Source organism: Paenibacillus sp. GYB004 (assembly GCF_036577605.1).
Lineage (GTDB): Bacteria > Bacillota > Bacilli > Paenibacillales > NBRC-103111 > Paenibacillus_AB > Paenibacillus_AB oceani.
Window position 1 is genome coordinate 1 of the sequence record NZ_JARBDB010000042.1, and the last position, 49681, is coordinate 49681.

Below are 49681 nucleotides of genomic sequence, written 5' to 3' on the forward strand. Positions count from 1 at the left end.
TTACCGTATAATGGCCACTACGACTTGACTTTGATTAAACCATAAATTACCAAAAGTCGTTTAGAGAACGGCTTGTTTGGCATGCTCATTTCCGTTACTGCGTGCGTTGGCTAAGGATTTCAGACTTTCAACTCCGTTACTATGTTTAAATGTTTAAACGAATTATATGCGATCCGGTTCCAAAATTCAAGCTGCAATTGTTCGGAACTTCTTATGGCGGCGTTTCACATCCGAGAACCCTCCATATATCCCGAAACTTTCCAAGCGGAAGGGACGTCAAATGAGTAGAGTAGTCACCATGTGTATGCAACAGATGCGGAAAGCGGGCAAAGCCGCAACCTGTTCCGGGATGTTCCGCAGAGGTCCTGGCTGACGGGTGCTTCGTCGGACGGCCAATGGATGTATCTGGTAACGGCCGATACGGTCGTACCGCGCCGGTAGTTTCTAGTCCCGGTCACACTTACGTGCGCGCGACTGCCGCAGCGGGTTTGGGCTTCCGGCTGCTGTTCGTTTTTGCTTCCGCTCCTTCCGGGGCGGAGGCTTTTTAGCTTTATGGCGCGCTCCCCGCGTGATACACTGGTGTCAACCCAAGAACTATAGCGATCCGTAACGGTTCGGTTATGCAAGGAGGACAGCACGGTGAGCGCCGTTTTATTCAAGCCGTTAGACGTATTCTACAGCGAAGCCGGGGGGAACATGGCGTTTCACTCGCATGCGCATTTCGAGCTTTATTATTTTCATGGGGGCAAGACCACCTATTTGATCGGGGATAAAATATTCGTGCTGTCGCCGGGCGATCTGATTCTGATGCACGGGATGACGCTGCATTGCCCGAAAGTCGATCTAAGCGTCCCCTACCAGAGGACGATCGTTCATTTCGACCCGGTGTTTATGAAATCGTTTGCGGACGTGGCGTTTTCCGTTAACGTGCTGCAGCCGTTCCACGAGCTGAGAAACCATCGCATCCATCTGTCGGGGGACGTACGGGAGGAAGTGGAGTCGAAGCTGAGACGGATGCTGGCGCTGCAAGCCGAAGGAGGGAAGACGTCCAAAGACCGGCAACTGCTCGTATTTGCCGATCTCCTGCTCCAGGTGTACGAGCTGTGCGAGCAATCGGCCGATTCGCCGAACGCGTTCCCGTCGGATAAAGAGCGTCATGTGCAAAGCATCGTCGGGTATTTGGAGGAGCATTACCAGGAAGATTTGCATCTCGAAGATTTGGAGGAGCACCTTCATTTAAATAAATATTATTTGTCGAAGCTGTTCAAGGAAGTGACGGGTGCGACGATATTCGATTATTTGTACCACCGCAGAATCAACCAGGCGAAAATTCATTTTCTGCTCAGTCGCGAAATGTCCGTTACCGACGTGTGCTACAAGGTCGGCTTCAAGCATCCGTCCCACTTTACCCGCATCTTCAAAAGCCGGGTAGGCTGTACGCCCGATCAATACCGCAGGGAGACGAGAGGCGGTATCACACCAATGACAGTTAAATGATCCGAGCCGATTCGGCAACGAGAAAGAAGTGCCGGAATCTCCGGATATGGTAGCATGGAGGAAACGAATGCCGCGCTTCCGATCAAACAGAAGCTGTCGATCCGGAGCTGCACGGCCGAAGGAGTGTCTAACTTGAAATTTGCGGTATTTACGGTCATGATGCCGGAGTATACGGTAGAGAATACGGTGTCCGCCTTGAGCCGGCACGGCTACGACGGTGTCGAATGGCGGGTGGCGCCGATCGATCCGGGCAAGCTTCAGGAGAAGCCTTCGTTCTGGGGCAACAATCACAGTACGATTCATGTGGATTCGTCCGAGCAAGAGCTGCTTGCCGTCAAACGTCTCATGGACGATGCGGGGCTGGCTTGCGTCAATCTCGGCTGTTATTTGAAGGTGGGGGATCTGGCCGCCGTCGAGCGGGACATGCGTACCGCCAAGCTGCTTGGCGCACCTTCGATCCGGGTGGCCGTACCGGGCTATAACCGGACGAGAGCGTACGGCGACTTGTTCAAGGAAGGCCGGGCCTATCTGGAGGGCGTTCAGGAGCTGGCCGGTCAGTACGGCGTTCAAGGCTTGATCGAGATGCATATGAACTTTATCGCTCCGAGCGCAGGGCTGGCCAGAAGGCTTGTGGAAGGACTCGATCCGGCGAGAATCGGCGTCATCTACGATCCCGGCAATATGGTTTACGAAGGGTACGAGCAGTATCGGATGGGGCTGGAGCTGCTGGACGAATATTTGGCTCACGTTCATATCAAAAACGCATGGCCGGAGCGGACCCCGGACCGTAAAACCGAAAACGATCCGTTGTGGAGAACGGTGTCCGCCCCGATTCATGAAGGCTGCGCCAACTGGCGCCAGGTGATCGGCGATCTGAAAAGCGTCGGATACGACGGCTGGGTCAGCTTCGAAGATTTCAGCCAATCGGCTCCGACCGAGCAATTGCTGGCCGACAATATCGCTTATATCAAATCGTTGCTGTGAGGAGCGAATAGAGATGAATCGAGTACGAATCGGTATCGTAGGGATCGGCAATATGGGAACGGCGCACGCCCGTTATGTTTCGGGAGGCGAGATCAACGGCGCCGAGCTGGCCGCCGTGTGCGACATCAGCGCCGACCGGCTGCGCTGGGCGAAGGAGCAGTTCGGCGAGGCGCTGCATACGTTCGAATCGGTGGACGCGATGCTGGACTCGGGAACGGTTGACGCCATCCTGATCTGCAACCTGCATTTCGACCATCCTTCCACGGCGATGAAAGCGTTCGCCCGCGGCATTCACGTCCTGTGCGAGAAGCCGGCCGGCGTCTATACGAAGCAAGTGCGGGAGATGAACGAAGCGGCAGCGGCCAGCGGCGTCAAGTTCGCGATGATGTTTAACCAGCGGACGATTCCTTTGTACAAGAAGCTCAAAGATCTGATCGACAGCGGCGAGCTCGGGGAAATCCGCCGTACGAACTGGATCATCACGAACTGGTATCGGTCCCAAAGCTACTACGATTCCGGCAAATGGCGGGCGACGTGGGCCGGCGAAGGCGGCGGTGTCCTCCTTAACCAGTGTCCGCACCAGCTCGACCTGTGGCAATGGACGGTCGGCATGCTGCCGTCGAGAGTCCGCGCGTTTTGCTCGTTCGGCAAATACCGCGATATTGAGGTGGAAGACGAAGTAACCGCCTATGTCGAATATCCGAACGGGGCGACGGGCGTATTCATTACGACGACGGCGGAAGCGCCGGGTACGAACCGGCTGGAAGTGACCGGAGAGCGCGGCAAAATCGTCATTGAGGACGGCAAGCTGACCTTCTGGCGTCTGCGCGTATCGGAGCCGGAGTTCAACCAGACGTTCAAGGGCGCATTCGGCCAGCCGGAATGCTGGAAATGCGATGTGCCGGTATCCACCGATTCGAAGGCGCACAAGGCGATCACCCAAAACTGGGTCGATTCGATCCGCACCGGCGTGAATCTGATCGCCCCCGGCGAGGAAGGCATCCGCGGCCTCACGCTGTCGAACGCGATGTACTTGTCCGCATGGACCGACGGCTGGGTCGAGCTGCCGCTTGACGAGGACCGGTTCCACGAGCTGCTGCAGGAGCGGATCGCGACTTCGCGCTACCAATCGAATACGTAATGAGAGAGGACGTTCCCGGGTTTGAAGCCGGCGGACGTCTTTTTTTTGAGTTGCGGCTTCCTGCGTTTCAGATTTCTGAGTGTCCCGGCGTCCTGGCAGGAATGTGAATCAGGGAAAGGGCTGCGGGAACGATCCCCCTTGGGTCTGCCGCTAGCGCTGTTTCGGAGCTTGGATAACCGATGCGCCCTTTTGCCCGGGAGCGTACAATGGTACAATCGATATCAGACAAAGCCAGAGGAAGGTGGGTCTCCTGTGACAACGACGATAGCTTGGATATCCGCGCATCCGGACGATGAGACGTTCACGAGCGCTTGTACGATTAGGGAAGCCGTCCGCCGCGGGGTTCGGCCCGTGCTGCTGTGCGCTACCGACGGGGACGCGGGCAAGAGCGGGTATCTTCCGCCGATGACGAGACAGGAGCTGGCGGAGAAGCGGGAAATCGAACTCCGCGAGTCTTGCGAAATAATGGGGATAACATCCATCGATTTGCTCAGGCATCCGGACGGGAAACTGTCGCAAGTTCCGAGAGAACGGCTGGTCGCCGAAATCGTCGATTATATCGGGAAGACCGGGGCGGAGGTTGTGCTGACGTTCGGCGAAGACGGAATGTCCGGCCATGCCGATCATATCGCGCTTCATCATGCAGTTCGCGAAGCGGTTGTCGGCGGAAAGTGTCCGTCGGTCAAAAAGCTGTACTATTATTACAACTGGCTGATCCAGGACCCGCTTCGTCCGCCTACCGTTACCGTGGACGTAACGCCGGACTGGAAAAACAAAGCGAGGGCGCTGCTTGCCCACGAATCGCAGCTGCTCTCGGTAGAGAGAGTGTTCGGCGACGTGCGCAATCCGGGCGACGTGCCGCCGGAGCCGATCGCGCTGGAACGGTTCGTGCTCGCCTGGCTAGACGGAGTCGAATTTCCGGAGGTCCAGGAGAGCTTTCTGACAGACGGGTTGTCGTAACGCTCGTATGCAACGCCAATGAAAGGTTCACAATCATGGGGGAAGGTGCGATACCGGAAGATGGACAAATGGTATGAGCAAAGCTTCGGAGACGATTACTTGATCGTGTACAAGCATCGCGACACGGCCGGAGCGTATGAAGAAGTGAAATCGATGATCGATTGGCTCGAACTGCCGGAGGGCTCCTCCGTGCTCGATCTATGCTGCGGAATGGGGAGACATTCGATGGCGCTGGCCGATTTCGGCTACCGGGTAACGGGGGTCGACCTGTCGGGCGTTTTGCTGGATGTAGCCCGCGAGCGCGACGATAGCGGCCGGGTCGAATGGCTGCAAGGGGATATGCGCAACGTGCCGGCCGAAGGCCCGTTCGACGCCGTCGTGAATTTGTTCACCTCGTTCGGTTACTTCGACGACGACCGCGAGAACGGGAAGGTGCTTCAGGAAATAAGCCGGCTGTTGAAGCCGGCCGGCCGGTTTATTATCGATTTTATGAATGCGGCTTACGTGGTGCGGAATCTGGTCCCTTTCTCAAGCCGGCAGGAGGGGGATTGGCTTATCGAGGAGAGACGTACCGTTGAAGACGGCTTTATCCGCAAACGGATCGTCATCCGCGAGCCGGGCCAACCGGAAAGACATTACGACGAGCAGGTCAAAGGTTACGGGCTGGAGCAGTTTCAGACGATGGCGGAGGCTGCGGGGCTGCGCATCGACCTCGTATACGGCGCTTACGACGGCGGCGCTTATGACGAGACTTGTTCGCCGAGGCTCATCATGACAGGCACGAAGGAAGGAAAAAAATCGTGATCAAACCGGTACATATTCTGGATGATTCGCTCGTTCAAGTGAAAGTGCCCCTGCCGTTTCCGCTGCGGTGGGTGAACAGCTATGTGGTCCGGTCCCGTTCCGGCTGGACGGTGATCGATCCCGGCCTGCATACGCCGGAGGCGGAGACGCTGTGGGGTCAAGTGATGACTGAGCTCGATCTGTCACCGTCCGCGCTCGAGAAAGTCGTCTTGACGCACCATCATCCCGACCATTACGGTTTGAGCGGCTGGTTCCAGCAACTGACGAGCGCTCCTGTGCACATATCGGGTACCGGAAAAGCGCAGACGGCCGCATTGTGGGGCGAAGGGGAGACGATGAGCGTCACCCTGCTCGACTTGTTCCGCCGGCACGGGATGGAGGAAGCGACGCTGGAGCAGATGAAGGATCATATGACGGGCTTCATCTCGCAAGTGTCTCCGCAGCCGGAATTAACCGTCATCGGGGCGGACGAGCCGTACCGGATCGGAGACCGGCTGTACCGGCCGATCGTGACGCCGGGCCACGCCGCGGGACATTTGATTTTCCACGACGAAGAGCGGGCGCGCATTTTTTGCGGGGATCACGTATTGCCCCAGATTACGCCGAATGTGAGCTACATCCCGGGCTTTGACGAGAATCCGCTCCGTTCGTACCTGGACAGTCTGGAGGAGGTAAGCCGGCTGGAGGCGGAACTTGCGTATCCCGGCCACCGGGAGCCGTTTCGCACGTTCGGGACGAGGGCGCTGGAGATCGTGCGCCACCATGAGGACCGTCTGGAAGCGATGGAACAGAAGCTGGCCGAGCCGCATACGTCCTATGCGCTGTGCAGAGCGTTGTTCGGCGACCGGCTGTCGATCCACCAGCTCCGGTTCGCATTGTCCGAGACGATCGCCCATCTGTTGTATTTGCGGGACGCGGGGCGGGTACGCGAGCTGGAGAGAGACGGGTTGATCTGGTACGGGCGATGAGCCCGGGGGGCGGATGGCTCAGCTCGTTGACAGAAGCTAGTTATTCATGTACACTAACTTACATAAAGTAAGTTACTTCCGGGATAGAGGTGTTGTACATGGTACCTTCATTATTTTTAGCTCACGGTTCGCCGATGCTGGCGATTGAACAGACGGATTACACCCGGTTTTTGTCCGGGCTTGCCGGACGTTACAAGCCGAAGGCGATCGTCATTTTTACCGCTCACTGGGAACGCCCGGTAACGACGGTATCGGTTTCGGACGACGTGTACGAGACGATTTACGATTTCGGCGGATTTCCGGATGAGCTGTACCAGATCCAATACCCGGCGCGCGGGTCTTCCATCGTCGGATCGATGGTGCTGGACCGGTTAAGCAAGCACGGCATTCAGGCTGCAGCGGATCAATCGCGCGGTCTCGACCACGGATCGTGGACGCTGCTGCATCGGATGTACCCGGACGCCGCTATTCCGGTCGTCCAGGTGTCGGTGAATCCGTACACTCCGCCTCGCGAACAGTATGCGATCGGGGAAGCGCTGCGCGGACTTGGAGACGAGGACATCCTCGTCATCGGCAGCGGCGTAACGGTGCACAATCTGCGGATGGTGCTGTGGGGCCAAAAAACGCCGGAGCCTTGGGCGGTCGAATTCGACGATTGGCTGCTTGCACAGATGGAGCGGGGCGACCTGCAGGCGCTGTTCGACTACGAGAAGCTGGCCCCCCACGCCCGGCAAGCCGTACCGCGCGCGGAACACTTCGTACCTCTGTACATTGCGATGGGCAGCGGCGATCCGTCCCGCAAGCCGGAGGTCATACATCGCAGCTACGACTTCGGCACGCTTAGCTATTTGTGTTTGCAGTTTTGAGGCGAAAAAAGAGCGTCCAACCTCCCGGAAGCGGGAAGGAAGGGCGCTCTTTTCCGTGGGGTACTGAACGAAGGCGGACACCGGTCTCGCAGTCACCGTCCGTCGTTCATCCTCCGTCGACCAGTTCGTCGGTTTCCCGTTCCGCCTGCATCCGGTGGGCGATCCTGCTGCTGGCCGCGGCGGCGATCGCCCCGACGATATCGTCGAGAAACGTGTGGACGTCCTTGCCGTTTTTCTCGTTCAGCCGTTTCAGGATGCCCGGCTTCATCTTGTCGATATAACCGAAATTCGTATAGCCGATGCTCCCGTACACGTTAACGATCGACAGCGACAAAATCTCATCGCACCCGTACAACCCTTCGTCGTTAAAGATCATTTCCTGCAGCGCGGGGAGCAGCTTGCCTTCTTCGGCCAGCACGTCGAGCTGGATGCCGGTTAATATCGCGTTTTGCACCTCCCGTTTGGAAAGCACGCGATCTACCGATTCCAGACATTCCTCCAGCGTTAAGCCGGGGAAATAATCTTTCTGGAGAAACAGCACCAGCTCTCCGATTTCCCGTTTGTCCACGCCTCTCTGGCGCAGCCATTCCGCCGTCGTTTCCGCCACTTTGCGGCTGTTCAAGCTGTAAGTCAACGTTATCCCTCCGTATCGTGCTCATATGGCCACTTTTACATTGTTGCCCAACGTTTCCCGTTTCATGAGACCCGGATAGCCCGTACCCGCAATTGGACAAAAACTGGTCATGAAATTTCCGGGAGCTCGTATACATAGTAGTACGAGTTCAAAAAGTCCGGTTTTCAGCACCGAGAAGATGGGATGAAGCTAGGAAATGAGGAGCGGAGCGTAGTGGCAGCTACGTGAGCACCGGAAGTTCCGGCTGAATTCCATATTCGATGTCGAGTAGGCTTCCTGTATCTGCTTCGTGATCAAAAGTGGACTTTTTGAACAACCTCTAGTAGTACAAGGACAAAGAGGAGGATTCCATATGAGACGAACAAAATGGACGACATGGGTCGCCGTCGCCGGTGTTACCGTTCTCTTGACGTCAGGCTGCTCGCTGTTGAAGTCGAAGGAAAGCCAGCCGATCGATCCGCCGCAGAGCGCGACCGGTACCGGAGGAGCGGCAGAGACGCCGAATGTTACATCGCTTCCTGTGAATGGAGGCGTGCAGCAGAAAGGTGTTGCGGTTACTTTGTATATGAAAGACAGGAACAATTTCGTCGCTCCGGTAACGGTTCAGGTTCCTACGACCGACGCGGTCGCCCGCAAAACGCTCGAGTATATGGTGGACGGCGCGGGCATCGGAGTCGTACCGGTCGGATTCACAGGGCTGCTGCCCAAGGGGACCACGATCAAAGGGCTCGATATCAATCCGGAAACCAAGGTAGCGACGGTCGATTTCTCCAAGGAATTTACCACTTATAGCGCAGTTGACGAAAGGAAACTGCTGGAAGCGGTCACTTGGGCGCTAACCGGTTATTCGAACGTACAGGAAGTGCGGATCTGGGTGGAGGGCAAGGAGCTGAAGCAGATGCCGCTCGGCGGCCTGCCGATCAATGGCGCTTTAAGCCGGGCGATGGGGATCAACGTGGAGCGTGCGGAAGGCGCCGAGTTCGGGCAGTCTACGCCGGTAACGCTGTATTTCCTCGGGCAAATGGATAATCAGGAACCTTACTATGTGCCGGTGACGCGGATGGTGAAGCTTACCGACGACAAGGCGAAAGCGACGCTGGAGCAGCTGATCGCCGGGCCGCTGCAGAAATCCGCTTTATCCTCGGTGATGGCATCTACGGTCGAGCTTCCCAAAATCGAGTCCAAGGACGGCATCATTACGGTCAACTTTACCGACACGCTGCTCGGTCCGGACCGGAAAGCTCCCGGAGAAGCGCTGCAATCGGTCGTCTTGTCCTTGACCGAAGCGGCCGGGGATGCTAAGGTACAAATTAAAGTGAACGACGACGTCAAAGTCACGACGACCGACAACCAGAACTACAGCAAGCCGGTTTCCCGGCCAAACGGCGTCAACGCGATCAAGATGTAGCTACCGGTCCCCCGGGCAGGCGTAAGCGAAGCCGCGACAGCTTCCGCCTTGTCCGCGGGGATCGTTTGTATTCTTGGTTTCTTTTCAAAGCGGTATTTGGTAAAATGAGGTAGTCTTTGCGGCGAAAGTGCCGGCGGACTTTAACGAATGCTATAGCGGGAAATAGATTAGACAGGGGTGCAAGACATGAGAGGCGACGGAAGACAATACGATGAGACGCGAGCGGTAAAGATTACGCCGAATTATATCAAGCATGCGGAAGGCTCCGTTCTGATCGAAGTGGGCGATACGAAGGTGATCTGTACGGCGACGATCGAGGAGAAGGTACCGCCGTTTATGAAAGGACAGGGCAGAGGCTGGATCACGGCTGAGTATTCGATGCTGCCGAGGGCGACGCAAGTGCGCAACCAGCGCGAATCGGCCAAGGGCAAGGTCGGCGGACGGACGATGGAGATTCAGCGTCTGATCGGCCGTTCGCTCCGCTCGGTCATTAATCTGGAGGCGCTCGGGGAACGCACGATTATGCTCGACTGCGACGTTATTCAGGCAGACGGGGGGACGCGGACAACTTCGATTACAGGTTCGTTCGTAGCGCTGTGCTATGCGATCCATAAGCTGATGCAGAACCAGAAGCTCAGCAAATCGCCGATTACCGACTATCTCGCTTCGGTCAGCGTAGGGATTGTCAAAAACCGGACATGCCTCGATCTGAATTATGAAGAGGATTCGCAGGCGAAGGTCGATATGAACGTCGTGATGACCGGACAGGGCAAATTTGTCGAGGTGCAGGGAACGGGCGAGGATTCGCCGTTTTCGCGCGATGAGCTGAACGAGCTGCTGGCCGCAGCCGAGACGGGCATCCGGGCGATGATAACGAAGCAAAAGGAGACACTTGGGCCGATCGTCTCCGTCGTGGGGGCTGAAGCGAATGCGGGCTCTAAATAAAGAGATCGTCGTCGCCACCCGGAATAGCGGGAAAACGCGGGAATTCGCCAGCTTGTTCGAACCGCTGGGCATTCAGGTGCGCAGTCTGAACGATTTTCCGGACGCCCCGGATATCGTGGAAGACGGAGAGACGTTCGAGGCGAATGCGCGCAAGAAAGCCAGAGTCATCTCCAAAGCGTTCGGCCTGCCGGTTCTCGCCGACGATTCGGGATTGTGCGTCGATGCGCTGAACGGCGCTCCCGGCGTATACTCGGCGCGTTATGCCGGAGAAGACGCGGCGGATAGCGACAATAACGCCAAGCTGCTGCGGGAGCTGAACCGGCTTGTGGAAGAAGGCGCTATCGCGCCGGAGCAAGCTTCCGTCGCCGGTGAAGAAGTCCGGCTGCTGAGTCCGGCGCGGTTCGTCTGCGTACTGGCGCTGTACGACCCGGATGCCCCTGAGCAAACGGTGGAGGGCGAATGCGCCGGCGTTATTGTGGATAGGCCGCTCGGCGAGGGCGGCTTTGGGTACGATCCGCTTTTCTACGTGCCGGGTGCCGGTCAGACGATGAGCCAGATGCCGATGGAAGCCAAAAACGGGATCAGCCACCGTGCTGCTGCGCTGCGCAAGCTGCAGGAGCTGCTGAAGGGGTAACAGCGTATCGCGAAAAAAATTGTTACCGGCAAACTGTGTCCGATCCACAGTTGTCCGGATCAGTAGCGCAGAATTCCCTGACCGCCTTGGCGGTCAGGTTTTTTTGTTGTATGGAACGGAGCAGGCTCGCACCCGGCAATCGCTTTGACAAATAAAAGCGGTTTGCATCTCTTATTAGGCTGATAATGGATAATGGCTTGCTGCTGCTGGAGATTAAGAGCGGTTTGTACCTCCTATTTCCAGCGAAACAGGTGCGAGTACGGCTTACCGAGCATTATACGAGCTGCAAACCGCTCTTATTTCGCTTCGAACCCCATTTCGCCAAAATAACGGGTACAAATCGCTCTTAAACACGCCGGCCCCGGCATCCCGACTACCCTCGTCACTTCGCACTCTGCTCCCGGTACCTGGCATCCCCGACGCTGCCCACGGCATCCAGTCCGGCAAACCCGCCCCTGCACCCATATACCCCAATGATGGGACAAACACTACGCTTTACGGAAGCGGCGGAAGTGTTAGGTTTCCAGGTCTAACAGGTTTACAAATTTCAAATTAAGAAATTAATTATCGTAATATGAAAATATATTGTTATATAAGCTTTGTTCAACTATAATGAGTCTGGAAGTGTCATCAGACACAAATGGGGAGGCTGCGGAAGATGGGAGAGTTTGCGCTGCATAGCAAGTTTTCGGGGGTTCATGTTGCGATGAACTCCTGTTATGACGAGTTTGGGGAGATTGACGAAGCGGCGGTCAAACGTCTGACCCGCTTTTTAATCGATAAAGGCGTTCAAGGCGTCTATGTCGGCGGCGGAACGGGTGAAGGGCTGCTGCAGACGGTAGAGGAGCGCAAAAGGGTACTGGAGGCCGTTGCGGCCGAGAATGGCGGACGTATTACCGTTACCGCCCATACCGGGGCGATGACGACGAAGGACAGCGCCGAGCTGGCGCGCCATGCCGAGCGGGCGGGGGCCGACGCGATTTCGTCCGTGCCTCCGTTTTATTATGCCTACACCGAGCAGGCGGTGAAGGATTACTGGCTGGAAGCGATAAACAGTGCGGATCTGCCGTTTCTGATCTATCATATCCCGGGTGCGACCGGGTTTCAGGTGACGCCGCGGTTGGTCCGCGACCTTCGGGAGGCTGCGCCGGATCGGCTGGTCGGGATGAAAGTGACCGTGTTCAGCACGTACGAGCTGCAGCAGTTCAAGGCAAGCGGCGGCGACGAGTTCATCGTGATGAACGGCCCGGATCAGCAATATTTGGCCGGACGCGTTATGGGCGCCGACGGCGGGATCGGGGGGACGTACGGCGTGATGCCGGAGCTGTTTCTGCGGATCGAATCGCACATCCGGCAAGGCCGTCTTTTGGACGCTCAGCGCTGGCAGTTCCGGGTGAACGGAATCATTACCGATATGCGCGAGCTCGGCTTGTTCGGCGCGATCAAGCAGTTGATCCGGCTGCGCGGGATCGAATGCGGGGAGCCCAGACGCCCGCTGCCATCATTACCGGCTTCGAAGAGCGGGGAGGCGGCCCGGATGTACGAGACGATTATGCGATATGTCGCCGAAGCGGAAGTCGAGGCCGCTGCGGAAGCCGAAGCTGCAGTTGGGTGGTCTAATACGATCGCGGCCGGAGGCGCCCAGTCATGAAGCGGCCTGCCCTGAGAGCCGGCGCTTGAGTACAAGCACAAAGAGGAGGACGAGGCATGGAAGGGGTAATGGAGAAGCGGCTTCGTTCCGGAAGTTTACTTCGGATCTACCGGTTCGGCGGGGAGGGCAACGACTGGTGCTTTGTGCGGACCCCGCCCGGCTATAAGCCTGACGGCAGACGGCATCCCCTGCTTATATGCAATCACGGGAACGGCTGGACGATGGACGGCAGCGAGCGGGCCGCTAATTTCTCGGGGAAAACGCAATACGGGGTAGACGCTCAGAATAACGGTCTTTACCTGGACGAGAGCATCCCCGGATTCGAAGCGTACTCGAATCCGACGATCGAGTCGTTTCTGGAAGCAGGCTATATCGTCTGCGGAGCGCAAAATGATGCCGACCTTTCGTACGGCAACGAAGCTTGCCGGCAAGCATGCGCCGCATTTTACCGGCATCTGACGGACGAATACCGGGCCGACCGGGACAACGTGTTCATGCTCGGCTGCTCGAACGGATTTATGACCACTTTGAACACCGCCGCCTTGCTTGGTCGGCACGCGTTACGGGCTCTAATCGGACTATATCCGCTATGCTCGTTGGGTCACGCCTGCAGGAAGACACACAGGCAAGGAGTGATGGCCGCTTACGGGATCGGTTCCTGCGAGCAGTTCGCGGAGCTTGCGCCGGTGTACGATCCGCAGCAGCGCGACGCCGGTTTGTATCCGCCGACGCTACTGTTATGGTCTTCAACCGACGGCGTATTGCCGATGGAGCACCATGCCCTGCCGCTTGCTGCCCGGATTCGTAAGGGGGGCGGTATCGTCCGGTCGGTGCAAATCGATGAAAGCGGAGAGGAGTGCCGGCACGGAGACTGGCGCCACTACCGGTCCCTCCAGATGGTCGACTGGTGCGAAGAGCACCGGAGCCGGAAACATCCCGAACCGCACTAGTGGAACGGGATGTTTTCTTTAGATAGGCACTCATCGTCTCCTCGGCCACATGATTGACGCGTTCGCTCCGGCTGTGCCTTTTCGATCAGCGTATACGCCGTTCACCGGACTAAAGCAGAACAGGGGCTTTTCCTTGTCGAGTCAGCCAGAGTCGCAATTGGGAGACGCATGCGCGGAGGGAGACGCACAGCCGCAGGACATACAGGCGATCACCTGCTGTCTCGCGGCAGATTTTATACCGGACGGTGACTTTACAATCGACAAGCCAAACGATTATGAGTTTTGCGCTCGTTTAAGCCGGATTTTTGGCTGGACAAGCTGGTGAGCTGGACTGGTGATTACCTGCATACACTTCAGCCGAGGCGGTTCGTCCTCTTTCCGGAAGGGGAGCATTTTTAACTACCGCCGTGTGTTGGAACGGTCTCATTTCCGCCCGGAGACGTGTATTCTGCCCAACTCATTCACTTTCCGAGTCTATTCCTCTGGTCTCGACCTTCATAATATCCATGAATGCAACTTTTGTAGTTTCACCATTCTTTTGGATGTGCACTTTACCAGTACGAGAGTCCATATTTTCAATTCGACCACGAACAGGCAGTTCCATACCCCAAACCGTCAATAACACTTCTGAACTTTCAGACTTCGCTTCGTTTAATTGGTTCGCGATCTCTTCCAGAACAAACTCATCCCGAGTTGGGCGTTTTGCATCGTATTTCTTTTTTGGCTTCGGAATTCCAGTCAATCCAGACACCCCCGCAATAACATTTGTAGCAATTCTACCATTTTCAGAACTATAGAGAAAACGTAAATCCTTATTCGTCAGCTTTTTCCGGTTCATAACGGGGTCAACCGCATGACTAAATCAACCAACAGGTGAATGACAGATGTCGTTTGGGTGTTTTCCACATCTGCAAAGAATGGCCGGGACTGTCATGTTCATGTTCCCAAATCGTTATATTTAAAGCAATCATTGCATGCATTCAACGCCATTGAAATCTATCATTCAAGTGAGATTTCTTTATGTGAAGGGAGTTTAGCTTCTCGCGCCGTTCCAGCCCCACCTATTCAATGGTCTTGATGCCAGACTTGACAATAAAGACCTCAACCTCCGCCGCTTTACAGTGGAATTGGAGGTCTTTTCATATTAATGATCATTTAAATCACTTTGCATCTTACAACGGTTGGTTATAAAATGGATATATAGCATTTGCAAATAAATTGTATAATGTGCAATCCGAGGGAGTGATTTAGCTCTGAAACCCGAAACATCTACAGCGATGCTTACCCAAAGCGTCACGCGGGCTTTGGCGATTTTATCGTGCTTCTCCGACAGCGAGCCGGAATTAAGAGTAATCGATTTTTCCAAAAAGCTGAGCTTGACCCAGAGCAACGTATCGAGGCTGCTCACTACGATGGTGTCGATCGGTTACGTCGTGCGCAACGATCAGACCGGATATTATTCGCTCGGACCGGAGATCGTCACGCTTGGCGGCATTGCGCTTAATCATTATGAGATCCGCAAGCAGGCGCTGCCGGAGCTGTACGAAATCGAGCGAAAAACCGGCATCGACGCCAACCTGGCGATCCTCGACAACGGGACCGTCTTTTATTTGGCCCATGTCGACAGCTACGACTCCCCGCGCATGTATACGTTTGTAGGCCGGCGCAATCCGCTGCACTGTACGGCGATCGGCAAGGCGCTGCTTGCTTTTCTTCCCGAGGAAGAGGCGCGTCAGTTGCTTGGCGAAGCCCCGCTGGCCCGGTATACCGAGAAAACGATCGTCCAGATCGACGACGCCTTCGCTGCGTTTGAGGATATCCGCAAGTCGGGGTATGCGGTGGAGATGGAGGAGCTGGCGCTCGGCCGGGCTTGCATCGCCGCACCCGTGCTGGACCGGACAGGCAGAGTGGCCGCCGGCATCAGCATATCCGGACCGCTGTCCAAAATGAAGCTGAACGAGCGGCTGGACGAGCTGTCCGCGCTGCTGATCGAGATGGCTGGACGGATCTCGATGAAGATGGGACACGCCCCGATGGGCACGATGCGGCTGTAGGCTGCGGAGTATGCAATAGCGAAACCGAGATCGCCTTGACCGGGATGAAAGTTCCGGCGGGAGCGGTCTTTTTTTTGGTTGAACCGGGCGATGCGGCAAAAGCCGGCTTCTCCGGATCGGCGAGGCAACCGGAAGGAAGGAGCGGCCCGCTGCCGGGATCGAACAATGCGATAAAGCTTGTTCGCATTTGTATTCGCATTCGTATTCGCATTCGTACTCGCATTCGTACTCGTATTCTCATCCCGCTTCGGGGGAATTTGTTGTGCCTCCGAAGAATATTCCGTGCCCGTTCAGGAATGCTCCGATTCGTAAAACGCTTGTCCGGCCAAGGGAAGCGGGAAAAAGCCGCAAATGAATATAGACGGAAACGGCCGTCCTCCGGTAACGTTGGGACATAACCTTCATCTTGGCGAAAGCGGGTGGACAACGATGCCAGGGCTACCGGCGCAAGCGGTGTCCGGGAACGCGAAGACGGCGTACGGCATGCGACTCCATCGCGATCTGAGACGGGACCGGTGGCTATATACTGCTCGTTCCCGGGGTGCTGTATTTTCTTATCTTTAAGTACGCCCCGATGTTCGGCGTACTGATTGCCTTCCAGGATTCCCAGCCGTTCTCCGGCGTGGCGGTTATTTTCACCCTGCTGTTCGGCGGCGGCATGATTCCCACGTTTCTCGTCATCAAGGCGCTCGGCCTGCTGGATACGTACTGGTCGCTATGGCTTCCCGGGGCGATCAGCGCCTTCAGCGTCATCCTGCTGAAAAACTTTTTCCAGCAGCTTCCGGAGGGGATCGAGGAATCGGCTAGAATCGACGGCTGCAACGATCTGCAAATTTTGTGCAAAATCGTCGTGCCTTTATCGATGCCGGCGATCGCCACGTTCGCCCTGTTTTATGCGGCCGGCCACTGGAATTCGTTTTTTACCGCCATTCTGTACATCAACGATGTGAACAAATGGCCGATCCAGGTATGGCTCAGACAAATCGTCAATTTGTCCACGGGCGGGTTTGCGGACCCGAACGCGGCAGCGGAGACGGCGGCGCTCGTCCCTCCGCAAAGCGTCAAATTTGCGGTGATCGTCGTTGCAATCGTGCCGGTGCTTATCGTTTATCCGTTCTTGCAGAAGCATTTTGCCAAAGGGGTCATGCTCGGCTCGGTCAAAGGTTAGACCGCAAACCGGCGGGAGATCCGGTCCGAGTCGTATAGAAAGGGGATGTTTCTCCGATGAAAGGCAGACAAAAGCGTTCCCGCACCAGAACCGCCGCCTCGCTGCTGGTCGCGGCCGGTCTGTCCGCTGCGCTGCTCGCCGGCTGCGGGAGCGGTTCGGCCCCGGCGCCGGGTGCGGAGACCGGGGGAGCGGGAGAGGGCGAGCCGTTCAGGATGACGATGATGTCGCCGTTTTACAACGCTCAGCCGCCGGCCGCCAACGAATCGAATCCGGCGTTTCAGGCGCTCCAGGAGCTGACGAACACGAAGCTGCAAGTGACGTACGTGCCTTCGGCCACGTACGAGGATAAGCTGAACGTCACGCTGGCATCCGGCAACTTGCCGCAGGCGATCGTCGTGCTGAACGCCAAAAGCTCCACGATTTTAAATGCGGCGCGGGCGGGGGCATTTTGGGAGATCGGCCCGTACATCGCAGATTATCCGAATCTGAAATCGTATTGGAACGACACGATCGCGTTTCATACGTCCATCGACGGTAAAACGTACGGCATTTTCCGGGCGAGACCGTTCGTGCGAACGGGCTTCATCTACCGCAAGGACTGGCTCGACAAGCTCGGGCTCCAGCCCCCGCGGACCGTGCAGGACATCTACGACATCGCCAAGGCGTTCACGCTCGGCGATCCGGACGGCAACGGCAAACACGACACGTTCGGCCTGACGACGACCAGCGACAATATCGACGCGATGGTGCGTATGTTCGGAATTGCCCAAGGCGGCGTGAACGGCTGGGGCGTCCGCGACGGGAAACCGGTAGCGATGCATATGACGCCCGAGTACGGGGAAGCGGTTAGCCTGCTGCGCAACATGTACGCGGAGAAGCTGATCAACCCGGATTACGTCACTTTGAAAGGGCTGAAGCTGTACGACAGCTTCAATCTGGGCAAGGCGGGCATGTACGTCGGCGTGCTGGACGACGCCTACAACCGGCATCCCGATCTGTACAAGCTGTTTCCGGAGGCGAAGCTCGATTTCGTGCTGACGCTGGAAGGGAAGGGCGGGACGAAAACGATGGCGTTCCCGGGTCACGCGGGGATGATCATGTTTCCGAAAAGCAGCGTCAAAACCGAGCAGGAGCTGCGCAAAGCGCTCGCCTACTTCGATAAAGCGCTGGATTCGAAAGTGCTTATGCTGGCAGCCTGGGGCGTCGAGGGTGTTCATTACAAGCTGGAGAACAGCATTCCGGTCTACATCAACGAGCAGCTGTTTAAGGATCAGGCGGCGGAGCTGGCTCATTTGCGCGTACAGCCGGCGGTCGTGGAGTGGCCTTCCGATCACGAGATGGTCAAGAAATACAAGCGGCTGTGGAAAGAAAACGAGAAAAACGGGGTCGCGAGCGTAATTGAATCGTTTATCCCGCCCCAGGAGCTGATCAACAAGGAAGCGAGCATGGGGAATGTCATCACCGACGCGAGGGACAAATATATTCTCGGTCAAATCGACGAAGCGGCGTTCCGCGCGGCCGGCGAACAATGGAAGAAACGCGTCGGTGACGATCTGTCGAAAGAAATCGCCTCCTTCCTGGAGAGGGCGAAGCAGAAATAATAGAGAAACCGGCCGGGCCGACTGGCCGGAGCGTGTTACCCGGGACCGGAGACTGCAAGCGGAGAGAAACCTGCCGTCAATCGCCAAGGAGGATGGTAGGAATGAACAAGGACAATCGGCCGGCAGCAGCCGGGATGGACAAGGCAATGAGCCGGCGCAAGCTGCTCGTCACGATGGGAGCGGCCGGCGCGCTGGCCGCCGGATCGTGGATGTCGGGCGGCGTCGCGAAGGCCGCTTCGCGGGACAATGCGGCCGACTTGCTGGAGAGCGTGTTTGGCAGAGGCAACGTACCGGAGGGGCTGCTGACGAATGTGAACAGGAAGCTGGCGGAGCTGTTTCCGATGGTGAACGTCAAATGGTTCGGGGCCCTCGGCAACGGCGTCAAGGACGACACGCAGGCGATCCAGCAGGCGATCAATTTCGCGAATACGGCTGCAGAGAAGCCGATCGTTTTTTTTCCGGCGGGGACGTATATCGTGTCGCCTACGCGAACGACGCGGATCGTGCTGCACAGCGGCATCCGCCTGACGGGCAGCCACGCCGCGGTTATCCGGGTGAAGAACAATGCCGGCGATTACGAGACGATCTTCGGGCCGGCGACGAACAATACGTATATCGAAAACGTGTCGATCAGCAACTTGACGATCGATCAGAACGCGAGCAACAATACGACCTGCAACGTTACTGTCGCGGACAACGGCTCCAGACAATACGCCATTGCGATCTACCGGTTCCAGCACGTTATTGTAGACAATGTCCGCTTCGTCTCCATCTGCGGAATCAATGCCGTTACGCTTAATGGGGACGGCTCCAAGTTCGCGGTCGTACGCGACTGCTTCTTCCGGTTCGTGCGCGCCCGGGGCCAGGCCAACTATGACAATTCCGCCGTTTATTTCAATTGCGAAAACCACGCCGCGCTCGGCAACGTTTTCCTGGCGGAAATCGCCGAAAAAGCATATGGCGCGATTGAGACGCACAACGGCCTGGCCGTCATTGCGAACAATGTGAGCGAAGGATACGTAACGGGCGTCAACGTCGTCAGCCAAAGCCAAAATACGGCCGTTACGCGGGACAATTCGGACATTACCGTAACCGGCAATACGTTCAGCAAAGCCGCGCACGGCGTCCGTCTCTGGTCGATAACCGGCAAGACGCTGCACAATGTCAACATTACGAACAATACGATCTCGCTGGCCAACGCCGAGCATGCGGAGCGGGAATGCAGCGGCGTAAGCACCGTACTCGACCTGTCGCCGAACCGGGTGCTCGATGGCGATTACGACACGCTGCTAGTGGCGGGCAATACGATCAAGTTCCAGATGGAGCCGGTCCAGCGGGCGACGCTCATCGATTCGGTCAATTATGCGATCGGCATCACGCCTAGAGGTAATATGGCCAATGTGCTCGTCTCCCATAACGTGATTACGAACGCGCCGGTCGCCGGCATCAAGGTCGGGCTGCACAATCAGCCGAACCGGTTCGTCAATATCGCGGTGCGCGACAATGTGATCGCGAACTCCGGCATATACCAGCACGGCATCCGCGATTATTGCGCCGCCGTATTCCTCGTCGGCAACCTGGAGCGGGTCAGTGTCGTCGGCAATCATATCTCCGACACGTTCGATACGATGCAGGGCCATCAGTCGTTTTATACGTTCGGTACGGCGATGAAGGAGGTGACGATCCGCGACAATACGGTCTGGAGCAAGCAGGGCGGCTATCGCTCCAGCATCCAGTCGCCCGGCATCGATACCGGGGACAAGCATGCCATCCGTTACGTGGACAGCGTCCCTCCTACTTCGGGAAAACTTACGGTCGCCGCGGGCGATACGATCGTCCCGGACGGGCCGCCCGCTCCGGATTCGTTCTACGGGTACCGGGCGACGACCGGCGGTACGTTCGGGACGCTGACGGGAGTAACCGGCACGGTCGCTTCCGGCACGGCCGGCTTGACGGTGAACAATGCGAGCCTGCTGCGCGTCGGCGACGTGCTGGCGATCGCGGGCGCTCCGGCTTCATACGAAATCGTGTACATCAAGGGACCGGTCGTAGTGCTGCGGACGCCGGTGCCGGTGTCGCTGACGAACGCGGCGGTTTCGTTCCATCCTCCGGTGCTGCTGCCCTTCGGCAAATACGAAGCGTTGCAGGCGTAACCGCGGATATATGTCATTTTTGCGAGCGCTCAGGCTGCGGCTGGGCGCTTGCGTGTTATAATGACAAGTAACAACCGTGTATCCGGAGGTCGTAAGCGCCCGTGAGAAAAAAGCGTTCATCCCGGTTTTTAGTTCGTCTGATAGCGTTCAGCCTGCTGCTCGTAACGGTGCCGGTAACCGTTATGGGGATATTTTCCTACTACAAGGCTTCGGATATGCTGCAGCAGCGCGTCCGCGACAGCAACGGCCAGCTTCTTCTGCAGATTGAATCGAAGGTCGAACAGGTGCTGCGCATGACCGATGCGTCAGCCGTACAATATACCGGTCTTCCGCTCGTAACCGAAGCGTTGGATGTCAGCTTGTCGCCGCACGATTTCAAAATCGTGAACAATCTGCTTACCGGCATGAACCAGCTGCAAGCTCACGAATGGGGCATTCACGATATAAAGCTGATCGACCTGAACCATAACTGGATGATCGACGCTGGAGGACTGTCGCGGTTCGACCGGTTGGCCGCCCCATGGGCCGAATATGCCGCCGCCCCGCAGACGTCGTATTGGATCGACGAGGGAGAGCGGATTCGCCTGGTCAAAAAAATTCCGGTCTATGCCCAATCACCGCAAGGGCTGCTTACGATCGCCATCCCCGTATACGAATTCGAGAAGCTGATCGGCCAGATCCGCTTCGGCGGCACGGTCCTCGTGCTCGACAAGAAGGGCAAGGTGCTGGCGGGAGGCGACCGGGCGGCGCACGGCCGGCCTTTCGAGACGCTCCCCTTCGGCCGCCTGCTGAGCCCGCTCGCCGGAGAGCAGGACGAAGGCCACTATACGAGCGGCACGCCGGACGGCGAAGTCGAGGTGACGTACCGGACTTCGCCGTATAACGGCTGGACGTATATATCCGTAGTGCCGATCGGCGAAATGTCCAGATTGTCGAAGCAGATCGGCTTGTTCACGGTGGCGCTTTGCGGGTCGGTGGCGCTTGCGGCATTTGTGCTGGCGTATTGGGGTTTGGGGAAAATGTATTCCCCGATCCGCAGGCTCGTCCAGAGCGCCTCCGGACCGGCGGCCGGCGGACAGACGGAGGGAGTGGGGGCGGAGGACGAATGGGAGCTGATCGGCTCCAGGCTGTCCGGCCTGATGAGCGCCCAAACCGAGCTGTTTCAGCAGTTGCAGGGCCAGTCGAGGCAGTTGAAAGAATTTTTCGTGCTGAAGCTGCTCCAGAACGAACCGGGACCGGACGAGCTTAAGGAGAAGCTCGCTTTGTTCGAGCATGCGCGGACGTGGACGTCGTATATTGTGCTCGTCCTGCAGATCGATTCCTACGACCGTTCGCGATACGGAGACAACGACCGCGATCTGATCATGTTTGCGATTAATAATATGGTGACTGACCTCATACCGGCGAAGACGAGACTGCTGCCCGTCGTATCGGATCGTTCGCAGATTACGATCGTCGGCTGCGAAGCGGGCGACGAGGGGCTGCTGAAGCGACAGACCTACGAGCTGGCGCTTGACATTCAGCAGGAAGTGAAGCGTTACTTGCGTGTTAAGACGAGCATCGGCATCAGCCGCAGGCACGAGCAGCTCGGCTGCGCCCGGACCGCATTCAAGGAGGCGGCGGAGGCGCTCAAGTATCGGATGAAGCTTGGCGACGAGGCCGTGTTGTTTATTGAGGAAGCGGAGCCGGAACCGGACCGCAGGCTCCGCTTCAACTATCCGGCGCAGCTGGAGCAGGCGGTCGTCGACGCGGTCAAGATGGCCGAACGGGAGCGGATCGGACCGGCGCTCGCCGAGTTCGGGAGGGCCGTGTTCGCTAACGACTGGACGCATCACGATTATTCCATGTCATACGTCAGGCTGCTGACCGAGCTGCTGCGCGTCGTGCAGGATGGCGGAGGGGCGGAGGCGGAACGGCTGCCGGGTCCGGAAGGGCGCTCGCCGTTCCATGAGCTGCTTGGGCTGCGCACGGCGGCGGAGATCGAGCAATGGCTGCTGCAGGCCGTCATCGAGCCGGCCGTCATAACGTTCGAACAGCAACGCAAAACCCGCTACAGAAGCATCTCCCGCGAAGTGATCGCGATGATCGAGAACGAATGCGACATGGAGCTGACGCTGGAGTCGTGCGCGAGCCGGATGAATTACAGCAGCAGCTATATCGCCAAAGTGTTCCGCCGCGAGACCGGAATGAGCTTCAGCGATTACGTCATGCAGGTCAGGCTGCAGACGGCGAAGCGCTGGCTCGCCGGGACGGAGATGAAAGTGGCGGAAATCGCCGACAAGCTGAAATACAACAGCTCGGCCAACTTTATCCGTTATTTCCGCAAAGCCGAAGGCGTAACGCCCGGACAATACCGGGAAGACTGCCGGTCGCGGAAGTGAACCGGCAAACAGACAAAAGGAAGAGGGCGGTCGAAGGCTCTCTTCCTTTTTCGTATGGCTGTTCTTTTGCGAATTCTGTTCCTTTCCTGCGCAGAAGGCTGCACCGGAACTCAGCGGATCGACACCTTGTATTCGCGCAGCCAGGAATCGATTTGGCCGATATAAGCGAACAGCTGCGGACCGGACATCAATTGGCCGAACCAGGGCAGATCCATCGTCGCCGTCTCCGGTGCGGCCAGACGGCGGAGATGATCGGTGTCGAGAAACTGCAGCACAGGCGAGGAAGGATCGTTCAAGATTTGCAGCACCCGGCTGCGGGTCGCCGCCAAATAGTTCGGGTTGTGTGTTTTCGGATACGGGCTTTTTTTGCGGGTCAGCACGTCTTCGGGCAAGAGGCCTTTAAGCGCCTTGCGCAAAATCCCTTTCTCGCGGTCGCCCGCCGACTTGATTTCCCACGGGACGTTCCACATGTATTCCACCAGCCGGTGATCGCAGAAGGGGACGCGTACTTCGAGGCCGACAGCCATGCTCATCCGGTCTTTGCGGTCGAGCAGAGTCGGCATGAACCGGGTAATATTCAAGTACGACATCTCCCTCATCCGGCGGGCCGTATCTTCCTCACCGGCGAGATGGGGCACTTCTTCGAGCGCCTGCCGGTACCGCTGATCCAAATAGTCGCGGGGCCGCAGCCAGTCGGCCGTTTCATCCGACAGCAGCCCGGTGCGGATGCCGGCGGACAGCGACCACGGGAACGTATCCGCATGGAGCGATTCCTCGCGGTGGAACCACGGATAACCGCCGAATATTTCGTCGGCGGCTTCGCCCGAGATGGCGACCGTCGCGCCTTTTTTGATCTCCCGGCAAAATAAATAAAGCGATCCGTCCACATCGGTCATCCCGGGCAGATCGCGCGCCCGAAGCGCATCCTCCAGCGACTCTACAAGCTCCGGCGTATCGAAGGTCACGTCATGGTGCCGGGTTCCCAGATGCCGGACCATCCGCTGAATCCACGGGGCGTCGGAGTTCGGCTGGAATACATTTGCCTTGAAATGTTTGTCGTTGTCGACATAATCGACCGAATACGTGTCCACGATCCCTTGACCGGTCCGGTTATAATACTCGGCAGCGATCGCCGTCAAGGCGCTGGAGTCGAGACCGCCGGACAGGAGCGTGCATACCGGCACATCGGATATAAGCTGACGCTCTACGGTGTCGATCAGCAGTTCGCGAATGTGCGAGGCTGTCGTCTCGACATCTTCCTCGTGGGGCTTGCTCTCCAGCTTCCAGTACGTTCTGGCCGAGATGCCGCTGCGCTCCACAGTCATGCACTGGCCGGGCTTCAGCTCCGCCATATGTTTGTAGATGCCGTGTCCGGGCGTTCGCGCCGGGCCGATGATGAACAGCTCCGCGAGCCCTTCGCGGTCGACCTCCGCGGGAAAATCGGGGTGCGCAAGAATCGCCTTGGGCTCCGAGCCAAACAGCAGCATGCCGTCCCGCACGGCGTAAAAAAGCGGCTTCACGCCGAGCCGGTCCCGGGCCAGAAAAAGCGTCTGCTCCGTATCGTTCCATACGGCGAAGGCGAATATGCCGTTCAGCCGGTCCAGGCACGCGCGCCCCCATTCGATGTACGACACCAGCAGCACTTCCGTATCGCAGTTCGTCGAGAACGAGTGTCCCCGCTGTTCCAGCTCTTTGCGAAGCTCGATCGCATTGTAGAGCTCCCCGTTATATACGATCGTATAGCCGGTGTCCCCTCTCGTCCGGGTCATCGGCTGGGCGCCGTTCTCCGGGTCCATCACGCTTAATCTGCGGTGTCCGAGCGCGCAATGCCGGGAAAGCCACGTGCCGGACGCATCCGGACCGCGAAGTGCCATCGTTTCCGTCATATTTACGAGCACGGACGGAAATTGGGTCAAGTCTTTACGCCAGTCGATCCATCCCGTTATTCCGCACATATCCATTCATCCTCTCGCCGCTAAGGTGTAAAACTGCCGATTTCTAAAGAAAAACGTCTTGCGACGCCGAATCAGGGAGAAAAGGCCCAAAACGATACTAACAACGTATGCGGCAGCCGGGTGTTTCATGTCTGTCCATCTAACATTACTAAGCCGCTGCGCTAACCGTGAAAACAAATACGAGCTTCTTGCAGAAAATATCCAATTTGATGTTGGGTTTCTTGAAATTGGAGCACAATAGGGGAAGCGTGCAGCACGCCCTATTCCGATACAACAAGGAGCGTATTCCGTTGAAAAGTATAATCCGATTCTCGCTTGGCAATAAATTTGCCATCCTGATCCTGACGCTGATCGTAACGGCGGCCGGCTTGTACGCCGGATTAACGATGAAGAAAGAGACGATCCCGGACATCGAGGTCCCGGTATTAACCGTTACCGCCATCTATCCCGGAGCGGCGCCGCAGGAAGTGGCGGACAAGCTGGCCAAGCCGCTGGAGCTTCGAATCCGGGCGCTGGCCGGCGTAGGCACCGTAAGCTCGACATCGATGGAGAATGCGGCGTCAATCATGATCGAGTACGGCTACGACAAAAATATGAAGGAAGCCGAGGACGAGCTGCGCCGGGTGCTGGCCGATTTCGTCAAGCCCGAAGGCGTGCAGGATATACGCGTCTCGAAAATCAGCATCAACGATTTTCCCGTCATCTCGCTGAGCGTGTCGGGCAAAACGAAACAGCTCGAGGAAGTCACCCGGCTCGTTCAGGACGAGCTGCGGCCGATGCTGGAAGGGATCGACGGGGCGGGCAGCGTCAGCATATCCGGACAGTATGTGCAGGAAGTGGAGCTGACGTTCGACCGCGCCAAAATGGCGGAGCTGGGGATTGGCGAAGAGACGGTCAAAGCGATCGTACAAGGTTCGGCGATTCAAGTGCCGCTTGGTTTATTCGAGATGGAAAACGCCGAAAAAACGGTTGTCGTGGACGGCAATATCCGCACCTTGGACGATCTGCGCAATCTCAGCATCCCGGTCCTCCCATCCGCTGCCGGTTCAGCCGCAGGAGCTGCAGCGGCTCCCGGAGGCGCGGCGATGCCCGGAGCGACCGCGGCTCCCGGTACGGCCGTTGCCCCCGGAGCCCCGCAGCAGCCGAACGCCGCTCCGGGTGCCGGGATAACTCCGGGCGGGGCAGCCGGAGCGCCGGTTGCAGCAGGCCTTCCGACCGTGAAGCTGGCGGACATCGCGGACGTTAAGCTGGTCGGCAAGGCGGAGTCGATCTCCCGCACGAACGGCAGCGAATCGGTCGGCATTAACGTGACGAAGGCGCCTGCCGCCAACACGGTGGACGTCGTGAACGGCGTGAAGGAGAAGGCCAGACAGTTCGAGGAGCAATTCCCCGGCATGGAGACGCTTGTTTTGATGGATCAGGGGCAGCCGATTGAGGAATCGGTCAGCACGATGCTGGACAAGGCGATGTTCGGCGCGTTATTTGCGGTCATCGTTATTTTGCTGTTTCTGCGCAATATCCGGACGACGCTTATATCCGTCGTCTCCATTCCGCTGTCGCTGCTTATCGCGCTAGTCGTCCTGAAGCAGATGAATATTACGCTCAACATTATGACGCTCGGCGCCATGACGGTGGCGATCGGACGCGTCGTCGACGATTCGATCGTCGTTATCGAGAACAACTACAGACGGATGGGACTCAGCACGGAGAAGCTGTCGGGCAAGGCGCTCGTACTGGATGCGACCCGCGAGATGTTCGTCCCGATCTTGTCGTCGACGCTGGTCACGATCGCCGTATTCCTGCCGCTCGGCGCCGTCAGCGGACCGGTCGGCCAGCTGTTCCTGCCGTTTGCCCTGACGATGGTTTTTGCGCTGCTGGCTTCGCTGCTCGTCGCCATTACGGTCGTGCCCGCTCTTGCCCACTTCATGTTCCGCAGCGGGCTGAAAGGCAAGGCCGGGCATGAAGACAAACCGGGAGCGATCGCCCGCTTTTACCGACATGTGCTGCAACGCTCGCTGAACCGCAAAGCGCTAGTGTTTATCGCGGCGGTTCTGCTGCTCGCCCTCAGCCTCGGACTGACCGGACTCGTCGGCGTCAGCTTCCTCCCGGAGGAGGAACAGAAATATGCGATGGTGACCTATAATCCGGGACCGGGCCAGCGGATCGCGGACGTGGAGAAAACGGCGCTTGAAGCGGAGAAGCTGATCCTCGGCCGCAGCGGCGTGACGAACTTGCAATATTCGGTCGGCGGCCAGACGCCGATGAGTTTCGGGCCGAGCAAATCCGCCTTATTTTACGTGCAGTACGAGAGCTCGACAAAAAACTTTACAGAAGAGAAGGAAGCGCTCGTCGCGGATTTGCAAAAGCTGGACGCAGCCGGCAAATGGGGCCAGATGGATTTTGGCGGAGGATTCGGCGGCAGCAAGCTCAGCCTCACCGTATTCGGCAATTCGCCGGAGGAGATCAGGCCGGCCGTCGATCGGGTGATCGCCGCTCTGCAGGCGGAAGGCTCGTTCGAGAAAGTCGAGTCCGGCCTGTCCAAATCGTATGAGCAGTACACGGTATTAGCCGATTCGAGCAAGCTGGCCAAGCTCGGCCTGACCGCCGGACAAATCGCGATGAGGCTGAGTCCGGTCCGCACCCGTCCGGTATTGACCGAGGTGGAGGCGGACGGCAAGCCGTACAACGTCTACGTGAACGCAGAGCAGAACGAGCCGGCGGGCTTGGCCGACATCGAGAATGCGACACTAACGTCTCCCCTCGGAGCGGCTGTGCCGATCAAAGACGTCGCCACGATCGAGAAAGGCTCGTCGCCCAATACGATTACGCACAAAAACGGAAGGCTGTACGCGGACGTAACGGCGGACATTACCGTCAAGGACGTAGGCAAAGCGTCGGCCGCCGCACAATCCGCGATCGACGCGCTCGGCCTGCCGTCCGGCATTGCGGTGGAATTCGGCGGCGTAACCGAGCAGATCACCGAGACGTTTACCCAGCTCGGCCTCGCGATGGCCGCAGCGGTAGCGATCGTTTATTTGCTGCTCGTCATCACCTTCGGCGGAGCGCTGACGCCGTTTGCGATCCTGTTCTCCCTGCCGTTTACCGTAATCGGGGGCTTGGCCGCTCTGTACATCGCCGGCGAGACGATCAGCGCCTCCGCGATGATGGGCGCGCTCATGCTGATCGGCATCGTCGTGACGAACGCCATCGTATTGCTGGACCGCGTCCTGCATAAGGAGCGGGAGGGGCTGAGCGTACGCGAGGCGCTGCTCGAAGCGGGGGCGACCCGGCTCAGGCCGATTCTGATGACGGCGCTCGCGACTGTAGGCGCGCTGCTGCCGCTGGCGCTCGGCTTCGAGAGTACGAGCGGCAGCCTGATCTCCAAGGGGCTGGGCGTTACCGTAATCGGAGGGCTGATCAGCTCGACCCTGCTGACGCTTGTGATCGTGCCGATCGTGTACGAGTTTCTGGCCAAGTTCCGCCGGAAGCCGGTTCATAACGAGCCGAATTGGGAATAAAACGACAAAATTCGACATGATCATTCATGCCTCGTTCATAATTTAGCCAATACACTAGATATAGGGCAACAAGCCGCTCATTTACCCGGGATAAATGTACGGCTTGCTCAAAACTAGTGCAAAAGGGTGGTATCGTTTGAAGCTGAAAAAACCGTTTTTGACGCTGTTAACTACGATGATGAGCGCCTCGATCCGGACATCTCGTCGGCCTGGTCGGAGCTCGACGTTACCCACGTCGATCTGAAGACGGACAAGCCGTTGCTCGATTCGAACCCGGATGTGCGCAAATATTTTTGAACTGGCGGACAAGCTGTACAACATCCCCGGCATTTTGCCGAGCGAAAATCCGTCCAAAGGCTTCCACGATTCCGGCAACCGGTTCGTCAGCGGCAAAGTGGCGATTATCGCGCTGTGGGATTTGAGCGGCTGGCTGATCGACGTAAGCAAGCAGGGCAAAGGCTTCAACTGGGATATCGTGACATTCCCCGAATGGTCGCACCGCCCGGGAATCGGCAAAGGCGCGTCCTCTCACGCCATCTCCATCAGCCCGGGCCAGCAAGTACATCCCGCCCGGAGGGAAGAGAGCTGTTCGTACTGGACGTTCCCGCACATACGCTGCGGTTCGTTCAGGCGCCGCTGTAGCAGCCGGGCGCGGGGCAGCAAGATGTTCGGGTTCAGGTGGCGGCCGCCCCCTTTCCTGTGCCCACCGGTGTTGAGCTTCACTTGCCGTCTGAATGCGGAACAGCTTCATAACGCGCCCTCGTCGCATTAATTTTCGTGAATCTCCGCAAATTCCGCAACGAATCGGGATTCGGAACGTAGATGAAGCGAGGGGGGAAAGCGATGTTTACTTTGGAGGAAAAGCAATACATGCTGAAGCTGCTTGCCAAGGAGAAGCGGAGCAACTGGTTCGGGCTGAAGAAACCGCCCGCCGTACACCCGAAGCTGACGGAAAAGCTGGAACAGATGGTTCGCAACGAGCTGGTCAATAAAAAACATTTGTGAGGATAATTTCGATTTCCTTTTTTTCGTCGGAGTGAGCTCGCGGTAATCCGAATAATAGGTTTTAAAAACACGGGCCCTGAAGGTGCTTCCACGTTTGGGGGGCTTAGCGCGCAGAAAAGCTGCAGAACGTTTCGTTCTACAGCTTTTCTGCTTCTCTTTTTTGCTGCGGGGTAAGCAGTCCGTTCAGTTCGTATACGTACGAGCCGTTCTCGGCGACGCGGAGCTTGGCATATCCTTTCTTTCGGAGCTGCTCTAACAGTTCTCCGGCTTCCTCCAGGTTCATGTCGGAGGCGAGTACGAGCTCCATCGGAGTGATCAGCCCTTCGTTTCGGGCGGCGATTTGAAGCACGATTTTTTCGGCGGTTTCACGGATATCAAGCTCGGCTTGCCTTTGCTGCTGCCGGGCTTTATTTTTGTTGTGCCAGAACCAGTAAGTGCCCCCCGCGGCTGCAGGAATCAGGATGACCCAGCCGAATCGGACCAGGAGCGGGAGCAGGGAGAAGATCAGGACCAAGCCGACAAGTAAGGCCAGACAGCCGAGCCATGAGCTGCCGCCGGTTTTCGTTTGCATAAGATCACGCTCGTTTCGAAGGAATTGGAATGATGAACCTGGTCCGGGATTGGTTTCATACTATACGGGGTAATAGGTACAAAGGTTACAAAGAAATGGGGGATTGCGATGAAAAAGAAGCGTAACATCGGGCGTATGGAGTTTATCCGGCAACTGGTTTGCCGGTTTCGCGACGACGAAGTTCCGGCCTTGGGCGCTCAGCTCACATATTATCTGATTCTCGCTTTTTTTCCGTTTCTCATCTTTTTGGTTAGTGTGGTCGGCGTTATGCAGCTGTCCGGCGAAGAGGTGATCCGTGATCTGATTCTAGTGCTTCCGGAACAGTCGTCGGGATTGATCCGTACCGTACTTGATGAGGTGACCGCATCAAGAAGCCATTCGCTGTTGTCCCTCGGCATGGTGGCGACGATCTGGTCGGCCTCAAACGGGATTAATGCGGTGATCAAAGGGCTGAACAAAGCGTACGATGAGGCGGAGACGCGGCCGTTCTGGAAAGTGCGGGGCCTGTCCGTTTTGTCAACGGTCGTCCTGGCCGTTGTGTTCCTTCTGTCGGCGTCCATGGTCGTCTTCGGCAAAGTGATCGGCGAGCAGCTGTTTGAGCGGTTGGGTTACCCGGCAGGCTTTGACACGATCTGGAGCATAGTCAAATATGTAATTCCGTTAGCGGCGATGCTCGGAGTGTTTATGCTGCTGTACCGGTTCGCTCCGAACCGCAAGCTGCGCTTCCAGGACGTATGGCCGGGAGCGCTGGCCGCTGCGCTGGGCTGGATCGTCACCTCGCTGCTGTTTTCCTTTTACGTGAATGCGTTCGGCAGCTATTCCAAAACGTACGGGAGTCTCGGTGGGGCGATCGTGCTGCTGATCTGGCTGTACATCAGCTCGATTATCCTTCTCGTCGGAGGGGAGATGAACGCGACGTTCGCTTTTTTTAGAGAAGGGAAAGCGAAGGATGAGTGCAAGCGGTACGGCTGGAACTTGCCGATGTTCAGCAAAAGAAACGACTCTCCAGAGCCGCCGAATCGCGAAGGAGCAGGGGCGAGAAGAACGCAAACGGCGGATGACGGCGTGTGAGCGCTAGTCCTTCCTTTATTCGAAACCCCGGCCGGATTAGTGAAGCGGGGGGACGTGAATCGGGTAATGAGAATCTGGGCAACATCGCGGGGCCCGGGGAACGTGAATCTTGGCAGTGCGAACCGGATAAATGTGAACCTAGGGAACGTCACCTAAGCAACGTGATCCCGGATTAAAGTTGATTACCGATAAATTTATGGTAGTCATGTTAGTGAAATGGACCTTTATGTAAAATTTTTCTTGAATGCGAACACGTGTTTGGTTTATAATGGAGATAAACCAAAACTTGTATCCGGAGGTGTTCCCGTATGTCTGCACCGCTTCCTACACGCCCAGTCGCTCCTGCCGTACCTGCTGAACATATGCATCTGATTCGCAATCTGGTCATCCTGCCCGTTGTTTTGTCCGCTTTCGAATGCGATAAGATGTATTTCGAGAAGAATCACAATTCCGGAGTAATGAGTCCTTATGCAGCGGTTGCTCAGCGGGCCATCAACCGGATTCAGGACGATATCGACAGGTTGACCGATACGCTCCGTCAGCAAGGTATCGAAGTGTACGCGGAGAAACGTAACCAGAACGGGATCAACCGCGTGTTCAACTTCCAGGGCAGCCGGAACGTTTATGCTTTGCGCTGGGGAGCGTTCGACGCCGAGATCGACCTGCTGACGAACTATTATTTGGGGAATCTGGCCGAGGACGAGAAGTGAGGATGCTTTGCTGTCCGGCAGGACGGTCTGAACCCGGAACGCATCATGCTGAAGGCGAGGCAGTTGTCTTAGTCAGGGAGTATGAATGATCGTGTACGGAGAAGTACACTTCGATACTAATAAAATAAAAGCCAGACGCACCTATGGAGAAGCACTCGGATCAGAGTGCTTTTTTTTCGCGGCTGTTCGGTTTGGAACCGCTAATATTCGCGAAAGGGTGCAGATCCGGGCCAACTGGCTGAAATAAGGGGTGCAAACCGCCTTTATTTGTTCCGAGCATCCCCAAATGCCGGAAATAAAGGGTGCCAAAGACTTTAATTTGTGCTGGAGCCGCCTGCAATGATAGCGCGATCATTGAAATTCGAACCAAGCTGCACGCAAGAAAGCGGTATGAGGCCTTTTCTGAAGTCGAGAAGATACCACACAAGCGGCAGGAGCGAAGATACCCGTTTCCTCTCCCACGAAAAATGCAGGGGTATCCATGTCAAATGACCGTCCGGACGTTTGCTTCCGGACGGTTTTTCACGTGGTTATAAAATGATCGCCACGAACGTACTGGATCGAGCTAACTTGTAAATTAGGTAAAAAGTGTAAAGTATTCCAGTTTACAATTGGGTGTTATGATGATCCTACGCTTCACCTTGCCCGAGCAATCGGAGCTCGACCATGGAGGTTGATGAGGAATGAGTTTGTTGGATTCGTTAGGCGTAAAGACAGGACGGATGGTGCGTTCGGACAACAGTATTGCCAATGAGGCGGATGGAATCCATTCGGATGGGAGCCAGAATGTACGTGTCACCGGGTGCGCAATGGAGGACGTCGTATTACACGACGCTTCGACCGCTGCCGGAGATGGAACTGCTCTCGCTGTAGGGGCTTACCGGACGTTAACGCTCGAGATCACAGGGACAAGCACCAGCCGCACGATCCATTTTGAGGGGGCGAGCGTCGGCGGAACCTATTACCCGCTGAAAGGGATTCGCTTGTCCGATCTCGCCATGGGCACCCAGACTACCTCGAGCGGCGAAGTGTGGCAGTTCGAGGTGACGGGACTCGTTACCTTCCGGGCTCGGATTTCTTCTATATCCGGGGGATCGATTAGTGTAAAGGGGAGGGCGGTGGTCTGATGGCGGATTTGATTGCGCGCTCGATGGCTGAAGAGAAGCGTGACAAAACTGTAAAGATCACACCGGCTGACGTTGATTTTGTGGAAAAAAGTAACAATATATTTAACTTATATGAGAAAGATAATGCTGTAGGATACTATTTATTGAACGGTGCTCTTACAGCAGGCGCTGGGTACTATACGACCCATCATATTCCTTGTGTTTCCGGCAAACAGTATTCGATTCGGTATGCTGAAACCCAATTTGGTGCTTTTTATACGGCGCAAGGCGAATTTATCAGTAAAATTGGAACAACTTCGGGAACTTCATCACCGTTTACTTTCACGGCTCCTACGGGAGCCTCTACGATGCGAGTATGCGGACAAAAAAATAAAATGAGCAGTGATGCCGTTGTTGAAGGAGCGATTTATCCGTCCTCCTCTTCTGCGAGCTCGTACTACACACGTATACGAAGGCCCCTGCTTTCGAGCGACAATCCGTTGGCGGGAAAGCGTGTGTTGTTTAATGGGGACAGTATTACAGCTGGTGCGGGATGGCCATCGACGGCAGTTCTTAGTCCAAGGAACAATACTGGATGGGGGATTGTTATTGCCGAGAGGAACGGAATGAGCGCTGCCGGGTACGCAGTGAGCGGCGGTACTATTGCGGCAGGGACTTACCAGAGCAATGGAACCACTCCTCGCCATTGGATATGTAGGGATATTGTAAATATGGACGAAAATGCAGATTTTATTATTTTTCAAGGTGGTATAAACGATTACTGGCTCAGTGTTCCCATCGGGGCAATTACGACATCATATACCGCTGCTTTTGACGACACCACTTTTTGTGGGGCGTTGGAATGTATCTTTAAACAAGCCCAACTGAGATGGAAAGCAAAAAAGATTGGATATATTGTCACGTTTAAAGTTAAGAACACGTTCGATCTCATTAATCAAAACAAATCGGAGCTTTATTGGAAGAAAGCTCGAGAAATCTGTGAGAAGTGGAGTGTCCCTTTTCTTGATTTATTTACAAGTAGTGGACTTAATTTTGGTCTTAGTGAAATCGTCAACGAGTTTTCGCAGCAGAATGGTGGAGTAGGGGATGGATGTCATCCGACTGAAGCCGGTTACAAAGAATATTTGTTACCCAAAATCGAAGCGTGGATGAAGACCTTATAGCTCGGACTCTAGCATCGAGAATTTGTTAGTATCGGATCCGAATAGGAAAGGTGGTAGTCACAGTGGCTGACTTGATTACGAAAGCTTTGGCTATTTCAGCAAAAGGTGGTAGCGTAAACGTAAAAGACTTCGGAGCGACAGGTGCGTACAAGGATGATACAGTTGCAATCCAGAGCGCAATTGACTACATCGAGTCTATTGGAGGCGGAGAGGTTATTGTTCCTCCGGGAAATTACAATATAAGCGCGACTATAGAGGTGAAGCCGAAAGTTCACTTGAAATGCGCACATGGTTGTACGATTAGACCTGTGGCTGATGTAAATATGATCAAGCTTCGCAAAAACGCACAGATAAGTGGAGCGCGACTCGATACGTACAGTTTTGTTGACTTTAACAAATGCTGCATATATGTGGATGGCAGCGATAAGTTTGCGTTTAATCATAATACATCCATCAAAAGCATGGTGCTTTATGGTAGACACGAACGTGTTGTTAGAAGTAGGGAGGAAGATGAGCACAGCAGCACAGGCATATATCTTTATGCAACGGGAAATGGAAACAACGTATGCGGTGTGCACATTTATGACATAAACATCATCTATTATGGTAAGGCAATACATCTGCACGCAGAGAATGCCGGAGATGATACTTCGCAATGGGTTAACGGAAATCAATTTGATATGATAGGTTTTTCCGGGAATCAGTATGATATATGTACCACTGGAAGTATTTATCGTCACCCGGTTCATAACGGAATCTATGAAACCTCAGGGAACATATTCACCAATATCCAGATACAGCCGACGGAAAATATCACAAAAAAATGCTTTTACATCAATGGTGCATACAATCGAATAATTGCTAAAGTATGGGATATTCATGTTGTTCCTTCAAGAATCCTTGCGCAGTTAACCAATAAAACGGCCTATACGATCATAAGTTCAAATTTGGAAAAGAAAAATGTAATCGATCAGGGAACAAGGAATAAAGTAGACGGTATTTATGAATCAGACGATTCATTTAAAGGTACTATGATGTCCGGGACAATTCCACCGCCGGTTCCTGAAGTAGGTATGTTTATTGGTAATCAGGACGATTTTTTAGCTTTCGCTAATAAAAGGTTCACGGTTTCGCAAACAGGAGGCCCGGCTCCGGAAGCCGGACAACTAATTAATGCATTTAATCTAAGTCCCAATTCTGCGGCAAAGTATGATGCTAGCACAACAGAAATAAACCCGATCGTTATCGAAATATTATTCCCCAGTGTAGTCACCTACTTTAGCAACTTCGGAATATCATTTGGCAAATGGAATGAAAGCCCGAAGAATATCAAGCTTCAAAAGTTGTACCAAGGCATGTGGTTGGATGTGTTTGACTACACGAACTTGACCGCAAAAGTTCATATCATCTCCGATAATATCCCGTATAACATAGAAGGTTTCAGAATTACTATGAGTGGAACTAATGCGGCATCCGGGAAACTCCGTATAACAAGAATATTCGGGCAATGTGCCGACTCTGTAGGTGCAGCATACTTACAAACAATCGGCGGTCCTGTTTATGGAACGATCGATATGCGTGATAACTATGTTGTTGTGGGCAACAAAACGTCCTTGCCTACCGCCTCGGCAGCTTATCGCGGACATCTGATCTCCGTAAGAGGAGCAACCGGAGTTGAAGACAGTTTTTACGTTTGCGCGAAAGAAAGCAATGATGCTTATATATGGAAAAAAATTAATTTTACGCTATAGTTCACCTGGAGGAATCAATCTTAACAAGCCCAAGTTATCGGGTATAGGGGCAGTGTGTAGGACATCACCGATATAATGAGGTACTTGTGTAGATCAAGTCCCCTTATTTTTAAGGCAGGTATCTCTAGGTTAGCGATTGTAGATGTTAATGTTTCAGGAAAGGCGGCGGAGTATGGCTGAATGGATTGCAAGGGTGATGGCGGAAGAGGATAGAACCGTACCAAGTAATTCACTTGGTTTGGCGAATGTTGATATCGCGGTTAAAAACGCATTAAGACCTGCTAATGTGACGCTTCCATTCTATGTCATGAAGAATGCGGCCAATATGGTCAGGCAAGGCGGCCATATAAGAAATGCATAGTTCTAACGTTTATTTACAATGGTACGTTGATAGATTATACAGAACTACCGAGTTTTACTCAATTTCGCATCAATGTCATCTTTTAAGCCTAACTGCTTTGATATAGGCGCGTATGAAAACACAAAAGCACAAGCATATGCTTGTGCTTTTTGACCGTCCCAGGAGAGATTCGAACTCCCGACCGACGGCTTAGAAGGCCGTTGCTCTATCCTGCTGAGCTACTGGGACATAAGTGTTAAGGCTGGAGCGGGTGATGGGAATCGAACCCACGCCACCAGCTTGGGAAGCTGGAGTTCTGCCATTGAACTACACCCGCATTTTTAGCGGCAGAAATAAATATAACACACGCCTGTATGAATTTCAAGACAAAAAAGCGGATTAATTTGGATGCGTGGACTTAACAAGGAATGCACCGACAACCACCATATTGAACGTACAAAATCGGGAATAATAATGAAAGAAGAAATACGCGTTATCAGGTTTTATTTTCCGCACACCACGTCGCAGCTGTTCCCGGGATGCACATTTCTGATACAATGAGAGAACGTGAAAATATGGGAAGGCGGTGGTAAGAGACGTGTCGTCCAATTCGGATAATGTGATATTGTTCCCGAAGACGATCGAGTATTACCAGAGCGAACTGACACGTTTGCTGGAGGGAGAATGCTATGCGGAAGCGGCCGGCATGCTCCGTTTTTTGCTCCATTGCCAAAGCGACGATCCGGAGTACAAGGAGGAATGGCAGTCGCTGCTCGGGTGGCTGGTCGAGTCGTTCCCCGAATCGGTACGCGGACATGGCAGCAAGGAAAACGGCGTAACCGGTCCGTCCCCGGACGATGAGACCGAAGACGAAGTGGACGAAGCCGGTATGCTTAAACGGCATGTTCGGGCCAAAGCCGCCAATGACTCGAAATTCGCCGACAAGCTGCTGGACATGCTGGCGCCGCACGCAACGGCCGAGAAACAGATGATGGCGCTGGAGCAACTCGCCCATTTGGACCGGCGCATCGTAGGCGACAGGCTTAGACGCTGGCTGTCCGAAAGCCGTCTTCATCCGCTCGTTCAGTTTCGCGGTCTCCAGGTGCTGCGGACGATCGGTGAAACCGGAACGATCGAGATCCGCAAGCTGGGGCAGACGATGATGCTGACCATTAGCGATACACCGGTTCGTTACGAACAGTATCCGGACCATCTGAGAGCGATCGGCGAACGGGTCAAATCCACAATGGAATCGAAGCAGCCCGGATTGACAGAGCTGATTGAAGCGACATGGAAAGACTTTCTGGCTTTCGTTTACGGAACGGCCGTGTACGACGAGCTTCTCGCTTTGGATGAAACCGGCAAAAGCGTCTGGGCCGCAGCGCTTCACCATACGGTGGAGGAGATGCTTTTCGAGCGTGCAGACGAGCAAAAACTAGGGGAAATCTACGGGCTTCCGGAATCCGTTTCCAAATCGCTGAACAAGGCCCAGCAGGTCATCAAATTGTTCGCAACCGTATCCAGCCCTGCGGAATCGTAAAGGAAATGATCCTACGCTTGAAATGAAGCCTCCTTATGTTATAATATAGTGGTTAAATGGCCATTTTGAGAGCGCACGGGCCTTTGCAGCGGCTCCACGAGCGCGCGGGACCGGTAAATTTGTTGGAGGGGAAAGCATAAATGAAAGCAACTTGGGAAAAAATAGAGAAGAACAAAGTCGTTCTTAACGTCGAAGTAGATGCTGAGCAAGTAGCATCGGCGTTGGACCGCGCCTTTAAGAAAGTAGCGGCTAAGGCTAACATTCCAGGATTCCGTAAAGGCAAAGTGCCACGCCAAATTTTCGAAGCCAAGTTCGGCGTTGAAAGCTTGTATCAGGATGCAGTAGACATTCTTTTGCCGGAATCGTATGTAAAAGCTCTGGATGAAACCGAGATCAAGCCGGTAGATCGTCCGGATGTAGAGATCGAGCAGTTCGGCAAAGGACAAGCCTTCGTCTTTAAAGCGACCGTTACGGTTAAGCCTGAAGTTCAACTGGGCGAGTACAAAGGGCTTGAAGTTGTTCAGAAAGAATCCGCCGTATCCGAAGAAGAAATCGCTGAAGAGCTGAAGCGTCTGCAGCAGCGTCATGCCGAGCTCGTTGTCCTTGAAGAAGGCACAGCTGAGAATGGCGACATCGCCGTTATCGACTTTGACGGTTCCGTCGACGGAGTTCCGTTCGAAGGCGGCAAAGCCGAGAAGCATTCGCTTGAACTCGGATCCGGCAGCTTCATCCCGGGCTTCGAAGAGCAAGTGGTAGGCATGGCCAAGGGCGAAGAAAAAGACGTTAACGTAACGTTCCCGGAAGAATACCATTCCGAAGAGCTGAAAGGCAAAGCGGCCGTATTCAAAGTCGTGCTGCACGACATCAAGCGTAAAAACCTGCCTGAGCTGGACGACGAGTTTGCCAAAGACGTTAGCGAATTCGACACGCTTGAAGAATTCAAGCAAGACATCCAGAAGCGTCTGCAGGAGCGCAAAGAACAAGCTAATGAGCAGGACCGCGAATCGGCGGTTGTCGAGAAAGCGGCTGCCAATGCCGAAGTGGAAATCCCTGACGCGATGATTACGTCTGAAGTTGACCGGATGTTCGAAGACTTCACGAACCGTCTCAAAATGCAAGGCATGGACATCGACATGTACCTGAAATTTACGGGGCAGGATCAAGCGACTGTTAAGCAGCAAATGCGCACGGATGCGGAGCGCCGCGTTCGTAACGATCTGGTGCTTGAGGCGATTGCCAAAGCCGAGAATATCAGTGCTACGGAAGAAGAAATCAACGGCGAGTTAGATCGTCTGGCTAGCCAGTACCAAAGATCCGTTGAGGAAATCCGCGTCATTTTGTCGGCCAACGGCAGCCTCGACTCGATCGAGCACGATCTGATCGTGAAGAAAACGGTCGATTTCCTCGTGGAGAACAGCAAGGCGGTTGCGGAAGTAGCCTAATCCGATAGCGACAATGCGACAAGGCACGTTTGTTCCTAACGTGCCTTTCGTTTACCCATCCGGACAGGATTTTACAGTTTTACGCAGCCGGGCATAAGTTTTAAAGCCGAATACATACATTGGTATTAACGCCAAAAATGACATGAGGCCGCAAACGTGATACAATGAATGCAGTTTACAAAAGAAATGAGGGAAACAATATGGGCCTGATTCCTATGGTGGTTGAGCAGGAAAGCCGGGGCGAGCGTTCGTACGACATCTACTCGCGCCTTCTGAAGGACCGCATCATTTTTTTGGGCAGTGCGATCGACGACGACGTGGCGAATCTGGTTATCGCCCAACTGTTGTTTTTGGCCGCCCAAGATTCCGAGAAAGACATCAGCCTCTATATCAACTCGCCTGGGGGCTCGGTTACAGCCGGCTTAGGCATTTATGATACGATGCAGTATATCCAGCCTGATGTTTCCACCATTTGCGTCGGCATGGCAGCCAGCATGGGTTCATTGCTGCTGACCGCAGGCGCGAAAGGCAAACGTTTTGCGCTTCCCAACAGCGAAGTGATGATTCACCAGCCGCTAGGCGGCGTTCGGGGACAGGCGGCCGATATTAAGATTCATGCCGACTGGATCTTGAAGACGAAGCACAAGCTGAATGAAATATACGTGCACCATACCGGCCAGCCGTACGACAAAATCGAGCGGGATACGGACCGGGACAACTTCATGAGTGCGGGGCAAGCCGTCGAGTACGGGCTCATCGACAAGGTGATAACTCATATTAATCAGCAATAGGAGGTGATCCTATGTTTAAATTCAATGACGAAAAAGGTCAGCTTAAATGTTCGTTTTGCGGCAAATCCCAAGACCAGGTTCGCAAACTTGTAGCCGGTCCTGGCGTATATATTTGCGACGAATGCATCGAGCTTTGCACCGAGATCGTTGAAGAAGAACTGGGCAGCGAAGAAGAACTGGAACTGAAGGACGTACCAAAGCCAAAAGACATCCGCTCGATTCTCGATCAATATGTTATTGGTCAGGAACAAGCGAAGAAGTCGCTTTCGGTTGCCGTTTACAACCATTACAAACGGATCAATTCGCAAAGCAAGCCGGAAGACGTCGAACTTCAGAAGAGCAATATCGTCTTGATCGGTCCGACGGGCAGCGGGAAAACGCTTCTGGCGCAGACGCTCGCCAAAATTTTGAACGTTCCGTTCGCTATAGCGGACGCAACTTCGCTTACGGAAGCCGGCTATGTCGGCGAAGACGTAGAGAACATCTTGCTGAAACTGATTCAAGCGGCCGACTACGACGTCGAGAAGGCTGAAAAAGGGATCATCTATATCGACGAGATCGATAAAGTGGCGCGCAAGTCCGAGAATCCTTCGATTACCCGCGACGTTTCGGGTGAAGGCGTTCAGCAGGCGCTCCTCAAAATATTGGAAGGAACGGTCGCATCGGTTCCTCCCCAAGGCGGACGCAAACATCCGCATCAAGAGTTCATCCAGATCGATACGACGAACATTCTGTTTATTTGCGGCGGAGCTTTCGACGGGATCGAACAGATCATCAAACGCCGGATCGGCAAAAAAGTGATCGGCTTCAGCAGCGAAGGTCACAAAACCGATCTGAAGCCGGGCGAATATTTGTCGCTCGTGCTGCCTGAGGATCTGCTGAAGTTCGGACTCATTCCTGAGTTCGTGGGCCGTCTGCCTGTGATCTCCACATTGGAGCCTCTGGACGAGTCCGCGCTCGTGCGGATTTTGACCGAACCCAAAAATGCGCTTGTCAAGCAATACCAGAAGCTGCTCGAGATGGATAACGTTGCCCTCGAGTTTAATCCGGAAGCACTCGACGCGATTGCTAAGGAAGCAATCAAGCGTAATACGGGAGCACGGGGACTGCGAGCGATCATCGAGGGAATTATGCTCGATGTGATGTTCGAGGTGCCTTCCCGCGACGACGTCATCAACTGCGTCGTTACGAAGGAAGTCGTCATGGACAAAATCTCGCCCGAGCTCAAAACCAAGGACGGCAAATCCGTTGCCGCCAAAAACAAAAAAGAAGAAAGCGCGTAAGCGCCTGTACCAATACGAACCGGCTTCCTCCAATCCGTTCGGAGTCCTTGATTTGGGCTCCGGACCGGAGCGGGGGATGTTTGGCATCATGGGGAGTGACGGCTATGTACCATCGTACCGAAACGAGGCCTGTCCGAGTCGGCGATCTGACGATCGGGGGAAGCAATGAAGTCATTATGCAGAGCATGTGTACGACCAAAACGGCGGACGTCAAAGCGACGGTAGCCGAAATACTCCGCCTGGAAGAGGCCGGCTGCCAGATTGTCCGGGTGACCGTCAACAATAAGGAAGCCGCCGATGCGATCAAAGAAATCAAAAAACAAATTCATATTCCGCTCGTTGCGGACATTCACTTCGACCACCGGTTAGCGCTGGCGTCTATCCAAAACGGCATCGACAAGGTGCGGATTAATCCTGGCAACATCGGCCGCCGCGAGAAGGTGGAAGAGGTCGTCAAAGCGTGCAAGGAACGCGGAATCCCGATCCGTATCGGTGTGAACGCAGGCTCGCTGGAGAGGCATCTGCTCGAAAAGTACGGGTATCCGACTCCCGATGCGATGGTGGAAAGTGCCCTTTTTCATATAGGAATACTGGAAGAACTTGATTTCCATGACATTATCGTATCCTTAAAAGCATCGGACGTGCCGATGGCCATCGCCGCATATTCGAAGGCGGCGGAGAAGTTCAACTATCCGCTTCATCTCGGTATTACCGAGGCGGGGACCCTGTTCTCGGGCGCAGTCAAAAGCGCGGCGGGGATCGGAACGCTGCTGCATCTCGGACTAGGTTCGACCGTCCGGATCTCGTTAAGCGCAGACCCGGTGGAAGAGATCAAGGTAGCCCGTGATTTGCTGAAAACGTTCGGGCTTATTACGAATGCCGCGACGTTAATTTCATGTCCGACCTGCGGGCGGCTGGACATCGATTTGTTCTCGGTAGCCAATGAAGTGGAGAGCTATATCGAGAAGCTCAAAGTTCCGATCAAAGTATCGGTGCTGGGCTGTGCGGTGAACGGGCCCGGCGAAGCGAAGGAAGCGGATATCGGTATCGCCGGGGCGCGCGGAGAAGGCATGCTGTTCCGTTACGGAGAGATGATCCGGAAAGTGCCGGAAGCCGAGCTGGTCAACGAGCTGAAAAAAGAAATCGACCACATCGTGGCCGAATTCGAACGTACGGGGGAAATTCCGGGACGGCGTCATTGATCCGGTTCGGCCGCCTGCCGTCGATCAACTCGGACAAGCCATAACGACAGGCTAAGCTTTCGGGTGAAGTCTCCTTCATACGATTGCTTGGTGATTTGCAGTCATGATGCAATTGACTTTAGTGGTCCACATAAAACACGAGCAGATAATCCAAAATGGCGGAGGCGATAGCCTCGGCTATTTTTTTTTGCCCTTCTGTCCGGGTCAGCATCGCACGGTCGGATTCGTTGCTGATGTAGCCCATCTCGATGATTACGGCGGGGGTTTGCGTCCGTTTGAGCAGATAGAAGGTTTTGCCTACGTAAGGCACCTCTTTCGTTCCGTAAAGCTCGTTAAGGCGGCTGGCGAGCAGATGAGCGGCTATGTAGCTGGGCTGGTTGAACTGATACAGCAAGCCGGGCCCCCGTGCGCTCGAATGCCGGGCCCAGTTCGTATGCAGGCTGACGGTCAGCTTGGGCTTCAACGCGTCGATGAGCAGCTTGCGCTGGGCCAGATCGCGAAGATGCCGGGAACGTGACCCGAGCCAGTCGTTGTCGTCGCTAAGAGCATAGTCGGTAGTCCGATTCAGGGCGACCTGCAGTCCGGAGGCGCGAAGTTTTTCGTACAACTGCTTGGCTATGAGCAGGTTCAGATGTTTCTCCAGCAGATCGCCGTGAGAAGTGCCTCCATCGATTCCGCCATGTCCGACATCGATAAGCACATCCACCTCAGAGATCGATTGGGGGATGGCTTGTACCGCAGCGCGAACAGGTCCGGTGTGCAGAAGACAAAGTAAGACGGCCATCAGGGCGCAGACGAACGGGTAACGTTTGTTCATTGCCTTCCTTCCCTTTCGTTGCAGTATGGTGATCAGCTTGGTCTGGTATGTGTAGGGTGACTCAAACAAATTATTCTCATTCGCCGATTAACGGATCGGGCAGAGGGGAATACTACCATGTATGCGATAAAAAACGAAGCTGCGGCAGTTGATGTCGGTTTTGGAAGGCTTACGAAGACAGCTTTTCCTCCGGAAAAGCTCAGCGAATGCTTACGAAGACAGCTTTTCCTCCGGAAAAGCTCTGAGGAGGGGTAACCATGAGTTTAAGCATCATTCTGATGATCATCCAGGTGTTTTTCGCCATCGTGATCGGGCTGTATTTCTGGAACTTGCTGCGCAACCAGCAAACGAACCGGACCGCCGTCGACCGGGAATCCCGGAAAGAAATGGATAAGCTGCGCAAGCTCCGCTCCGTCTCGCTGACGAAGCCGCTTGCGGAGAAGACGCGCCCGACGGCACTCGGCGACATTATCGGTCAAAAGGAGGGGCTGCGCGCACTCAAGGCGGCTCTGTGCGGTCCGAATCCGCAACACGTCCTCATATACGGTCCTCCTGGAGTAGGCAAAACGGCAGCGGCGCGGGTCATTCTCGAGGAAGCGAAAAAGAACGCTTCGTCCCCGTTCCGGTTCGACGCCAAGTTTGTGGAAATGGATGCGACTACGGCGAGGTTTGACGAGCGGGGCATCGCCGACCCGTTGATCGGATCGGTTCACGATCCGATTTATCAGGGCGCCGGAGCGATGGGCGTGGCGGGCATTCCGCAGCCGAAAGCGGGAGCCGTCACGAAGGCGCATGGCGGAATGTTGTTTATCGACGAGATCGGTGAATTGCATCCGATTCAAATGAATAAATTATTAAAAGTGCTGGAAGACCGCAAAGTGTTTTTGGAAAGTGCGTATTACAATTCGGAGGATATGAACATTCCGAGCTACATCCATGACATTTTTCAAAACGGTCTGCCCGCCGACTTCCGGCTGGTCGGAGCGACCACGCGGACGCCCCAGGAAATTCCGCCGGCGATCCGGTCGCGCTGCATGGAAATCTTTTTCCGTCCGCTTCTGCCCGATGAGATCGGTCAAATCGCGCGCAACGCGGTATTGAAGATCGGACTGAAAGAGACGCCGTCTGCCATCGAAGTCGTGCAGAAATATGCGACCAATGGCCGCGAAGCCGTCAATATTATCCAGCTGGCCGCAGGCATCGCGATGACCGAGCAGCGGAGCGAGCTGACGGCGGCGGATGTCGAATGGGTCGTGAACAGCAGCCAACTGACGCCCCGTCCGGAGAAGAAGATTCCGCCTGAACCGCAAATCGGCTTCGTGAACGGTCTTGCCGTATACGGTCCGAATATGGGGACGCTGCTGGAAATCGAGGTGACGTCGCTGCCGGCCTCCAAGCCCAAAGGCGGTACGTTTACAATCACAGGGGTAGTCGACGAAGAAGAGATGGGCGGGGGTTCCAAGACGCTTCGCCGCAAAAGCATGGCGCGCGGCTCGATCGAGAACGTGCTGACCGTCCTCCGCCGTTTGGGGATGCGTCCGGACGACTACGATCTGCATATCAATTTCCCGGGAGGCATCCCGATCGACGGTCCCTCGGCCGGCGTGTCGATGGCGACTGCGATCGCTTCCGCGATCCATCAGATCCCGGTTGACAACAAAATTGCGATGACCGGCGAAGTAAGCATTCACGGCAAAGTAAAGCCGGTAGGCGGTGTCGTCGCCAAGGTGGAGGCGGCTTTCCAGGCAGGCGCGACCAAGGTCATCATTCCGAAGGAAAACTGGCAGGAAATTTTCGCGGGCTTAAACGGGCTGCAGGTGCTTGCCGTCGATACGGTCGATGAAGTGCTCCAGCATGCGCTCGGCATTCGCAGCGAGGATGCTTCGTTCGGCGTGCCGAACGGGACGGACGTACTGATCGCTTCGCCGCTTCCGTACTTGCAGGCCAGACCCGAATCATAATTCAGGCACGCTGCGTTCAGACGGCGTTGGACCTGCTATAGGAATCGATGCCGCTCCAGGCGTCCGCTTCCAAAGTATCGCTTTGCCGTATCCCGGTTTCGCCAGAAGCTCGTGGGTGCGGCAAATTGGTGTTTTTATCTAGGTTTTGATAAAATGATGAACAAGTGATGAACACTGATGTGGAAAGAAAGCAATAAGCTTGTAAACACTCGCCCCTCGCGATCGTCCGGGGGAGCTCCGTAAAGTTTCTGGAGGTGCAGAGCATTGGGACTGAACAAAGCGAAAGTGCGCCGCTTGCCCCTTCTACCGCTGCGTAGCCTAATTGTATATCCGAGCATGGTTCTGCCTCTGGACGTCGGCCGCGAAAAATCGGTTAAGGCGCTGGAGCAGGCGATGGTAGACGACGAAATGATACTCCTCTGTTCGCAGTCGGAGATTAACATTGAAGAACCGCAAAAAGACGACATTTACCAGATCGGGACGATCTCCAAAGTGCGGCAAATGCTCAAGCTGCCGAACGGGACGATCCGCGTGCTGGTGGAGGGCGTCGTCCGCGCCGAGATCGTGGAATACGTATCCAACACGGATTATTACGAAGTGACCGTCAAGGAGCTGCCGGAGCAGGAAACGACCGATCCCGAGATCGATGCGCTTATGAGAACGGTGCGGAACCAGTTCGAGCATTACATCAATCTGTCCAAAAAAGTAACGCCGGAGACGCTCGCCGCCATTTCCGACATTCACGAGCCCGGCCGGCTGGCCGACGTCATCACGAGTCACCTGCCCCTGAAAATTAAAGACAAGCAGGAAATTCTCGAAACGGTGGAAGTGCGGGAGCGGCTGGAAAAGCTGCTCAATTTTTTGAGCAATGAGCGCGAAGTGCTGGAGCTTGAGCGGAAAATCAACCAGCGCGTCAAAAAGCAGATGGAAAAGACGCAAAAGGAATATTATTTGCGCGAACAGATGAAGGCGATCCAGAAGGAACTCGGCGAGAAGGAAGGCCGCGCGGGGGAAGCCGAGGAACTGCGTTCCCAGCTTGAGGAAGCCGGAGTGCCGGAGAAGGTCCGGGAGAAAATCGACAAAGAGATCGACCGGCTGGAGAAAATGCCGGCAACCTCGGCGGAAGGGGCGGTTATCCGCAACTACGTCGATTGGCTACTGGCCCTCCCTTGGTCCAAACGGACGGAGGACGACCTCGACATCAACAAAGCGGAGGACGTGCTGAACGAGGATCACTACGGGCTGGAGAAGCCGAAGGAGCGGGTGCTCGAATATTTGGCTGTCCAGCAGCTCGTACAGAAGATGAAAGGACCGATTCTCTGTCTGGTCGGCCCCCCGGGTGTCGGCAAAACGTCGATCGCCCGTTCCATCGCGCGTTCGCTGAACCGCAATTTCATCCGGATTTCGCTCGGCGGGGTGCGCGACGAGGCGGAAATCCGCGGACACCGCCGTACGTACGTAGGCGCGATGCCGGGCCGGATTATTCAAGGGCTCAAAAACGCCGGAAGCAACAATCCGGTCATGCTGCTTGACGAAATTGACAAGATGTCGATGGATTTCCGGGGCGATCCCGCTTCCGCCTTGCTGGAGGTGCTCGATCCCGAGCAAAACGGCACTTTTAGCGATCATTATATCGAACTGCCTTTCGATTTGTCGAACGTCATGTTCGTCACGACGGCCAACGCCGTCCACAATATTCCGCGCCCGCTGCTGGACCGGATGGAGATGCTGTACATTCCAGGTTATACCGAGCTGGAGAAACTGCAGATCGGCATCCGGTATCTTCTGCCGAAGCAGATCAAAGATCACGGGCTGACCGAGGATCAGGTGAAGATCGGCGAAGAGACGCTGATGAAGGTGGTCCGCGAATATACGAGGGAAGCCGGCGTCCGTAACCTCGAGCAGCAGATCGCCACGCTCTGCCGCAAATCGGCCAAGGAGATCGTATCCGGGGAGAAGACGACGATCGAGATTACGCCGGACAACTTGAAGGACTATCTTGGACCGGCGAAATTCCGCGTGAATCTGGCGGATCAGAACGATCAGGTCGGAGCGGTCAACGGGCTCGCCTGGACGGAAGTGGGCGGCGATACGCTCGTCATCGAGGTGACGGTTATGCCGGGCAGCGGCAAGCTGACCTTAACCGGCAAGCTGGGCGACGTCATGAAGGAGTCGGCGCAGGCCGCCTTCAGCTATACGCGTTCCAAGGCCGAGCAGCTTTCGATTGCCCCTGATTTTCATGAGAAAAACGATATTCATATCCATATTCCCGAAGGCGCGATTCCGAAAGACGGCCCTTCGGCGGGCATCACGATGGCGACTGCGCTGATCTCGGCACTGACGAACATTCCGGTATCCAAATCGGTTGCGATGACCGGAGAGATCACGCTGCGCGGTCGTGTGTTGCCGATCGGAGGACTGAAGGAAAAGTCGTTGGCCGCCCATCGCGCGGGGGTCAAAAAAATATTGCTTCCGAAAGACAACGAGAAAGATTTGCAGGACATTCCGGAGACCATCCGCAATGAGCTGACGTTCGTTCCGGTTCATCATATGGACCAGGTGCTGGAGCACGCGCTCGTCAGACCTGTGTCGATCGGGTGACGGGAGAGGGGAAACAACGGTGAACGTAACACAAGCGGAATTCGTCATCAGCGCGGTCGGACCGGCGCAGTATCCGGAAGAGGGGCTGCCGGAGATCGCGCTGGCCGGGCGGTCCAACGTAGGGAAATCATCGCTGATCAACAAGATGATCCAGCGCAAAAATTTGGCCAGAACGAGCTCGCAGCCAGGTAAAACGCAAACGCTCAACTTTTACAAAATCAACGGGGAGCTGTATTTCGTCGACCTCCCCGGGTACGGGTATGCCAAAGTATCCCGTACCCAGAGGGAGCAGTGGGGGAAATTTATCGAGCAGTATTTGCTCCAGCGGGACCGGCTGCGCCTGCTGCTGCTGCTCGTAGACGCCCGCCATCCGCCTACCCGCGATGATGTGAGCATGTACGACTGGCTCACGCATTTCAGCATTCCGGTATGCGTAGTGGCCACCAAAGCGGACAAAATACCGCGGAGCCAGTGGCAGAAGCACGTGAAGCAGGTGAAAGAAACGTTGTTCATGCGCGGCAGCGACCCGCTCGTCTTGTTTTCGTCGGAGACCGGACTAGGCAAAGATGAGCTATGGGCGATCATTCAGCAGCATACGGAAGTGGGACAGCCAGCTCCCAAAGCGGCACCTGAAGCGGACTGACATCAGTCCGCTTTGTTCGGGTCCGCAGGAGTCACCGGCACATCATCCTCAGCCCGATCGGGGCTTTCCCGGAGGAGACGGGATTAACTGCGGATCTGCGAGTAAAAGCTCGTAAGAAGGACTGAAAGAACGCATGAAGACGTCTCGCTCAGCAATCCAAAGTTTCTACGGACCGCTGCGGGATTTCGAGAAGTTTGGGGAAGAAACCGAGAGATCGGTGCGACTGGCGGTAATTCTTCCGGTTCGCAGCCGATTTTTCTGAATTTTGCTTGTTTTCAGCGAAAAAAAAGCAGGAATAATGATTCGCGATATAGTATAATAAATTAAGGTAAGAGCAAGAATCAGCGGATTTTCGAAATCAGAAAGCGCATCAGGTTCACGGGTTTAAAAAATAGAATCGAGGGATTTTTATGGCTCAGCGGTTAGCGACGGAATATGTCAAAACCTGCTTGACTTTATCGGAAGCCGAAATGATCCAGTTTATCAAGTTGTTTGACGTACAGGACGTTCAATTGGAAGTTCAGGTGCAAGTAACGGAGAACGGCAGTCAGGAGATCGTGCTCAGAGACGATTCCGGCGAAGAAGTTAGTCTCACGTTCGAACGCCGTCAGGGCAAGTATGTGTGTGAAGGCTCATGCCGTGTCAGCAATCCGAAGCTGTCCAACCTGATTCGCAAGGCGGTATCGCAGTTCAAGGGTGATGCGATCGTCAACCGGATTTACCCTGCCTTCACGATGAAATACGTCTACAAAAGAGGCTCAGTCGTACAAATATCCGAAATTACATCCGGTAAACATAAGCTAGTCTACGAATACAAGGACACGGTAGGCCAACTGGAACGATTGTACCGCCAGCAAAATGTGGAACGTCAAATCTCCAGCGTGTATTCCCAAATCGATCAACTGCTAGACGAACGGAACCGTTCAGACAGCGCATCCGGCCAGCGGAGCGTGGACGAACAATTGGCGCGGCTCGCGCACAAACTGTTCGAATTGGAAGCATAACCGAACCCTAACTTGGAAAGCAAAGAGCCGCAAGGCTCTTTTTTTGTTGATTTATCAGAAAGTATATCGTGGGAGTTGTTCTAAATCTTGGTAAACGCCAGCGTCAAAAGACGCCGGTAGGCGTTTATCCTTGCGTCGGCAATTGGACATGAAGCGGAAATTTGACTTCCGTTAATCCTGCTGCATACGGAATTTTCCTTCTATACCGGAGGTTTGGCTTCCCTTATTCTGTATTTTATAATCGCAAGGGCGAATTAATTGAGGAATAACGGAACCAATATTTCCGCTAAACATCGATTTCCTGCTGCGGCCAACAAATAACGGAAGCAAATCTTCCGGGAAAGAAGCTTCACAGGCTGCAACGGAGACCGCAAGAGCGGCTATTGC

Annotated in this window: 42 protein-coding genes, 2 tRNA genes and 1 pseudogene; 37 read left to right on the forward strand and 8 right to left on the reverse strand. The window is 55.2% G+C overall.

The annotated features are described in order from the left end of the window. Positions 1-300: 300 nt before the first annotated feature. The 8 genes from PV433_RS18085 to PV433_RS18120 all read left to right on the forward strand — a co-directional run bounded on the left by PV433_RS18085 (position 301) and on the right by PV433_RS18120 (position 7220). A complete protein-coding gene (locus PV433_RS18085) occupies positions 301-441 on the forward strand; it encodes a hypothetical protein (protein WP_332073466.1) in 141 nt (46 codons plus the stop codon). 198 nt (positions 442-639) lie between these two features. After that, positions 640-1497 (forward strand): helix-turn-helix transcriptional regulator, encoded by an 858-nt coding sequence (locus PV433_RS18090; protein WP_332073467.1) that lies wholly within the window; start codon positions 640-642, stop codon positions 1495-1497. A 54-nt stretch (positions 1498-1551) separates the two neighbouring features. Further along, a complete protein-coding gene (locus PV433_RS18095) occupies positions 1552-2481 on the forward strand; it encodes a sugar phosphate isomerase/epimerase family protein (protein WP_332073468.1) in 930 nt (309 codons plus the stop codon). A 13-nt stretch (positions 2482-2494) separates the two neighbouring features. Then, positions 2495-3622, forward strand: coding sequence for a Gfo/Idh/MocA family protein (locus PV433_RS18100; RefSeq protein WP_190924486.1), 1128 nt, complete (start codon positions 2495-2497; stop codon positions 3620-3622). A gap of 252 nt (positions 3623-3874) precedes the next feature. Further along, positions 3875-4582: a PIG-L deacetylase family protein gene (locus PV433_RS18105; RefSeq protein WP_332073469.1), complete on the forward strand. Its 708-nt coding sequence runs from the start codon at positions 3875-3877 to the stop codon at positions 4580-4582. A 60-nt stretch (positions 4583-4642) separates the two neighbouring features. Beyond that, complete coding sequence (locus PV433_RS18110) at positions 4643-5386, forward strand: class I SAM-dependent methyltransferase (RefSeq protein ID WP_332073470.1); 744 nt, start codon at positions 4643-4645, stop codon at positions 5384-5386. Further along, positions 5383-6354, forward strand: a complete 972-nt coding sequence (locus tag PV433_RS18115; protein ID WP_332073471.1) for an MBL fold metallo-hydrolase — start codon at positions 5383-5385, stop codon at positions 6352-6354. The genes PV433_RS18110 and PV433_RS18115 overlap by 4 nt, the downstream gene beginning before the upstream one ends. 98 nt (positions 6355-6452) lie before the next feature. Then, positions 6453-7220 carry a DODA-type extradiol aromatic ring-opening family dioxygenase gene (locus tag PV433_RS18120; RefSeq protein WP_190924492.1) on the forward strand — a complete coding sequence of 256 codons (768 nt, stop codon included), beginning with the start codon at positions 6453-6455 and terminating at the stop codon, positions 7218-7220. A gap of 106 nt (positions 7221-7326) precedes the next feature. Here PV433_RS18120 and PV433_RS18125 read toward each other — a convergent pair whose 3' ends face one another. Then, positions 7327-7854, reverse strand: coding sequence for a phosphatidylglycerophosphatase A family protein (locus PV433_RS18125; protein ID WP_190924494.1), 528 nt, complete (start codon positions 7852-7854; stop codon positions 7327-7329). 352 nt (positions 7855-8206) lie between these two features. On the opposite strand from PV433_RS18125, the gene PV433_RS18130 reads away from it, so the two are divergent. From PV433_RS18130 to PV433_RS18150, 5 genes are all read left to right on the forward strand, one after another. Continuing rightward, entirely contained in the window at positions 8207-9262 is a 1056-nt protein-coding gene (locus PV433_RS18130; protein ID WP_332073472.1) for a GerMN domain-containing protein, read from the forward strand. A 186-nt stretch (positions 9263-9448) separates the two neighbouring features. Continuing rightward, complete coding sequence (gene rph, locus PV433_RS18135; protein WP_332073473.1) at positions 9449-10207, forward strand: ribonuclease PH; 759 nt, start codon at positions 9449-9451, stop codon at positions 10205-10207. Then, positions 10191-10841 (forward strand): XTP/dITP diphosphatase, encoded by a 651-nt coding sequence (locus PV433_RS18140; RefSeq protein WP_332073474.1) that lies wholly within the window; start codon positions 10191-10193, stop codon positions 10839-10841. Before rph ends, PV433_RS18140 begins: the two co-directional genes overlap by 17 nt. 658 nt (positions 10842-11499) lie before the next feature. Continuing rightward, positions 11500-12492 carry a dihydrodipicolinate synthase family protein gene (locus PV433_RS18145; RefSeq protein ID WP_332073475.1) on the forward strand — a complete coding sequence of 331 codons (993 nt, stop codon included), beginning with the start codon at positions 11500-11502 and terminating at the stop codon, positions 12490-12492. Positions 12493-12548: 56 nt separating this feature from the next. Next, complete coding sequence (locus PV433_RS18150) at positions 12549-13442, forward strand: hypothetical protein (protein WP_332073476.1); 894 nt, start codon at positions 12549-12551, stop codon at positions 13440-13442. Positions 13443-13899: 457 nt separating this feature from the next. Here PV433_RS18150 and PV433_RS18155 read toward each other — a convergent pair whose 3' ends face one another. Continuing rightward, on the reverse strand, positions 13900-14175 hold the full coding sequence (locus PV433_RS18155; RefSeq protein ID WP_442951545.1) for a YolD-like family protein: 276 nt from the start codon (positions 14173-14175) through the stop codon (positions 13900-13902). Positions 14176-14719: 544 nt separating this feature from the next. On the opposite strand from PV433_RS18155, the gene PV433_RS18160 reads away from it, so the two are divergent. The 5 genes and pseudogenes from PV433_RS18160 to PV433_RS18180 all read left to right on the forward strand — a co-directional run bounded on the left by PV433_RS18160 (position 14720) and on the right by PV433_RS18180 (position 22799). Further along, complete coding sequence (locus PV433_RS18160) at positions 14720-15496, forward strand: IclR family transcriptional regulator (protein ID WP_332073477.1); 777 nt, start codon at positions 14720-14722, stop codon at positions 15494-15496. Positions 15497-16124: 628 nt separating this feature from the next. Beyond that, positions 16125-16664: pseudogene (locus PV433_RS18165) on the forward strand (carbohydrate ABC transporter permease); the annotation flags it as partial. Positions 16665-16720: 56 nt separating this feature from the next. After that, a complete protein-coding gene (locus tag PV433_RS18170; protein ID WP_332073479.1) occupies positions 16721-18265 on the forward strand; it encodes an extracellular solute-binding protein in 1545 nt (514 codons plus the stop codon). A 101-nt stretch (positions 18266-18366) separates the two neighbouring features. Next, positions 18367-20418, forward strand: coding sequence for a right-handed parallel beta-helix repeat-containing protein (locus PV433_RS18175; protein ID WP_332073480.1), 2052 nt, complete (start codon positions 18367-18369; stop codon positions 20416-20418). 101 nt (positions 20419-20519) lie between these two features. Continuing rightward, complete coding sequence (locus PV433_RS18180) at positions 20520-22799, forward strand: AraC family transcriptional regulator (protein WP_332073481.1); 2280 nt, start codon at positions 20520-20522, stop codon at positions 22797-22799. Between the two features lie 110 nt (positions 22800-22909). On the opposite strand, the gene asnB is transcribed toward PV433_RS18180, so the two are convergent. Continuing rightward, positions 22910-24754 (reverse strand): asparagine synthase (glutamine-hydrolyzing), encoded by a 1845-nt coding sequence (asnB, locus tag PV433_RS18185; RefSeq protein ID WP_332073482.1) that lies wholly within the window; start codon positions 24752-24754, stop codon positions 22910-22912. Between the two features lie 290 nt (positions 24755-25044). Here asnB and PV433_RS18190 point away from each other — a divergent pair, with 290 nt between their 5' ends. The 4 genes from PV433_RS18190 to PV433_RS18205 all read left to right on the forward strand — a co-directional run bounded on the left by PV433_RS18190 (position 25045) and on the right by PV433_RS18205 (position 29277). Beyond that, positions 25045-28272, forward strand: coding sequence for an efflux RND transporter permease subunit (locus tag PV433_RS18190; protein ID WP_332073483.1), 3228 nt, complete (start codon positions 25045-25047; stop codon positions 28270-28272). A gap of 126 nt (positions 28273-28398) precedes the next feature. Beyond that, positions 28399-28569: a hypothetical protein gene (locus PV433_RS18195; protein WP_332073484.1), complete on the forward strand. Its 171-nt coding sequence runs from the start codon at positions 28399-28401 to the stop codon at positions 28567-28569. Beyond that, complete coding sequence (locus tag PV433_RS18200) at positions 28550-29044, forward strand: hypothetical protein (RefSeq protein WP_332073485.1); 495 nt, start codon at positions 28550-28552, stop codon at positions 29042-29044. Before PV433_RS18195 ends, PV433_RS18200 begins: the two co-directional genes overlap by 20 nt. Before the next feature lie 71 nt (positions 29045-29115). Next, positions 29116-29277 (forward strand): hypothetical protein, encoded by a 162-nt coding sequence (locus PV433_RS18205; protein ID WP_332073486.1) that lies wholly within the window; start codon positions 29116-29118, stop codon positions 29275-29277. Positions 29278-29413: 136 nt separating this feature from the next. Here the strand turns inward: PV433_RS18205 and PV433_RS18210 are convergent, their stop codons facing one another. After that, the gene (locus PV433_RS18210) at positions 29414-29848 is read right to left on the reverse strand and encodes a hypothetical protein (RefSeq protein WP_332073487.1); all 435 of its coding nucleotides are present in this window, start codon (positions 29846-29848) and stop codon (positions 29414-29416) included. 108 nt (positions 29849-29956) lie between these two features. Between PV433_RS18210 and PV433_RS18215 the strand changes: the two genes are divergently transcribed. The 6 genes from PV433_RS18215 (at position 29957) to PV433_RS18240 (ending at position 36031) form a co-directional block, all read left to right on the forward strand. Then, positions 29957-30919: a YihY/virulence factor BrkB family protein gene (locus PV433_RS18215; RefSeq protein ID WP_332073488.1), complete on the forward strand. Its 963-nt coding sequence runs from the start codon at positions 29957-29959 to the stop codon at positions 30917-30919. A 308-nt stretch (positions 30920-31227) separates the two neighbouring features. After that, positions 31228-31629 carry a hypothetical protein gene (locus tag PV433_RS18220; RefSeq protein WP_332073489.1) on the forward strand — a complete coding sequence of 134 codons (402 nt, stop codon included), beginning with the start codon at positions 31228-31230 and terminating at the stop codon, positions 31627-31629. Between the two features lie 683 nt (positions 31630-32312). Then, on the forward strand, positions 32313-32756 hold the full coding sequence (locus PV433_RS18225) for a hypothetical protein (protein WP_332073490.1): 444 nt from the start codon (positions 32313-32315) through the stop codon (positions 32754-32756). Further along, the gene (locus tag PV433_RS18230; RefSeq protein WP_332073491.1) at positions 32756-33919 is read left to right on the forward strand and encodes an SGNH/GDSL hydrolase family protein; all 1164 of its coding nucleotides are present in this window, start codon (positions 32756-32758) and stop codon (positions 33917-33919) included. The genes PV433_RS18225 and PV433_RS18230 overlap by 1 nt, the downstream gene beginning before the upstream one ends. A gap of 62 nt (positions 33920-33981) precedes the next feature. Then, positions 33982-35670 carry a hypothetical protein gene (locus PV433_RS18235; RefSeq protein WP_332073492.1) on the forward strand — a complete coding sequence of 563 codons (1689 nt, stop codon included), beginning with the start codon at positions 33982-33984 and terminating at the stop codon, positions 35668-35670. Between the two features lie 172 nt (positions 35671-35842). Beyond that, positions 35843-36031: a hypothetical protein gene (locus tag PV433_RS18240; RefSeq protein ID WP_332073493.1), complete on the forward strand. Its 189-nt coding sequence runs from the start codon at positions 35843-35845 to the stop codon at positions 36029-36031. A 154-nt stretch (positions 36032-36185) separates the two neighbouring features. Here the strand turns inward: PV433_RS18240 and PV433_RS18245 are convergent. Together PV433_RS18245 and PV433_RS18250 are read right to left on the reverse strand one after the other, a co-directional pair. Next, positions 36186-36259: transfer RNA gene (locus tag PV433_RS18245), tRNA-Arg, on the reverse strand. A gap of 14 nt (positions 36260-36273) precedes the next feature. Then, a tRNA-Gly gene (locus PV433_RS18250) sits at positions 36274-36347 on the reverse strand. Between the two features lie 261 nt (positions 36348-36608). Between PV433_RS18250 and PV433_RS18255 the strand changes: the two genes are divergently transcribed. From PV433_RS18255 to ispG, 5 genes are all read left to right on the forward strand, one after another. Beyond that, positions 36609-37550, forward strand: coding sequence for a hypothetical protein (locus tag PV433_RS18255; RefSeq protein WP_332073494.1), 942 nt, complete (start codon positions 36609-36611; stop codon positions 37548-37550). A gap of 140 nt (positions 37551-37690) precedes the next feature. Then, complete coding sequence (gene tig / locus PV433_RS18260) at positions 37691-38992, forward strand: trigger factor (RefSeq protein WP_332073495.1); 1302 nt, start codon at positions 37691-37693, stop codon at positions 38990-38992. A gap of 164 nt (positions 38993-39156) precedes the next feature. Continuing rightward, entirely contained in the window at positions 39157-39783 is a 627-nt protein-coding gene (gene clpP / locus PV433_RS18265; protein ID WP_332073496.1) for an ATP-dependent Clp endopeptidase proteolytic subunit ClpP, read from the forward strand. Positions 39784-39794: 11 nt separating this feature from the next. Continuing rightward, positions 39795-41066 (forward strand): ATP-dependent protease ATP-binding subunit ClpX, encoded by a 1272-nt coding sequence (gene clpX, locus PV433_RS18270; RefSeq protein ID WP_332073497.1) that lies wholly within the window; start codon positions 39795-39797, stop codon positions 41064-41066. Positions 41067-41170: 104 nt separating this feature from the next. Beyond that, a complete protein-coding gene (gene ispG / locus PV433_RS18275; RefSeq protein WP_332073498.1) occupies positions 41171-42268 on the forward strand; it encodes a flavodoxin-dependent (E)-4-hydroxy-3-methylbut-2-enyl-diphosphate synthase in 1098 nt (365 codons plus the stop codon). 118 nt (positions 42269-42386) lie between these two features. On the opposite strand, the gene PV433_RS18280 is transcribed toward ispG, so the two are convergent. Beyond that, a complete protein-coding gene (locus PV433_RS18280) occupies positions 42387-43085 on the reverse strand; it encodes an N-acetylmuramoyl-L-alanine amidase family protein (protein ID WP_332073499.1) in 699 nt (232 codons plus the stop codon). A 257-nt stretch (positions 43086-43342) separates the two neighbouring features. On the opposite strand from PV433_RS18280, the gene lonB reads away from it, so the two are divergent. From lonB to PV433_RS18300, 4 genes are all read left to right on the forward strand, one after another. Continuing rightward, positions 43343-45046, forward strand: coding sequence for an ATP-dependent protease LonB (gene lonB / locus PV433_RS18285; protein ID WP_332073500.1), 1704 nt, complete (start codon positions 43343-43345; stop codon positions 45044-45046). A gap of 264 nt (positions 45047-45310) precedes the next feature. Continuing rightward, positions 45311-47647 (forward strand): endopeptidase La, encoded by a 2337-nt coding sequence (gene lon, locus PV433_RS18290; protein ID WP_332073501.1) that lies wholly within the window; start codon positions 45311-45313, stop codon positions 47645-47647. Positions 47648-47666: 19 nt separating this feature from the next. Continuing rightward, complete coding sequence (yihA, locus tag PV433_RS18295; protein WP_332073502.1) at positions 47667-48290, forward strand: ribosome biogenesis GTP-binding protein YihA/YsxC; 624 nt, start codon at positions 47667-47669, stop codon at positions 48288-48290. Between the two features lie 410 nt (positions 48291-48700). Continuing rightward, positions 48701-49294: a non-ribosomal peptide synthetase module gene (locus PV433_RS18300; protein ID WP_332073503.1), complete on the forward strand. Its 594-nt coding sequence runs from the start codon at positions 48701-48703 to the stop codon at positions 49292-49294. Between the two features lie 171 nt (positions 49295-49465). Here the strand turns inward: PV433_RS18300 and PV433_RS18305 are convergent. Next, the coding region (locus tag PV433_RS18305) for a hypothetical protein (RefSeq protein ID WP_332073504.1) at positions 49466-49681 on the reverse strand (216 nt) is incomplete at its 5' end.

Bases quoted from the DNA above. Each gene is read 5' to 3' on its own strand.
- PV433_RS18095 (WP_332073468.1), top strand. From the start codon at position 1,552: ATGGAGGAAACGAATGCCGCGCTTCCGATCAAACAGAAGCTGTCGATC.
- PV433_RS18100 (WP_190924486.1), top strand. From the start codon at position 2,495: ATGAATCGAGTACGAATCGGTATCGTAGGGATCGGCAATATGGGAACG.
- PV433_RS18110 (WP_332073470.1), top strand. From the start codon at position 4,643: ATGGACAAATGGTATGAGCAAAGCTTCGGAGACGATTACTTGATCGTG.
- PV433_RS18120 (WP_190924492.1), top strand. From the start codon at position 6,453: ATGGTACCTTCATTATTTTTAGCTCACGGTTCGCCGATGCTGGCGATT.
- PV433_RS18130 (WP_332073472.1), top strand. From the start codon at position 8,207: ATGAGACGAACAAAATGGACGACATGGGTCGCCGTCGCCGGTGTTACC.
- rph (WP_332073473.1), top strand. From the start codon at position 9,449: ATGAGAGGCGACGGAAGACAATACGATGAGACGCGAGCGGTAAAGATT.
- PV433_RS18140 (WP_332073474.1), top strand. From the start codon at position 10,191: ATGCGGGCTCTAAATAAAGAGATCGTCGTCGCCACCCGGAATAGCGGG.
- PV433_RS18145 (WP_332073475.1), top strand. From the start codon at position 11,500: ATGGGAGAGTTTGCGCTGCATAGCAAGTTTTCGGGGGTTCATGTTGCG.
- PV433_RS18150 (WP_332073476.1), top strand. From the start codon at position 12,549: ATGGAAGGGGTAATGGAGAAGCGGCTTCGTTCCGGAAGTTTACTTCGG.
- PV433_RS18160 (WP_332073477.1), top strand. From the start codon at position 14,720: ATGCTTACCCAAAGCGTCACGCGGGCTTTGGCGATTTTATCGTGCTTC.
- PV433_RS18170 (WP_332073479.1), top strand. From the start codon at position 16,721: ATGAAAGGCAGACAAAAGCGTTCCCGCACCAGAACCGCCGCCTCGCTG.
- PV433_RS18175 (WP_332073480.1), top strand. From the start codon at position 18,367: ATGAACAAGGACAATCGGCCGGCAGCAGCCGGGATGGACAAGGCAATG.
- asnB (WP_332073482.1), bottom strand. From the start codon at position 24,754: ATGTGCGGAATAACGGGATGGATCGACTGGCGTAAAGACTTGACCCAA.
- PV433_RS18200 (WP_332073485.1), top strand. From the start codon at position 28,550: ATGTGCGCAAATATTTTTGAACTGGCGGACAAGCTGTACAACATCCCC.
- PV433_RS18205 (WP_332073486.1), top strand. From the start codon at position 29,116: ATGTTTACTTTGGAGGAAAAGCAATACATGCTGAAGCTGCTTGCCAAG.
- PV433_RS18210 (WP_332073487.1), bottom strand. From the start codon at position 29,848: ATGCAAACGAAAACCGGCGGCAGCTCATGGCTCGGCTGTCTGGCCTTA.
- PV433_RS18215 (WP_332073488.1), top strand. From the start codon at position 29,957: ATGAAAAAGAAGCGTAACATCGGGCGTATGGAGTTTATCCGGCAACTG.
- PV433_RS18220 (WP_332073489.1), top strand. From the start codon at position 31,228: ATGTCTGCACCGCTTCCTACACGCCCAGTCGCTCCTGCCGTACCTGCT.
- PV433_RS18225 (WP_332073490.1), top strand. From the start codon at position 32,313: ATGAGTTTGTTGGATTCGTTAGGCGTAAAGACAGGACGGATGGTGCGT.
- PV433_RS18230 (WP_332073491.1), top strand. From the start codon at position 32,756: ATGGCGGATTTGATTGCGCGCTCGATGGCTGAAGAGAAGCGTGACAAA.
- PV433_RS18240 (WP_332073493.1), top strand. From the start codon at position 35,843: ATGGCTGAATGGATTGCAAGGGTGATGGCGGAAGAGGATAGAACCGTA.
- tig (WP_332073495.1), top strand. From the start codon at position 37,691: ATGAAAGCAACTTGGGAAAAAATAGAGAAGAACAAAGTCGTTCTTAAC.
- clpP (WP_332073496.1), top strand. From the start codon at position 39,157: ATGAATGCAGTTTACAAAAGAAATGAGGGAAACAATATGGGCCTGATT.
- clpX (WP_332073497.1), top strand. From the start codon at position 39,795: ATGTTTAAATTCAATGACGAAAAAGGTCAGCTTAAATGTTCGTTTTGC.
- ispG (WP_332073498.1), top strand. From the start codon at position 41,171: ATGTACCATCGTACCGAAACGAGGCCTGTCCGAGTCGGCGATCTGACG.
- PV433_RS18280 (WP_332073499.1), bottom strand. From the start codon at position 43,085: ATGAACAAACGTTACCCGTTCGTCTGCGCCCTGATGGCCGTCTTACTT.
- lonB (WP_332073500.1), top strand. From the start codon at position 43,343: ATGAGTTTAAGCATCATTCTGATGATCATCCAGGTGTTTTTCGCCATC.
- PV433_RS18300 (WP_332073503.1), top strand. From the start codon at position 48,701: ATGGCTCAGCGGTTAGCGACGGAATATGTCAAAACCTGCTTGACTTTA.